Source organism: Plantactinospora sp. B6F1, assembly GCF_040120695.1.
Taxonomy (GTDB): Bacteria; Actinomycetota; Actinomycetes; order Mycobacteriales; family Micromonosporaceae; genus Plantactinospora.
Window position 1 is genome coordinate 115344 of sequence record NZ_JBEEAC010000012.1, and the last position, 56238, is coordinate 171581.

Here is a 56238-nt window from a genome sequence, read left to right on the forward strand (position 1 = left end):
ATCGAGCTGACCGGTGCGCCGTTCACCGCCGCACTGCCTCGACCGACCCCGTACTACGACGCCGTGCAGCTCGGGGTGGACCGGGCGACGGAGGCGCTGGACGAGCGGATCGCCCTACGGGTGGACCGGATGTGGGCCGACGGGCTGGTCGCCGAGACCCGGGCCCTGGTCGAGCGGGGACTGCGGGACGGCCGGACCGCCAGCCGGGCGCTCGGTTACCAGCAGGTGCTGCGGCTGCTCGACGGCGAGATCTCCGAGCCGGAGGCACGGGCCGACACGATCCGGGCGACCCGACGGTTCGTCCGGCGGCAGCGCTCCTGGTTCCGTCGCGATCCCCGGATCCACTGGTTGGACGGGGCCCGGCCGGACCTGGCGGAGGCGGCCCTCGCACTGCTCGCCGACCCGTCCGCCACCACCCCGGTGGAGCCGGCCCGCGACCCCCGCTGACCCGTCGCCGGCCTGCCACCGCCCACGTCACCACCGTTACCGCGCCAGATCCTCCCTCGGGACCGCTGGAACCGTGGGGACCGATGGTGCCGGAGGGGCTGCCCGGGCGCATCGATGGTGGGCTCGGGTGAGGGTGCCCGGCGGGGACGGGGTCCGCTCGGGGATGATGGAGGAGTGCGGTTCACCAAGGGCCACGGCACCGGCAACGACTTCGTGCTCCTGCCCGACCCAGATGGCCAACTCGGCCTGACCCCGTCGATCGTGGCGGCGCTCTGCGACCGTCGGCGCGGCATCGGCGCGGACGGCGTGCTGCGGGTCGTCAGGGCGGTCAAGCACCCGGACGCGGTCGGGTATGCCGGCGCCGCCGAGTGGTTCATGGACTACTGGAACTCCGACGGCTCCTTCGCGGAGATGTGCGGCAACGGGGTACGGGTCTTCACGAAATATCTGATCTCCAACGGGCTGGCCGAGCCGGTCGACGGCAGCCTGCCGATCGCCACCCGGGCCGGCGTGGTCCGGGCCGAGGTGACGGCCGGGGAGATCGCGGTGGATCTTGGGCGCCCCCGGATCACCGGAGGAGCGGTGGCCACCCTCGGCGGGCTGACCCTGGCCGGTACCGCCGTGGACTGCGGTAACCCGCACCTGGTCTGCGTACTGCCGGCGAGCGTCGCGCTGGCCGGACTCGATCTCACCCGTCCACCCGGGTTCGACCCGGCGGCGTTTCCGACCGGGGTGAACGTCGAGTTCGTCGCTGCCGAGGAGCCGGTCGACGGCGCCGATCTGCACGTGCGGATGCGGGTCTACGAGCGGGGCTCGGCGGAGACGCTCTCCTGCGGCTCCGGCGCCTGCGCGGTGGCGGCGGTGGCGTTGCGGGACGTTGGGCGTACCAGTGGCGCGGTGGCGGTGGACGTGCCCGGCGGCCGGCTGACGGTGATCCTGGACGACGAGAGTTGTTGGCTCGCCGGCCCGGCGGTGCTGGTCGCGCACGGCGAGATCGACCTGGCCGCGTTCACCGTCTGAGTCTCCCGGTCGCCGGTCGCCGGTCGGCCTCCTCAAGCTCCGGTACGGACCCCGGCGCGGGTCGCCGGGACGGTCAGCTCGACAGCGGGCTGGCCGGGGCGGCGGCCTCGGCGGCGACCTCGGGCAGGTCGGCCGGCCCGGGGTCCGCGGCCGGCGGGGGAGCGGGCTGCTGCGCCGCGGCCCGGACCGCCGCGGCCACCGCCGGTGCCACCCGGGAGTCGAAGACGCTCGGCACGATGACCGTCGGGTTGATCTTGTCTGCCCCGACGACGTCGGCGATGGCCCGGGCGGCCGCGATCGCCATCTCCTCGGTGAACTGCTCGGCGTGCGCGTCGAGCATGCCGCGGAAGACGCCAGGGAAGGCGAGCACGTTGTTGATCTGGTTGGGCTGGTCTGACCGACCGGTGGCGACCACAGCCGCGTGCCTGCGCGCGTCCCGGGGATCCACCTCCGGGTCCGGGTTGGCCAGCGCGAAGACGATCGAGTCGGGGGCCATCGCGGCGACATCGTCGCCGGTGAGCAGGTTGGGAGCGCTCACCCCGATGAAGACGTCAGCCCCGCGCAGCGCCGCCTTGAGCTCGCCGGAGAAGGCGTCCCGGTTCGTGTTCTCGGCGAGCCACTGCCAGGCAGGGTTCAAGCCGCCCAGGTTGCGGTGCAGCGGCCCCTGTCGGTCGTACGCGATGATGTCGCCGACGCCCTGCCGGAGCAGCAGTTTCATGATGGCCGTACCGGCGGCACCGGCACCGGAGACCACCACCCGGACGTCGGCGAGCTTCTTGCCGACCACCCGGAGGGCGTTGGTGAGCGCGGCGAGCACCACGATCGCGGTGCCGTGCTGGTCGTCGTGGAAGACCGGAATGTCGAGCAGTTCACGCAGCCGGGTCTCGATCTCGAAGCACCGTGGCGCGGCGATGTCCTCCAGGTTGATCCCGCCGTACTGCGGGGCGATCGCGCGGACGATCGAGACGATCTCGTCCGGGTCCTGGGTGTCCAGCACCACCGGCCAGGCGTCCACCCCGCCGAACCGCTTGAAGAGTGCGGCCTTGCCCTCCATCACCGGTAGTGCCGCCGCCGGACCGATGTTGCCCAGCCCGAGTACGGCCGAGCCGTCCGTCACCACCGCGACGGTGTTCCGCTTGATGGTCAGCCGCCGCGCGTCGGCGGGGTTCTCCGCGATGGCCAGGCAGACCCGTGCGACTCCCGGGGTGTACGCCCGGGAGAGCTCGTCCCGGTTGCGCAGCGCCACCTTCGGGGCAACCTCGATCTTGCCGCCCAGGTGCAGCAGGAAGGTCCGGTCGGAGACCTTGCGAACGTCCACCCCGTTCAGCCCGGTCAACGCCTTCACCACCTGGTCGGCGTGGGTGGCATCGGCGGTGTCGCAGGTCAGGTCGACGACCACAGTGGTGGGATCGGAGTCGACCACGTCGAGCGCGGTCACGATGGCGCCGGCCTCCCCGACGCAGGTGGTCAGCCGGCCGATGGCCGAGGCGTCCGCCGTTACGCTGATCCGGATGGTGATCGAGAATCCGGCGCTCGGCAGTCGGGTGATCGCCACGTGGTCCTCCGTCGTATTCCGCGGCTTCGTTGCCGTTGTCTGCATTCTCGCGTGCCGGGCCGGAGCCGCCATCGGCCGGGCCGGCCTCCGTCGCCATCCGACGACCCGCACCACCCTAGGCCGGGTCGCCGACGCCGCCGAAGCCAGCCCGGGCGGTTGAGACACCATCGACGTACCCTGCGGGGTTCTTACCGGGCCGGCGCCCGGCCGGGAATGTTCCGGCGGTGCCGCCCGTTGCGCAAGCTGCGGTTGCCTCGCGCCCGACGCGGTCGCCGGGCGGCCGCGTCAACGGTCGATGCCAACGGCTGATGCCAGCGGTCGATGGCCAACGGCTGATGCCAGCGGTCGATGGCCAACGTTCGATGGCCAACGTTCGGGACGCCGACGGCTGGTCTGCATAGCGGGGTGCGGGCATATCCGGGTGCGTGCGAGGGACGCGCGTGTCACGATTGAATGCCACCGGCGCGCACGGCCCACACCGATCCACCCGGAGAAGCCGCAAAGCGCCCAGACGGCGTGAGAGGCTCGAGATGGCCGCCCGCCCGGGCAACCGGAAACCCGGGCAACGAGACCCGCAAAAGAGACTCCGGGCAACCGGAGACCCGGCAACGGGAGCGTCAGGCCCGAGCGGAGACCGGAAACATCGAGACCGGAAACACCCAGATCAGGAGGAACGGCTTGCGAGACCAGGAAAGCTTCGTTCGGTTGGCCGACGAGGACCTTGACGCCATCGTCATCGATGGCGACGTCACCACCGGCGAGCTGGAACTGGAGGACCGCCAGGCGCTTCGCCGGGTCGCGGGCCTCTCCACCGAACTCGCCGACGTCTCCGAGGTCGAATACCGGCAGCTCAGGCTGGAGCGGGTGGTCCTGGTCGGCGTCTGGACGGACGGCACGGTGACCGAGGCGGAGAACTCCCTCGCGGAGCTCGCCGCGCTCGCCGAGACGGCCGGTTCGCAGGTGTTGGAGGGCCTGATCCAGCGGCGCAACCGGCCGGATCCGGCCACCTACATCGGCCGGGGCAAGGTCGACGACCTCGGCTCGGTGGTGGTGGCCTCCGGCGCCGACACGGTGATCTGCGACGGCGAACTGTCCCCGTCCCAGCTGCGCAACCTGGAGCAGCGCACCAAGGTCAAGGTGGTCGACCGGACCGCGCTGATCCTCGACATCTTCGCTCAGCACGCCAAGAGCCGGGAGGGTAAGGCCCAGGTCGAGCTGGCCCAGCTCGAATACCTGCTTCCCCGGCTGCGTGGCTGGGGTGAGAGCCTTTCCCGGCAGGCCGGCGGTAGCGGCCGTGGCGGTGGCGCCGGTGGTGGCGTCGGGCTCCGCGGTCCCGGTGAGACGAAGCTGGAGACCGACCGGCGCCGGATCCGTATCCGGATCTCCCGGCTCCGCCGCGAGATCAAGAACATGCGGACCGCCCGGATCACCAAGCGGGCCCGCCGGGCCCGCAACGGCGTGCCGGCCGTGGCCATCGCCGGCTACACCAACGCCGGCAAGTCCAGCCTGCTCAACCGGCTGACCAATGCCGGGGTACTGGTCGAGGACGCCCTCTTCGCCACGCTGGACCCGACGACCCGCCGGGCGTACGCCTCGGACGGCCGGGTCTACACCCTGGCCGACACCGTCGGGTTCGTCCGGCACCTTCCGCACCAGATCGTCGAGGCGTTCCGCTCCACGCTTGAGGAGGTCGCCGACGCAGACCTGGTCGTGCACGTGGTGGACGGTGCGCACGCCGACCCGGAGGAGCAGGTCCGGGCGGTACGTGAGGTGCTGGCCGAGGTCGGTGCGGACAAGCTCCCCGAGCTGCTGGTGGTCAACAAGACCGACGCGGCGGACGAGGAGACCCTGCTCCGGTTGAAGCGGGAGTGGCCGGACGCGGTCTTCGTCTCCGCGCGCACGGGGGCCGGCGTCGCGGACGTCCGGGCGGCGATCGAGGCCCGGTTGCCCCGTCCGGCGGTGGAGGTCCGAGTGGTCCTTCCCTACGATCGGGGTGACCTGGTCGCCCGGGTACACCGCCGGGGCGAGGTACTCGGCACGGCGCACCTGCCGGAGGGGACGAAACTGCACGTACGGGTGGACGAGGCGCTCGCCGCGGAACTGGCGCCGTACCGGGAGGTAGTGGCGTGACCGGCCGCTCCGTTGGCCGGTGACGGGCTCCATCGGCCCGGTGACGGACTTCGTTGGCCCGGTGACGGAGGGTTGATCACGCCGCGTCCCCGGTTGGCGGCGACTGCATGCGACACTGAGCGGATGCGGCGAGTCCTCTCCATGGTGCCGGTTGTCTCCGGCGTGCTCGGGTTGAGCCTGGGCCTGGTCGGAGCCAGTCTCGGTTTCGGAGTTGTCGCGGCCTCCGCCGCCGCCGGCAAGAAGGTCTGCACCATCACCGACGAGCGGATGACTGAGCTCTCCGGCATGATCGCCACGTCGAGTGGTTACGTGATGATCAATGACGGAAGTGAGGATCCGTCCCGGGAGCGGGTCTTCCTGCTGGACACCAAGTGCAAGCTGAAGAAGACCGTCCAGTACGCGAGCAACCCGCTTGACCCGGAGGATCTCGCGCTCTCTCCGGACGGCAAGACGGTCTGGATCGCCGACACCGGCGACAACGGCGACGAGCGGCGGACCAGCGTCGTGCTCTGGAGCATGCCGGTCAGCGGTGCCAGCAAGCCGGTGCTGCACCGGCTGACCTTTCCCGGCAACAAGCGGCACGACGCCGAGGCGCTGCTGATCGGGTCCGACAACGTACCGCTGATCATCACAAAGGCGACCGGCAAGGCCGAGATCTACCGCCCGAAGGCGGCCCTGAAGAAGAACAACGACGAGGGTGTGCCGCTGGCGAAGGCCGGTGAGATCACCCTGCCGAAGTCCTCCACCGCCAACCCGTTCGGCGCGGCGGGCCGGGTGACGATCACCGGCGCGGCGCGGTCGCCGGACGGCAGCCGGATCGCCCTGCGTACCTACGCGGACGCCTTCGAGTGGGACGTTCAGGACGACGACCTGGTCAAGACACTGACGACTGGGAAGCCTCGGATGACGCCCCTGGCCGACCCGTTCGGCGAGGCCATCGCCTACACCCCGGACGGCAAGAATTTCCTCACCGTTTCGGACGTCGCGTCACTCGACCAGGACCTGGACGTGACGGTGCTGAGCTACACCCCGAGCAACGAGGTGGCGGCCGCGGCCGACGGCTCCGGTACCGACAAGAAGAAGTCCGCGAAGTCCTGGACGGATTCGTTGACCCTCGACGACATCACCTACCTCATCGCGGCCGTGGGGGTGCTCGGCGCCCTGCTGGTCGGGCTCGGCGTCTTCGGGATCGTGCGGTCCCGCCGCCGGCCCAGGGAGGACGGCCTGGGAGCCGTTGGACCCGACGGTGACGACGTCGATCCGAGGGCCGGCCGGGAGGGCGCCTCGGGCGGCGACCGGGACCGTCCCGGTGGCCGGCGAGGCGACCACGACGACGGGGCGGACTGGGGTCCGGCCCGGTCCGGCGGGTACGACGACGGCTACCGCTCCGATCGCCCGGCCGACGACTACGAGCCGGTCGGCCGGGGCAGGCCGTCCGGCGGTGTGTACGGCGGGAAGCCGGTCGACGGCGGCGGTGTGTACGGCGCGAAGCCGGCCGGCGGAGGCGGCGTGTACGGCGGCGGCCGTCCTCCGGGCGGCGCCGGCGGCCGGCCCCATGGTGGCGGTCGCCCCCCACAGGGCGGTGGCGTCGGTCGACCCCCGGGTGGCGGTGGTCGCCCACCAGCCGGCGGCGGCGTGTACGGCGCTCCCGCTGGCGGTGGTGGTGCTCCGGCCGGCCGGCCGCGGGCCGGTGGCGGCGGTGTCTATGGCGGCCAGCCGCCGGGCGGCGACGGCCACGGTAACGGCAACGGTCGGGGTGCTCGCCCCGGGCCGGACGACCAGTGGGGCGATCAGCGTGGCGGCCCGCCGTGGAGTGGCCAGGGCGCCGGGCCCCGGGGCGGCGGGCCCCGAGGTGCCCAGTACGGCCAGCCCCGGCAGCGCTCCGGCGGGCATCCCGACGACTACGACTACCGCTGATCCGAGCACACCACCGGCCCGGCCGCGCAGATTCCGGCTCGATCCACCGCTGCTCCGGGATGGGTCCGACCCGCGTCGGGCCCATCCCGCCGGCGGTGGGGACCAACGGCCGGTCCGTCAGATCCGGCGGAGCACCGCCACGACCCGGCCCATGATGGTGGCGCTGTCCCCGGCGATCGGGTCGAAGGCGGAGTTGGCCGGCATCAGCCAGACGTGCCCGTCCCGGCGGCGGTAGGTCTTGACCGTCGCCTCGCCGTCCAGCATCGCCGCGACGATTTCTCCCGAGTTCGCGGTCGGCTGCTGGCGGACGACCACCCAGTCGCCGTCACAGATCGCCGCGTCCAGCATCGAGTCGCCCTTGACCTGGAGCATGAAGACCTCTCCCTCGCCGACCAGTTCGCGGGGGAGCGGGAAGACGTCCTCGACGGCCTGCTCGGCGAGGATCGGGCCACCGGCGGCGATCTGACCGAGCAGGGGCACGTAGGCCGGGGTCGGGCGCTGCGCCCGGGCGGTCTCGTCGTCGATCATCTCGCTCGGCGGGCGGACGTCCACCGCCCTTGGGCGGTTCGGATCGCGCCGGAGGAATCCCTTGCGTTCCAGTTCCTTGAGCTGATAGGCCACGCTCGACGGGGAGACCAGGCCGACTGCCTCGCCGATCTCCCGGACGCTGGGCGGGTAGCCGTAGCGCTCCACCCAGTCCCGGATGAACTCGAGGATGCGGCGCTGCCGGGCGGTGAGGTCGGCGGTGACCAGGTCCGGGAAGGCGCTCACCACCGGCGTCACCGCACGCAGTGCGGGGGCGCCCTCCCGGCTCCGCGTTCCGGCCGCGCGTCGGCTGGCCCGGGTGCCAGGTGTGGCGCTCTTCTGGGGCTTCTGCCGGCTCGTCCGGTCCTCGGTCGACACGTCGTCCTCCTGATGGCGGTGGGGGTGCCTTGGCGGCTCGTGGTGCGTCGTGGCTCGTGGTGCGTCGTGGCTCGAACCCGGTCCCGCGTGTCGCACGGTCCCGTTGTCGATGGTCAAAACCGTATAGGTGAGATCACGTAGTTTCAAACATCTGTACGACATTCTGTGCGGCGTGTCGCCTCCGTCGGCTCGACATCGAACGCGTGTTCTGATAAACCATCGTACGTCCGTTCGTTCGAACTGATGTTCGACCTTGGAGGTCGCGATGGGTGCGACGGGATATCCGAGAACCTCCCAGGGGGGCGGCCGGCTGCGGCTCACCCGCCGGGGGCGGCTGGTCGTGACCCTGTTCCTGCTGCTCCTCGTCGCGGGACTGGCGGCGATCCTCTCGCCCGCCTCCCGGGCCGCCGATCCGCCGCGTTCGCCCGAGACGGCGGTGGTCCGGCCCGGTGACACCCTCTGGTCGGTTGCCGAGCGGCACCGGCCCGGCCGGCGCCCGTTCCCGGTGATCGACGAGATCCGCCGGCTCAACGGGCTCGACGACCACACGGTGCACGCCGGTCAGCGGCTGATCCTGCCGGCCAAGCGGTAACCACTCGCCGACAGCGCGGTTGGAGAAGTTGCGGGCCGCGCCACGCCCCGTTCAACTTGACCTCGGCTCGTCGGCGACATACGGTCGACCCCTAGATGTAGTAGTGACAAGGGTGTAAGTCGCCTAGAAGTTGGGGTTTCACTACCCACAGCTCTCAGGTTCGCGCAACGCCACGGGAGCCGCCGAAGGTGGCTGGCCCGTAGGTGCCGGCTGCCTGTGGGCGGGGCCGCGTTCGCGGCGGCCCGACGGTGTGGTGGTTCCGCCGGCCCGGCGGTTCCCGCGGTTGCGAAGGAGGTCGGCGATGCGGTGTCCGTACTGTCGGCACGCCGACTCCCGGGTGGTCGACTCGCGCGAGGCCGACGATGGCCAGCTGATCCGGCGCCGACGGGCCTGCCCGGAATGCGGCAAGCGGTTCACCACGGTCGAGGAGCCGGTGCTCGCGGTCGTCAAGCGCAGCGGGGTCACCGAGCCGTTCAGCCGGACGAAGATCATCGGCGGGGTGCGGAAGGCGTGTCAGGGCCGTCCGGTGGACGACGACGCGATCGCCCTGCTGGCCCAGCGGGTGGAGGAGACGGTCCGGGCCAAGGGCGCGGCCGAGCTGCCCAGTCACGAGGTGGGGCTCGCCATCCTGGGCCCGCTGCGCGAACTGGACGAGGTGGCCTATCTGCGCTTCGCCAGCGTGTACCGGTCGTTCGAGTCGCTGGACGACTTCGAGCGGGAGATCGACGCGCTGCGGTCGGCGGCGGTGGCGCGGAGCCGGTCGGCGGTGGACGGCGTCGGGGCCGCCCTGCCGGCGGGCGAGCCGGCCAGTTAGTTCTTTTGGGAAACAGATCAGCGAGGCCGTACGGCGGGAAGAGTCGTGCGTGCGTAAGGGGGCGGATGAGATGTCGGGGGAAGGTGTGACAGCAAGTAAGTCACGTACCCGGGCGGCGGCGGCGACGGCCGGCCTGAAGGTCGAGCGCGTCTGGACCACCGAGGGGGTGCACCCGTACGACGAGGTGACCTGGGAGCGCCGGGACGTCGTCATGACGAACTGGCGGGACGGCTCGATCAACTTCGAGCAGCGGGGCGTCGAGTTCCCGGAGTCGTGGAGCGTCAACGCGGCCAACATCGTCACCACCAAGTACTTCCGGGGCGCGGTCGGCACGCCGGAGCGGGAGTGGTCGCTCAAGCAGCTCATCGACCGGGTGGTGCGGACGTACCGGGCGGCGGGGGAGCAGCACGGCTACTTCGCCAGCCCGGCCGACGCCGAGGTCTTCGAGCACGAACTGGCCTGGATGCTGCTGCACCAGGTGTTCAGCTTCAACTCGCCGGTCTGGTTCAACGTCGGCACCGCCTCGCCGCAGCAGGTCAGTGCCTGCCAACCGTACGACTCGCTGGTGAGCACCCCGGGTGGACTGGTGCCGATCGGTCGGCTCGTCGAGGAGAACGCGGTCGGCACGAAGGTTTACGACGCCCACGGGCTGACCAAGATCCTCGCGGTAAAGGCCAATGGCGTGAAAGACGTGTTGCGGCTGCACACCAGGGCCGGTTACACGCTTGATGTCACCGCCGACCACCTGGTCTGGAAGTCGACGGGCGAGGAAAGCGGCCAGTTCGTGCCCGCCGGCACGCTCGTCGCCGGCGACGCCCTCCAGTGGCACCGCCGGGACGCATACGGCGAGGACGAGATCCAGCTACGGGAGATCGCCGAGGCTGCGCTGGCCGGATGGATGCAGTCGGACGGCTTCGTCGGGCAGTACCCGCACGGTACGAATCGGTCGATGACGATCGAGGCCATCACGGTCAACGACTACGAGCTCGACTGGGTGGTGACCGCGATCGACGAGGTGTTCCCGGGAGCACACCGACACGAGCGCGAGGTCGCGACCCAGGACGAGAACCCGGACTGCCGGCGTACCCGCCTCTACGGCGAGCACCTGCGGCCCTTCGTGGACAAGTGGGGCCTGCTGCACCGGGGGACCGCGATGGAGGTGCCGGCCGCCCTCTTCACGGCACCACTGCCGGTGGTCGCCGCGTACCTGAAGAGCATCTTCCAGGCCGAGGGGTACGTCTCGGCGCGGGAAAGCTCCACCCGGGTGGCGGTCGACATGGTGTCCGAGAAGCTGATCCGTGGCCTGCAACGGCTGCTGCTGCGCTTCGGGATCTTCTCCCGGGTCTCCTACAAGGCCGACAAGCGGGAAGATCGTCTCGGTTGCTGGTCGCTGGGGATCCAGAATGACGGCGACCGGCAGATCTTCGCCGACGAGATCGGGTTCGTCGATGTCTGGAAGTCGGACCGGCTGGAGCAGGGGTTCGGCAAGCCGGGTCGGGCCGCGAAGCCGACCAAGCGGGTGCAGATCGACCGGATCGAGCGGCTCGGCCCGATGGAGGTCTACGACATCCAGACCGAGTCGGGGGAGTACCTTTCCGACAATCTCCGCGTGCACAACTGTTTCATCCTCGCCGTCGACGACTCGATGGACTCGATCCTCGACTGGTACAAGGAAGAGGGGCTGATCTTCAAGGGCGGCTCCGGCTCCGGGGTGAACCTCTCCCGGATCCGCTCCTCCAAGGAGCTGCTCTCCAGCGGCGGCACCGCCTCCGGCCCGGTCAGCTTCATGCGCGGTGCGGACGCCAGCGCCGGCACCATCAAGTCCGGCGGTGCGACCCGGCGGGCGGCCAAGATGGTCATCCTGGACGTCGACCACCCCGACGTCGAGGAGTTCGTGCTCACCAAGGCGCGGGAAGAGCACAAGATCCGCGCGCTGCGGGACGCCGGCTTCGACATGGACCTCGGTGGCTCCGACATCGTCAGCGTGCAGTACCAGAACGCCAACAACTCGGTTCGGGTCTCCGACGAGTTCATGCGGGCGGTGCAGGACGGCGGCACGTTCGACCTGCGCGGCCGACTGGACGGCAGCGTGATCGAGACTGTCGACGCCAAGGGGCTGTTCCGGACCATCTCCCAGGCCGCCTGGGAGTGCGCCGACCCCGGCCTGCAGTACGACGACACGATCAACGACTGGCACACCTGTCCGGAGACCGGGCGGATCACCGCATCCAATCCCTGCTTCACGGGCGACACCCTCGTGCACACTGACAAGGGTCTGATCCGGTTCGACGCGCTCATCGACCGGGCCCGGCAGGGCGAGAGCTTCGGCGTCTACACCCACGACGCCACGAATCCCGACGCAGCGGCCGATCAGATCGTGCTGACCAGGCCGGAAGCGTTCATGATCACCGGCACGAACGAGATCGTGCGGCTCGAGTTCGGCAACGGAATGGTGCTGCGGTGCACGCCGTCACACCGCATCTGGACCACGAACCGGGGGTACGTCGAGGCGCGGGAGCTGACCGAGGCCGATCGTGTGCTGCCGGTGAACCTGCCCACTCCGGCGGTCGCGGCGTCGCGGGAGTTCGCGCTGCGTCCGGGGGCGCTCGTCTCGCCCGGCGATGTGGTCTCCACCAAGTGGCAGCGGGAATCCCGGCTCCCGGAGAAGTGGACCGAGGAGTTCGCCCACCTGCTGGGCTGGCTCACCGGCGACGGATGCGTACGGCTCGGCACCGCCGGCGTACGCGGCGACAATCCGGTCGCCACGTGGGTCTACAGCGACGAGGACCGGGAGACGTTCCTCCCCCGCCACCAGGCGACCCTGGCGAAAGTCGTCGGCTTCGACCCCAAGCCCTCGGCGCAGCCGAACGGCACCGTCCAGTTGCGCGTCGGTCGCACCGCTGTCATCGACTTCCTGACCGGGCTCGGCGTCACCACCGGCAGAGCCGCCGACAAGCGGATCCCCGCAGCGGTCCTGGAGGCGCCGGTGGAGATCCAGGCAGAGTTCCTGAGGGGTCTCTTCGACGCCGACGGTTGCGCGGCGGAGACCGCCAACGGCACCCGTTACGTCGGCCTCGGCTCTGTCTCCATCGAGATGCTCCGGGACGCACAGCGGCTGCTGAGCTGCTTCGGCATCGGCAGCCGGATCTACCCAACCCGCGGCGAGGGCGACCCGGCGTTCGCGTACACCACGGTTGCGGGCGAGGAGCGTACGTACACCGGAAGTCAGCTCTTCGACCTCCGGATCAGTGGGCCGAACGTGGCCACATTCGCCAAGGCGATCGGTTTCTCCCACCCACGCAAGGCAGAGCGGTTGGCGACCTGGCTGCGTGAGCGGCGGTTCTACCAGACCGACCAGACGACGACGCTGGTCCGGCGTGAGTTCGACGGCATCGAGACCACCTACAACCTCTCGGAGCCGCGCAACCACTCCTACCTCGCCAACGGCGTCGTGGTGCGCAACTGCAGTGAGTACCTGCACCTGGACAACTCCTCGTGCAACCTGGCCTCGCTCAACCTGATGAAGTTCCTCCGCGCCGACGGCGGCTTCGAGGTGGCGAAGTTCGTCAGGTCGGTCGAGCTGGTCATCACCGCGATGGACATCTCGATCTGCTTCGCCGACTTCCCGACCGAGAAGATCGGCGAGACCACCCGGGCCTACCGGCAGCTCGGCATCGGGTACGCGAACCTCGGGGCGCTGCTGATGGCGACCGGCCACCCGTACGACTCGGAGAGCGGCCGGTCGGTGGCCGCCGCGATCACCTCTCTGATGACCGGCACCGCCTACCGCCGCTCGGCCGAGCTGGCCGCGGTGGTCGGGGCCTACGACGGGTACTCCCGCAACGCCGAGCCGCACAAGCGGGTGATGCGCAAGCACGCCGCCGCGAACGACGCGATCAAGCCGACCGGTACGGTCGCGACCGAGATCGTCCGCGAGGCCACCAGGCAGTGGACCCAGGGCAACAAGGTCGGTGACAAGGCCGGCTGGCGCAACGCCCAGGCCAGCGTGCTCGCACCCACCGGATGCCTGACCCCGGACACGCTGGTCACGACCGACCGTGGCCTGACGCGGCTCGGCGAGATCGGCGACGTCTACGGCGATCGGTGGCAGGACCTGGACATGCGGGTCTCCACCGACGAGGGTGCCCGCAGGGCCACCAAGTTCTTCGTCAACGGGGAGGAGCCGACCCGGCGGGTGGTCACCGCCAGCGGCTACGCGATCCAGGGCACCCTCGTGCACCGGATCAAGATCGTCGACGCACAGTCCGGCGAGTGGGTCTGGAAGCGGATGGCGGACGTCGCCCCAGGGGACCTGGTTCCGATCCAGCTCGGCACGTTGGTCGGCGAGCCGCGTCGGGTGCCGCTGCCAGTGCTCGACCAGGCGTACTACGCAGGCGACCGTCGGCTGCACGCGCCCGACCAGGTCGACACGGACCTCGCCGAACTGGTCGGCTACTTCATGGGCGACGGGAGCCTGCACGCCGAAGGTCTGCGGTTCTGCGTCGCCGACACCGATCTGGACGTCGTCGAACGGCTGCGGGTGCTGAGTAAGGGGCTTTTCGGTCTGGAGCCGGTTGTCACGGCACGGACCGGCTACCAGGAGGTGACGCTGCAGTCGGTGCGGTTGGCCCGGTGGTGGCAGACGGCCGGATTCGCCAAGACCCTGCCGCAGGCCGACCACACCGGCAAGGGCTGGTCACCCAGGGTGCCGTCGGCGATCCTGGAGACCAACGACCCCGCTGTGTACGCGGCGTTCCTGCGCGGTCTGTTCGAGGCGGACGGTACTGTCGCCGCCGGTGTGCCGGCTGTCTCGACGTCGACCGAATCGTTCGCCGCCGAGGTCCGGACGCTGCTGCTCACGCTCGGGATGGCCACCACCACCCGGCGGACGACCAGCGGTATGGGCTCCGACATCTGGCAGGTTCGGCTGCGCAACATGGAGCACGCCCTGGCATTCGAGGAGGTGGTCGGCTTCATCGGAGAGCGCAAGGCTCGCCTGCTGGTTGTCGAGCCGACCCAGACCGGCGACAGGGACCGGATTCACCTGCCTGGCGGGCTCTGGGAACTGCTCGTGCCGGCCGGCCACGAACTGCGTGACGCGGTCACCCAGTCGCTGCGCAAGACCGGCGGGGTGCCCCGGGCAGTGGCGATGCGGCTTTTCGCCGAGACCGGTGACGACCGGCTCGGGCATGCGCTCGGCTACCTCTTCGAGACGGTCGCGGCAAACGAGGACAGCGGTATCCAGCCGACGTACGACCTGTCGGTGCCGGAGAACGTCACCTACGTCGCCAGCGGCTTCGTCAGCCACAACACCATTGGCCTGATGATGGACTGCGACACCACCGGGGTGGAGCCGGACCTCGCGCTTGTCAAGTTCAAGAAGCTGGTCGGCGGCGGCTCGATGCAGATCGTCAACCAGACCGTGCCGCGCGCCCTGCGCAGCCTCGGCTACCCGGAGGAGCAGGTCGAGGCGATCGTCGAGCACATCTCCGAGCACGGCCACGTGATCGACGCACCCGGGCTGAAGCCGGAGCACTACGCCGTCTTCGACTGCGCGATGGGCCAGCGTTCGATCGCCCCGATGGGGCACGTCCGGATGATGGCCGCCGTGCAGCCGTTCATCTCCGGCGCGATCTCCAAGACGGTCAACATGCCGGAGGCGGCGACGGTCGAGGAGGTCGAGGAGATCTACTTCGAGGGCTGGAGGCTCGGTCTCAAGGCCCTGGCGATCTACCGGGACAACTGCAAGGTCGGCCAGCCCCTCTCCGCCGCCAGGAACGAGAAGGAGAAGGCGGTCGAGCCGGCTTCCGCGGAGAAGGCGGTCGAGAAGGTCGTCGAGTACCGGCCGGTGCGCAAGCGGCTGCCGAAGAAGCGCCCCTCCGAGACGGTCTCGTTCTCGGTCGGCGGGGCCGAGGGCTACCTCACCGCCTCGTCGTACCCGGACGACGGTCTCGGCGAGGTCTTCCTGAAGATGTCGAAGCAGGGCTCGACGCTGGCCGGGGTGATGGACGCCTTCTCGGTGGCCATCTCGATCGGCCTGCAGTACGGCGTGCCGCTGGAGACGTACGTCAGCAAGTTCACCAACATGCGGTTCGAGCCGGCCGGGATGACCGACGACCCGGACATCCGGATGGCGGCCTCGGTGATGGACTACATCTTCCGCCGGTTGGCGCTGGACTTCCTGCCCTACGAGCGCCGGGCCGAGCTGGGCATCTTCACCGCCAAGGAGCGGGCCGCGCAGCTGCGGGCCGAGGCCGAGGCGGAGAACGGGGTGGACCTCGCCGCGATGGCCGCCTCGGCGCCGGTGGAGACGACCAGGCCGGAGCCGGCGGCGGAGCGGCAGCAGGTCGAGGTGGTGGCGGAACGGCCGGCGCCGACGGTCGGCTCCTCCACCGAGCTGCTGGAGTCGGTGCTGGGAACGGCGGCCGATGCACCGCTCTGCTTCACCTGCGGCACCAAGATGCGCCCCGCCGGCAGCTGCTACGTCTGCGAGGGCTGCGGTTCGACCTCCGGTTGCAGCTGACCTGATCCGGATCGCGGTCGTAGCCGACGGCCGGAACCGCCCCTTGTGGGCAGCACCGACGGTTGTCACGGCGACCGCCCGACCCTCGACGGGGTCGGGCGGTCGCCGCGTTCCGGGACGGATGATCTCGCCGCGCGGGCCGGGCGGGACAGTGATCAGGGATACCCCGGCGCGAGGGCGCTCCGGTAGGACGTCGGCCGGGTCGCTGGGATCATCGGTACATGACGATCGCCCGCCGCTACCTGGAGTTCGGCACCCGTGAGGCCCGAGGCGTGTCGCCCGGGTACGAGCGGCTCTCCCTCGCGGTCTCCCGCGACGACGTACTGCTCAACCTGATCGGCACCCTGCCGCGGGCCAAGCAGCAGCCGAACCTGCTGTTCGGAGTGGTACGGCTGCTCGGCGGTCCGGTCGACGAACCGGCGGCGTTCCGCGAGTACACGGTGGCGAACTGGCCGGTGATCGCGGCCGAGATGCGTACCCGGGCGACCCAGACCAACGAGGCCGGCCGGTGTGCGCTGCTGCTGCCGGTACTCACCTTCCTGCCGCAGCCGCTCGCGCTGCTGGAGGTCGGTGCCTCCGCCGGGCTCTGCCTCTACCCGGACCGCTACGCCTACCGTTACGGTGACCACCGTCTCGGGGCTGGTGCGCCGGTGCTCGACTGCACCGCCACCGGAGTGGCGCCACCGACCCGGCTGCCGGAGGTGGTGTGGCGGGCGGGCCTGGACCTGAATCCGCTGGACGTGACCGATCCGGCCGACCTGGCCTGGCTGGACGCCACCATCTGGCCGGAGCACGCGTACCGGCGGGCCCGGCTGCGGGCCGCGGCGGCGGTCGTCGCGGCCGAGCCGCCGCTGCTGGTCCGGGGCGACCTGGTGGACGACCTGCCGGCGCTGGCCGCGCAGGCCCCGCCCGAGGCGACCCTGGTGGTCTTCCACACCTCCGTGCTCTACCAGGTGCCGGCGCCGCGCCGGCAGGCCTTCGCCGACCTGGTACGCGGGCTGCCCGGCCACTGGATCGCGAACGAGGCTCCGGAGGTGCTGCTCCACGACGGGTTGCCGGAGCCGCCGAGCGACGCGTTCCACAACGTGCTCGCGCTGGACGGCAGGCCGCTCGCCTGGACCCGGGGGCACGGCCAGTCGATGCTCTGGTTCGGATAGCGGCTGCCCCGACGCGTCCAGCGGTGGGCCGGTTCGGGGTCTCGGGAGCGTCCGGCGGTGGGCCGGTTCGGGGTCTCGGGAGCGTCCGGCGGTGGGTCTTGGGGCGTCGGGAGCGTCCGGCCGGCGGGGTCCGTTCGAGGTATCGGAAGCGGGTTGTCGTAGGGTCGGCGCGATGGGCGGTCCGGAGGAGCAGGAGAGCGGCCGGCGCCTGCCGCTGGCACCCCGCCGGCTCGACCAGCCGCACCCGTCCCGGCTTCCGGTGACGCATCCGGACCGGGAGCGGATCCTGACCGCGCACGCCGCCGCGCTCGCGGCCGGCGAGTCCGGCTATTCCGACCCGGCCACCGGGCTCTTCGTGCTCACCGCCGGGTTCCTGGCCCGGCGCGGCACCTGCTGCGGCCGCGGCTGCCGGCACTGTCCGTATCTGGATGACCCGACGCCGCCGACCGGCTGAGCCGGGGCACCGCCGTCGGTCGGTCCCGCAGGGGCGGGCCGCGCCGGGAGCGCTGCGGAGGAGGCGGTGCGAAGGGATGGGCTGCGGAGGAGGCGGTGCGGACCGGGGTTTCGCCGGGCGCGCCGAAGCCGTACGGTGTCCGACGGATTCCCCTGGCGTTCGGGCCGGGCGGGTGGGGAGGTGCGAGGTGCGCGGACGACTCTGCCTGATCGCTGGCGGTCTGCTGCTGCTGACCGGCTGTGCCGAGGAGGCCGCACCGCAGTCGGTCGGGCCGGCGCCGAAGGTGGTCCGGTTGCCGGCGTCGGCTGCCGGCGGTGCCTGTCAACTGGTGGAGTACGCGGCGATCGAGCAGGCCATTGGCACCAGGTTCGAGGTCGCGGCGGCGAGCCGGCATGGCAAGACGGACACCTGCGTGCTGCGTGGCGAGGCCGAGGCCCGACCGGAACTCGCGCTGTCGGTGACCCCGACCACCGCCGACGGGTCGATCTTCGCCGACGAGGTGGTGCCGAGCGGCGGCAAGACCGTCAAGGGGCTGGGCAAGGCCGCCTACCGGGCCACGACGGCTCCGTCGAAGACCGTCGGCAGCGCGATCGAGGTGGGCTGGCTCAGCGGTAAGGGGCGGCTGGTCAGCCTCCGCTTCACCTTCGCCGCCGGCGAGGATCGGGACAAGGCCGACGCCCTCGCGCCAAAAATGATCAATCTGGCGAAGATGCTCGAAAGCAACCGCCTCTGACCGGCGCCGCTCAGGCCGCGGCGACGAAGACCCGGGAGGCGACCTCCCGGGGCAGCCGTACCTTGTCGCCGGAACGGTCGATGGTGACCGCGTCCCGCTCCTGTGCCACCGTCACCATCGCGCCCGGGTCGACTCCGGCAGCGTGCAACTGCCGCAGTACGTCGCCTTCCTTCTGGACGCTCTCGCAGATCCGCCGGACCACCACGGGGCCGCTCAGGCCGGGGAAGGCGAGATTGCGTTCACCCTCGCTGAGCGTCTCCACCGCTACCTCCGGGTCGGGGCTCAGCGCCTCCAGGCCCGGGATCGGGTTGCCGTACGGCGACCGGGTGGGGCGGTCGAGCAGCTCGAAGACCTTCTTCTCCACCGCGTCGCTCATCACGTGCTCCCAGCGACAGGCCTCCTCGTGGGCCTCCTCGTAGGGCATCCCGATCACGTTGACGAGCAGGAGCTCGGCCAGCCGGTGCTTGCGCATCACCGAGATCGCCTGCGTGCGGCCGAGCACGGTGAGCTGGAGGTGCCGGTCGTCCTCGACGGTCAGCAGGCCGTCGCGCTCCATCCGGGCCACGGTCTGGCTGACAGTCGGACCACTCTGGCGCAGCCGCTCGGCGATCCGGGCACGCAGCGGCGGCACCCCCTCCTCCTCCAGTTCGAGGATGGTGCGCAGGTACATCTCGGTGGTATCGACTAGGTCGTTCACGTCAGTGGTCCTCCCGATCACGATGGTACCTCGGGGAACCGATATTCAGTGTCGCCGAGCTGGGGCGGTTCCGCACCGGATGGTGTTGACTGGACGGCGTGTCCGCACCGGATGATCTCCTCGTCGATGTGGCCGGGCTCACCGCCGAGCTGGCGTCCACCGAGCCGCCGGTCGTCCTGGACGTCCGCTGGCGGCTCGTCGGACCGCCCGGCCGCACGGACTACCTGGCCGGGCACCTGCCCGGCGCGGTCTTTGTCGACCTGGACCGGGAGCTGTCCGGGCCACCCGGGGCGGGCGGCCGGCATCCGCTGCCCGAGCCGGCGGCGTTGCAGCGGGTGCTGCGCGCGGCCGGCGTCCGCACGGGTGGCCCGGTGGTGGTCTACGACGGCGGCGACGGCATGGCGGCGGCACGGGCCTGGTGGACGCTGCGCTGGGCCGGGCATGCCGAGGTCAGGGTGCTCGACGGAGGCTTCCCGGCGTGGGTCGGGGCCGGGCTGCCTGTCAGCACCGAGCCGCCGGCGCCGACGCCGGGGGACGTGACCGTACGCCCGGGTGGCATGCCGGTGCTGGATGCCGGCTCGGCCGCCGAGGTGGCGGCGGCGGGGGTGCTGGTCGACGTCCGGGCGGCGGCGCGCTACCGGGGCGAGACCGAACCCGTCGACCCGGTCGCCGGGCACATTCCCGGTGCGGTGAACGTACCGGCCACCGAGTACGTCGGGGCGGACGGTCGGCTTCCGTCCGCCGAGGCGCTGCGGGTCCGGTTCGCCGAGGCGGGCGTCCGGCCCGGAGTGCGGGTCGGCGCGTACTGCGGTTCGGGGGTGACCGCCGCGCAGGCGGTGCTCGCCCTGCACCGGGCCGGGTATCCCGAGGCGGCCCTCTACGTCGGGTCGTGGAGCCATTGGATCAGCGACCCCGAGCGGCGGGTCGCGCTCGGCGCCGATCCGGCCGACCCGGCGCCGGACGCCGACTGAGCCGGCGCTGCGTCGTGGTGCCGGCGCGCGGCACGTTGCGTCGTGGTGCCGACCTGGGCACGTTGCGTTGTGGTGCCGACCTGCGGCACGTTGCGTCGTGGTGCCGACCCGCGGCACGTTGCGTCGCCGTGCGGCGGGCGCCTCGCGTCGCGGTGCCCGGCGCGCGGCGCTCCGGGGTATGCGGTCGCGGACGGTCCTTGGTCGTCATGCGACGATGAAGGACATGTCGGACGACACGGTGGTGGTCTGGGACGAGAGTCTGCTGGCGTACGATCTCGGTGACCACCCACTCGACCCGGTAAGGGTCGAACTGACCGTGGCCCTGGCTCGGGAACTCGGCGTACTGGACCGGCCCGGCGTGCGCGTGGTGGCGCCCACCCCGGCCGACGACGCGGCACTCGCCCGGGTGCACCGGTCGGACTACCTCGACGCCGTCCGGGCGGCGCCGAGCGACCCGCTCTTCTCCGGATACGGCCTCGGTACGCCAGACAACCCGATCTTCGACCGGATGCACGAGTCCAGTGCCCTGGTGGCTGGGGCGAGCCTGGCCGCGGCCGAGGCGGTCTGGCGCGGCGAGGCCCGCCGGGCGGTCAACGTGGCCGGTGGCCTGCACCACGCGATGCCGAGCCGGGCGGCCGGGTTCTGCGTCTACAACGATCCGGCGGTGGCCATCGCCCGGCTGCTGGACCTCGGTGCCGAGCGGGTGGCCTACGTGGACGTCGACGTGCACCACGGTGACGGGGTGCAGGAGGTCTTCTACACGGATCCCCGGGTGCTGACGATCAGCCTGCACGAGACGCCGTTGGCGCTCTTTCCCGGCACCGGGTTCTCCGACGAGACGGGTGGCCCGGGGGCCGAGGGGAGCGCGGTCAACCTGCCGCTGCCGCCCGGCACCGGCGACGCGGGCTGGCTGCGGGGCTTCCACGCCACCGTTCCGGCGCTGCTGCGTGCTTTCCGGCCGCAGATCCTCCTCACCCAGTGCGGTGCGGACAGCCACCGGCTCGATCCGCTCGCCGATCTGCGGCTGAGCGTGGACGGGCAGCGGGCGAGCTATCTGGCGCTGCGAACGTTGGCTGACGAACTCTGCGAGGGGCGTTGGGTGGCCACCGGTGGCGGCGGCTACGCGCTGGTCGAGGTGGTGCCCCGGGCCTGGACGCACCTGCTCGCGGTGGCCACCGGCGACCCGATCGACCCGGCGACGCTGACTCCGCCGGGCTGGCGGGCGCTGGCCACGGCCCGCCGTCCGGAGCGGGAGGTACCGCTGCGGATGACCGACGAGGCGGACTGCTCGTACGAGCCGTGGCAGCCGACCGGTGAGCCAGATGCGGTGGACCGGGCGATCATGGCGACCCGCAAGGCAGTCTTTCCGCTGCACGGGCTCGACCCGCAGGATCCGGGGTCCTGACCCGCCACCGCCCGAGGATCTGGCACCGTCGTCCGATGCCCCGGCACCACCGTCCGTCGGCCCGGGGATCGGCACCGCCCGCAGCCCGTCGCAAAATAGTGTCGAATTAGTGTCGGAACCGTCTCGTTATGCCTCGGGACGGCTCGGCTCGGCTGCCCGCAGATGCCGGTAGAGAGTGGCCCGGGAGACGCCGAGGCTGGCGGCGATCTGGTCCACGGTGTGCAGGGCGGCCCCGTGCATGGCCCGCGCCGCCCGGACCTGCTCGGCGCTGAGCCCCGGTGGGCGCCCCGCCCGGCGCCGCCGACCCGGCTGGAGCCGCTCCGGGCCGGCGTGCCACCCCGCCGGAGCGGGGGACGGCGGTGCCGGGGTGAGGGACGGCGGTGCCGGGGAGTCGGATGCCGGCTCCGGGGCGTCGGATGACGGTGCCGGGGCGGGGGACGGCGGTGCCGGGGCGTCGGATGGCGGTGCCGGGGCGATGGATGTCGGAGCGTCGCGTGACGGTGGCGGGGCGCCGAGGAGTCGGGTAGCGCCGTCGAGCAGCGCCGCCCTCAGTTCGTCGTCCGGCACGTCGGCGAAGAAGACGATCGGATCGCCGAGCATGCCGGTCGCCTGGATCGCCCGGATCCGCTCCAGCCGGGTCGCGTCCGCTCCGGCGACCAGGTCGTACGCCCTGGTGGCGAGCCGCATGATCCGGGTATACGTGCTGCCCCGGGCGAGCAGCGTCAAGTCGTGGTAGAGCGTCTTCAACGGACGGCGGTGCCGTAGCAGGGTGTCGACCCAGCCCTCCAGCGCCGCCCAGCGGGCCGCCGGCCAGGGCAACCGGGCCGCCCGGTCCAGGGCCGCCTCCAGGTCGGAGACGAGCGGCTCGGCGAGCGCCACCAGCAGGTGCTCCTTGGTGGGGAAGTGGTAGAGGATGCCCGCCTTGGTCAGCCCCAGCCGGTCGGCGATCTGCCGCAGCGAGGTGCGCTGGTAGCCCTGCGCCCCGAACAGGTCGAGGGCGGTACGGAGGATCCGGCTCCTGGTGTCGAGGGCGGGCGATCGTTCCATTCGCCCAGCGTACCGACGACTGACCGACGATCGGGAGATCTGTGACGGTCGTCCTACCATCGGTCAGTACACTGGCGTCGAGACCGTCACGATCTGGCTTGGCGCGTCGTCCTGGCCGACAGACGGCGCGGAATCGGCAAGCGTAATCGGCAACTAGCAAGGGAGCGTCATGACCGCGATCTCGGTGGCCGGCCTGGTGAAGACCTTCGGAACCACCCGCGCGCTGGACGAACTGGATCTGACCGTCCGCTCCGGTGAGGTGCACGGGTTCCTCGGGCCGAACGGGGCGGGAAAGTCCACCACCATCAGGATCCTGCTCGGCCTGCTCCGCAAGGACGCGGGCGAGGTCGACGTACTGGGCGGCGACCCCTGGCGGGACGCCGTGTCGCTGCACCGCCGGCTGGCGTACGTGCCCGGCGACGTGAACCTATGGCCCAACCTCTCCGGTGGGGAGGCGATCGACCTCTTCGGCGCGCTGCGCGGCGGCCTGGACCGGGCCCGCCGGGACGAACTGCTGCAGCGCTTCGACCTCGACCCGACCAAGAAGTGCCGCACCTACTCAAAGGGCAACCGGCAGAAGGTGGCGATCGTCGCGGCGTTCGCCTCCGACGTGGAACTGCTGGTGCTCGACGAGCCGACCTCCGGGCTGGACCCGTTGATGGAGGCGGTCTTCCGGGAGTACGTCACCGCGCTGCGCGACGCGGGCAGGACGGTGCTGCTCTCCAGCCACGTGATGTCCGAGGTCGAGGCGCTCTGCGACCGGGTCAGCATCATCCGGGCCGGTCGTACCGTCGAGTCCGGCACCCTGGCCGAGTTGCGCCACCTGACCCGTACCCCGATGACGGTCGAGACGGAACGCCCGGTCGACGGGCTCGCCGACCTGGCCGGGGTGCACGCGGTTACCGTCTCCGGCGCGACCACCCGGTTCGAGGTCGAGTCCGGCACCCTCGACCCGGTGCTGGCTCACCTCGCCCGGTTCGGCGTACGGACCCTGACCAGTACGCCGCCGACCCTGGAGGAGTTGTTCATGCGGCACTACGGCGACGGTTCCGCCGCCGCACCCGGCCAGCGCCCGTTGCCGGCGGGTGCCCGATGACCGCGTTCACCGGCACTGCCCGGCTGACCCGGCTCGCGCTGCGCCGGGACCGGGTGAAGCTCCTGGTCTGGGCGCTGGCCGTGCCGGGAGTCGGCGCCGCGGTCGCGCAGAGCGTCGCCGGCATCTACGCCACCGAGTCCGATCGGATCGGCTACGCCACCACCAGCGCGGCGAGCGTGGTCGCCCGGGCGTTCAACGGCCCGGTCTCGGGGCCGAGCCTCGGGTCGGTGGTCACCGCCGAGGCGTACACCACACTGGCCCTACTCGCCGCGTTGCTCAGCACCTTCGCGGTGGTCCGGCACACCCGGCAGAACGAGGAGACCGGGCGGGCGGAGCTGCTCGGCTCGGCGGTGGTCGGCCGGCATGCCCCGCTGACCGCGGCCCTGCTCACCGTGCTGGCCGCGAACCTGCTCAGCGGGCTGCTGCTCGCCCTGGCGCTCGCCGCCGGGGGCCTGCCGATGGCCGGCTCGCTCGCCCTCGGTGCGGCGATCGCCGGAATCGGGGTCTCGTTCGCGGCGGTCGCCGCGGTGACCGCCCAGATCTCCGGCACGGCGCGCGGCGCGAACGGCATGGCGGCGGCCGTCGTCGGGCTCGCCTTCCTGCTCCGGGCCGCCGGAGACGCCTGGGGAACCGTCTCCGCCGACGGGATGCGGGTGGTCAGCGCCTGGCCGTCCTGGATTTCCCCGCTCGGTTGGGCCAACCAGGTCCGGGCGTTCGACGGCAACCGCTGGCCGGTACTGGCCCTGACGGCCGGATTCGCGCTGCTCGCCGTCGGTACGGCGTTCGTGCTGACCGCCCACCGCGACCTGGGCAGTGGGGTACTGGCGGTCCGCCGGGGGCCGGCGGTGGCTGCCGGCAGCCTGCTCAGTCCCGGTGGTCTGGCCTGGAGGTTGCAGCGCGGTGTGGTGCTGGGCTGGGCGATCGGCGTCGTGGTGATGGGGCTGTCGATGGGCTCGGTCGGTGACCAGTTGGACAGCTTCGTCGGCGAGAACGAGGCCGCCAGCGAGCTGATCACCCAGCTCGGTGGCACCGACAAGCTGACCGACGCGTTCCTGGGCACCATGATGGCGATGTTCGCCCTCGCGGTGGCCGGCTTCGCCGTGCAGGCGGTGCTGCGGCTGCGGACCGAGGAGGCCACCGGAGCCCTGGAGGGGATACTCGCCACCGCGGTCAGCCGGCCCCGCTGGCTGCTCAGCCACCTGCTCTGGGCCGCGCTCGGCACGGTTGCCCTGCTGACGCTCGCGGGTGCCAGCACCGGGCTCGGCTACGGACTGGTCACCGGCGACGTACCCGGGCAGGTGGCCCGGCTCACCGTGGCCGGGCTGGTCCAGGCACCGGCGGCGCTCGTCGTCACCGGCCTGGTGGTGGTGCTGTTCGGGCTGCTGCCCCGGCTGTCGGTGGCGCTGTCCTGGTCGGCGTTCCTGCTCTGCGTCGTGCTGGGTCAGCTCGGCGCGTTGCTGGAGTTGCCGCAGCCGGTACTGAACCTGTCGCCGTTCACCCATCTGCCGGCGGTGCCGGCCGCCGACCCGAGCGCCACGCCGATGGTGGTGTTGCTCGGCGTCGCGGTCGCGCTGACCGCACTCGGCCTGGCCACGTTCCGCCGCCGGGACCTGGCGGTCGGCTGAGAATCCGGTGGTCGGGTGAGAGCCCGGCGGTCGGGTGAGGACCGACGGGCGGCCCCGGACCACGGGCACGCCACCGGGAGTCCTCGCCACCTGTGTCTGGTGGCGAGGACTCCCGGTGGTACGGCTCAGCTCGCGTACGCCTCCAGCCGGTCGGCCCGGGACGGGTGGCGCAGCTTCAGCAGGGTGACCTTCTCGATCTGGCGGATCCGCTCCCGGGAGAGCCCGAACTCCCGCCCCACCTCGTCCAGGGTGCGTTGCCGGCCATCGTCCAGGCCGAAGCGCAGCCGGATCACGGCCTGCTCGCGGTGCGAGAGGGTGGCGAGCACGATCTCCACCTCGTTGCGGAGCATGCCCGCCGAGACCGCGTCACCGGGCTCCTCGCGGGGGTCGACGGCGGCGACGAAGTCCCCGAGGGCGCTCTCACCGTCCTCGCCGACGGCCTGGTCGAGGCTGACCGGCTCCCGGTCGTACGAGATGAGTTCGATGACCTGGAACTCCGGTACGCCCAGCGCGGCGGCGACCTCGGCCACGGTCGGCTCCCGGCCCAGCTGGGTCGCCAGGTCGCGGCGGGCCCGGACCATCCGGTTGACCTGCTCGACCATGTGTACCGGGATGCGGATGGTGCGGGCCTGGTCGGCCATGGCTCGGGTGATGGCCTGCCGGATCCACCAGGTGGCGTAGGTGGAGAACTTGTAGCCCTTGGTGTAGTCGAACTTCTCGACGGCCCGGATCAGGCCGAGGTTGCCCTCCTGGATCAGGTCCAGGAACGCCATGCCCCGCCCCGTGTACCGCTTCGCGATGCTGACCACCAGCCGCAGGTTCGCCTCCAGCAGGTGGTTTTTCGCGCCCCGCCCCTGGGCGGCGACGATCTCCAGGTCCGCCCGCAACTCCGCCGGCAGTACGCCCCGGGTGTCGCCGTTCAGCTTTTCCTCGGCGTAGAGCCCTGCCTCGATCCGCCGGGCCAGCTCCACCTCCTGTACGGCGGTGAGCAGCTTGGTCCGGCCGATACCGTTGAGGTACGCCCGGACCAGGTCGGCCGAGGCGCCGCGCTCGTCGGTCGCGTCGAGGTCGACCATCACAGGCCCGCCGTCTCCGGTCGGCTCGTTGTCGACGCCGGCCGCGCTGGCCGGGTGAGTGTGGCTCTCGCTGTTGTGCAGAACCATCATCTGTCGCCTCCCCGCTTCGACATGTGGCGCGTCCCAGCGGACAACCGCGCTGGTGACACATAGCTTGGCCGGTGGCGCGTGAAGCGGAGGTGAGGAGAGCGTCGGGTTGGCATGAAACCGGGAGAACGCGTGGCGATAATTCGTCCGCTTTTCCGTCCTTGAACCGATCGATCACCCGGTCGGCCGGGAGCCTGCCCGCGACGAGTGCTTGCCGGTGCCGGGCGACAAGCGCGGAGGGTGCTTGCCGGTGCCGATTACCGTGCGGGACGGGAACAGAGATCAATGACGAATGGAGGACGTGGTGGTCTTCAAACGGTTGATGCAGGCGATGGGTGTGGGCGGTCCGTCGGTCGAGACGGTGCTGACCAACCCGAACTGCCGGCCAGGCGGTTTTCTCGAGGGCCAGGTCCACGTCGCCGGCGGCGACCACCCGGTGGATGTCGAGTACGTCGCGCTCGGCCTGGTGACCCGGGTCGAGGTGGAGAGCGGTGACAGTGAGTACAACACCACCCAGGAGTTCCACCGGCAGCGGGTGACCGGCCCGTTCCGGTTGGAGAGCGGGCAGCGTCACGACATCCCGTTCCGCTTCGAGGTGCCGTGGGAGACTCCGCTGACCGAGATCGGCGGCCAGCACCTGCACGGGATGACCATGGGTCTGCGTACCGAACTGGAGGTCGCCCGGGCGGTGGACAAGGGTGATCTCGACCCGGTGGCGGTGCATCCGCTGCCCGCGCAGGAGCGCGTCATCGACGCCCTGGCGCAGCTCGGCTTCCGGTTCAGCCGGGCGGACGTCGAGCGCGGCCACATCTACGGCGTGCAACAGAGCCTGCCGTTCTACCAGGAGATCGAGTTCTATCCCGGACCGCAGTACGCCCGTGCGATCAACCAGCTTGAACTGACCTTCGTGGCGATGCCGCAGCAGCTGCAGATCGTGTTGGAGATCGACAAGCGGGGTGGGCTCTTCACCGAGGGCCGTGACGCGTTCGGCCGGTTCACCATCGACTACGCGTCGGTGGACCGGACCGACTGGACCAGACAGCTCGACAGCTGGCTGCGCCAGTCCATGCAGAAGCGCGGCCTGTTCTCCTGAGCTTCTCCGCTTCTGGGCCTTCGGCTTCTGGGCCTTCGGCTTCCTAGCCTCTGCGCTTCTGAGGCTGCCCGCGCTGCTCTGCCCGGCCGGGCCGGTGCTGCTGGCTCCTACAGCTCCAGCAGCACCGTACGCGGGCCGACGTTCACGCTCTCGACGAGCATGTGTGCCTGGAACCGGCCGGTCTCCACCTTGGCGCCCCGCAGCCGCAGCGCCTCGACGAACGCCGTCACCAGCGGTTCGGCCAGCTCGGCCGGGGCCGCCGCGCCCCAACTCGGCCGGCGGCCCCGCCGGGCATCGCCGTAGAGCGTGAACTGGCTGACCACCAGCAGCGGTGCCCCGAGGTCGGCGGCGGACCGCTCGTCGTCCAGGATGCGTAGCTCGTGCACCTTCCGGGCCATCGTCTCGGCGGTGGCCGGGCTGTCGGCGTGGGTCACCCCGAGCAGTACCAGCAGCCCGTCGGAGATCGCCCCGACCACCTCGCCGTCCACCGTCACGCTGGCCCGGCTGACCGTCTGCACCACCGCTCGCACGGCGTCAGTCTGCCACGGGCGCCAGGACGCCGCGTTCCATCAGGTGCGCAATGATCGGCCCGGCCGCGTCGGCAAGGTCCTCCGGCGGTACGTCGTGGGCCAGCGCCAGCACCGCCAGCTGCTCGCGCAGCGGCACCTGGCCGTTGGCCCCGCCGACCAGGGCCAGCACCAGCGGGTCCACCTCCTCGGTCCAGCGCAGCCCGTGCGACTGGACGAGGATCTGCCGGTCCACCGCCCAGCCGTCGTCGCCCATCGACGCCTCCTGGCGCAGCTTCAGCCCGTCGACCGCGCGGAACCGGGTCGCCAGCAGCGCCTCGCCGTCCCGGCCCCGCAGCCAGTCCTGCCGGTCGAACCAGGCCGCGATCTGCTCCCCCATCGGCGGCTGTACGGCCTGCCGCAGATCCTCGACCCGGAGCACCGGATCGGTGCTGCCGCCCCGGCGCAGGTTCACCACGCCGAAGCCGATCGCCTCGACCTTCTGCGCGTCGAACCAGTCCAGCCAGGCGGCGACCCGGTGCGGGTCCGCAGCCTCGCTGGCGTCGGCAAGCCACAGGTCGACATAGGCCATCGGGTCGGCGACCTCGCGCTGGATCACCCAGGCGTCCAGCCCGGTGCCGGCGAACCAGCCGGCGACCCGCTCGCCCCAGTCCTCCCCGGCCACGTGCAGCCAGTTCGCCAGGTACTGCATGGTGCCGCCCTCGGTGAGCAGTCCCGGTGCGGCGGCGGCCAGTTCGGCGCCGATCCCGTCGCCGACCCGGCCCGAGTCACGGTAGCTGTGCGTGGTGGTGCCGGGACCGACCACGAAGGGCGGATTGCTCACCACCAGGTCGAAGCGTCGACCGGCCACCGGCCTGACCAGGTCGCCCTTGCGCAGCTCCCAGTGGTGTCCGTTCAGCGCCGCGGTGGTCGCGGCGAACCGCAGTGACCGGTCGGAGACGTCGGTGGCGGTCACCGAGCGGGCGTGCTCGGCCAGGTGCAGCGCCTGCACCCCGCTGCCGGTGCCGAGGTCGAGGGCGGTGCCGACCGGGCGCCGGATGGTCGCCCCGACCAGCGTGGTGGTCGCACCGCCGATCCCGAGTACGTGGTCGGCCGCGAGCGGCTGGCCGGGCCGGGCACCGGCCGGTACGTCGGAGAGGACCCACCAGGAGTCCCCGTACGGCTCCAGGTCGACACCCTGGCGCAGTCCGTCGCCGACCCGTTCGAGCAGCCCTCCGGCGAGCGCGTCGGCGAGCGGGAGTGGGGCGAACGCGTTCCGTACCGTGGCCTCCGGCTCGGTCTGGGCGCAGACGAAGAGCCGGATCAGGGTGGCGAGCGGCTCCCGCTCCTCGGTGACCCGAAGCGCCGCCCGGTAGTCGTTGCGGGCCAGTCCGCTGGTCGCTGCCGGGCCGAGCCGGTCGGCGATGCCGCTCGAGGTGTAGCCCGCGCTGGTCAGTGCCGTCCGGAGCTGGTCGACCCCAGCCGGGGACAGCAGCATCTCGTTCCCGTCCACGGCGTCCATCCTGCCCGCCGGCCGAGCCGGACCGGCCCGCAACCCCCGCAGTTCGAGGCCCGGAACCACCCCGTCGGGTGTAACCGGGCGCGACACTCGAGAATCAGTCGACCGGTTCGATCGGCGTTTCCCCAGCTCCCGACCGCTGTGTCGGCTCGGGGGCGGCAACCGTCGGCTGCCCGGTTCCGCCAGCCGGCTGCCCCGGACCGGTCAGCGGATGCCCGGGGGCGACGGCCGGGTGCGCCGGATTGGGGAACGGATGCCCGGGGGCAGCGGTCGGGTAGCCCGGATACGCGGACAGTGGATGTCCGGGGGCGGGCATCAGGTACCCCTGGGCTCCGGGAAGTGGATGTCCGGGGGCGGGCATCGGGTACGACGGTGCGGGGGTCGGACGGTCGGGCGCGACGGTCGGCAGCCGGTGGCGCCGGGCCAGCCAGAGCACCACGGCGGCGTAGCCGGCGTGCACCAGCAGGCTGACCACGAACATCTGCCAGGGAGCGTCGGCGGCCGTCTCCTCGCTGGCGAGGTCACCCACCGCCGCCGCGCCAATGAACGAGGCCAGGTTGGTCACCACGTGCAGCGCGATCGCCGCCTCCAGGCCACCGGTACGGATGGTCAGCCAGCCGAGCACGCCGCCCACGATCGTCAGGTCGACGAAGCCCCACCCGGTGCCCCAGCCGTGGGCCAGAGCGAAGAGCACGGCCTGGAGGGCGATCGCCGGCCACGGTGTGCGGAGGAAAGCGCCGACGGCCTGCAACAGCCAGCCCCGGAAGACGTACTCCTCGGCGGCGGCCTGCAACGGCACCAGCAGGAGCAGTACGACAAGCGCGCCGAGGAAGCCGGCCCAGCCCGGCCAGCCGCTGTCGACGGCTCGGCCGTCGTCCGTGCCGCCGGTCAGCGACAGCAGGCCGATGCCGCCGCCCAGCAACAGCAGCACCGCCGGTACGGCGACAAGCGCACACCAGCCGAGCCAGCGCCAGCGCAGCCGGCCGAGCACCGAGGAGACGGTACCGGCCGGACGGGCCTGCACCCAGCGCGCCGCGAGGAGCACGAACGGCAGCGCGGCGGCGATGGTGGCCAGTAGCAGTGCGAGGTCACCCACCGTGCCGAGGGTCGGCAGGCCGTCCGGCCCGTCCGGTCGTCCGGCCAGGAGGGCGGCCGCGGTGCCGATGCCGGCCAGCAGGCAGAGGACGACGAAGGTCCCGCCGAGGATCAGCAGGGTGCCGAGCAGCGGGCGCCACCAGCGGTGCCGTTCCGTGCGGGCCAGCCGGTGGTAGGGGGTACCCGGCGCAGGTGCGGTAGTCATCCGGCAAGCGTGCCGTACCGGCGCCGGCCGGACATCGGCGGTGGTGCACGGCCGGACATCGGCGGTGGTGCACGGCGGATCGGCGGTGGCGCTCGACCGTGAACGGCTGTTCTCGACGGGATGCCGCCGCCGGTGCCGACCCGGGCCGGGGTCGGCTCAGGCCAGATGGAAGTCGGCGAAGTCGAAGCCGGGCGCCACCACGCAGCTCAGCAGGACCGGCTGGTCACCCGCCGGCTCGGCCGACTGCCAGACACCGCCGGGGACCACCGCCTGTGGCCGCTCACCGGCGGCCACGTCGGGGCCGAGCCGGACGTCGGTCGGTTTCTCCGCCGGCACCCTGGCCGCGCCACCGAGCCGCAGCCGCAGCGGGCCACCCGAGTGCCAGAGCCACAGCTCGTCGGAGCGGACGACGTGCCAGCGGGACCGTTCCCCGGGTTGCAGCAGGAAGTAGATCGCGGTCGCGGCGGCACGCGGTCCGCCGTACCCCTCGGGGTCGAAGGCGTGCGTCGAGCGCCAGGTCTCGCGGAACCAGCCGCCCTCCGGGTGGGGGGCCAGTTGGGCTGCTCGGCCAGCGGGGGCCGGCGCGGTGTCGTCACGGCTCGACCTCCACTCGGGTACGCCGGGTCCGGCGACCGGCGACCGGCAGTCTACCGAGCGGGGTACGCCCGGGCTGGCCGGTACGGAAGTGGATACGCCCCCGCCTCCGGTCGTGCCGACGGGTCAGAGCCCGGCCGCCTCGTCGTAGCGGCGGCGCAGGTCGGCCATCTCCGAGGTGTCCAGTGCCTCCTTGAGCGCCAGTTCCTCGTACTTGTCCGGGAACATGTCCCGCAGCCGGTCGACGAACCGGACGTCGTCGGTCGCCTCGACGACCTGGATGCCCGGCGGTTCGGTGGACATGTCCACGATCACCGGGCCGGCCAGCTTGACCGCCCAGTCCCAGGGGCGATCCTGCTCGGCGACCCCGCAGAGGTGGAAGCCGTAGACCGTCTGCACCTCGGCGAGCGTGCTGACCCCGCTCGGCTCGAAACCGTAGACGTGTACGCCGCAGATGATCGACGGCTTCTTGCCGTCCTTCTCGGCGGTCGCCTGCTGCACGTGATGGCCCGAGTGTTGGTGCTGCCCCGGGTCGACAGACTCCAGAGTGGTCCGCAGCCGGGTCGTGATCTGCCCCCGCAGATCCGCTGGTCCGGCCTCCGAACCGGCCGTGTTGACCAGGATGACGGTGCCGGCCGACACCGCCAGCAGGATGACCGCCACCCACACGAAGCGGTTGCGGTACCACCCCGCGAAACTGTTCCGGGTAATCATGATCGTGTCTCATCTCGTCGCCGGGTTGGTGCGTTGGCAGATCTCGTCGGACGTGCCGACCCGTGCGGGGTAGGTGTCCGTCGTTGGCGGAAACTGGCCCGGCGAACGCAGCGCGGATCCATCTGGCGTCGCGGCGGCGCCGCTGCCGACACTGCTCTAGCTCCCGTGCTGGCCGTTCCCAGTGCGGTTGCCCCCGCACTGCGGCGATATGAGCCATTCCAGCACGCCCCGCCCCACCCCGGCAATATCGACGATGCTCAGCATCGGTGAATGCCCGGTGGAGCACCCCGGCACAGCCGCCGCCCCCGGGAGTGTGGAGCGCGGCTTCGGCCCGGGGCCGAGGGTCCCGTACTCGGATCCCGGCGGTGTGTCGCCTGGTCGGAGGGGTCCGGTCGAGCCGGCGAAGTCCCCCTCTATGCTCGGCCGATGGCGTCGGTCAAGCAGATCCAGGTCACCTTCGACTGCGCAGAACCCGAGCGTCTTGCTCGTTTCTGGTGCGAGGTGTTGGGGTACGTCGTTCCGGCACCGCCGGAGGGGTTCGCCACCTGGGACGATTTCAGTCGCTCGCTGCCGCCCGAGCGACAGGGCACAGGGTTCGCATGCATTGATCCCACAGGTGTGGGACCGCGGCTCTACTTCCAGCGCGTCCCCGAAGGCAAGGTTGTCAAGAATCGGCTGCATCTTGACGTACGGGTCGGCACCGGGCTCGTCGGTGAGGAGCGCCTGGCCGCACTCGAGGCCGAATGCGCACGACTGATCGCGCTCGGCGCGGCACGCGTGCGACTGCTGTCTGCCGATGGCTACAACGAGTCTTGCCTCGTGATGCAGGACATCGAGGGCAACGAGTTCTGTCTCGACTGAGTCGCCGCGAGGGAGTGCGTTCTCGCCGGGTGCCGTCCACCGGAGCGTGGCGGAGCGTGGTAAGCAGCCGACCGTGGCCCGACGGTTGTCCGTGGTCACCGGCTCGACGCCGGACCGGGTGGTGACCTGTGGTCAGGAAGCAGGTTCCGGGCCGCGCCGGCCAGGAACAGCAGTGCCGAGGGCAGGAACGGATCGGAAGGGATGGACTCAATCGTGTGATGTCCTCGGCACCCGTCACCGCGCCGCGAACTGCCACCCGACGACTGCGGCATCATCAGACCATGGAACTCTCCCTTCCGATCGATCCTGCGGCGAACGAACTCGTCAATCGGGATCCTCTGGCACTCGTGATCGCGCTCGTGCTCGACCAGCAGGTCAGCATGGAGAAGGCCTTCGCCGGCCCGTACGAGTTGGAGAAGCGGCTCGGCCACATGCCGGACGCGGCCGAGCTGGCCGGCTTCGACCCGGAGGCGCTGGCCGTGATCTTCGCCGAGCGCCCCGCCCTGCACCGGTTTCCCAAGGCGATGGCGGCCCGGGTGCAGGAGGTGTGCCGGACCCTCGTCGAGCGGTACGACGGTGACCCGAGCCGGCTCTGGTCGGAGGCGGCGGACGGTCCGGAGCTGCTGAAACGGATCACCGGGCTGCCGGGCTTCGGCAAGCAGAAGGGGCAGATCTTCCTCGCCCTGCTCGGCAAGCGCTTCGGTGTGCAGCCACCCGGCTGGCGTGAGGCGGCTGGTGACTACGGCGTCGAGGGCGCCCACCACTCGGTCGCCGACGTGGTGGACGAGACGTCGCTGGCGAAGGTGCGCGAGCACAAGCAGCAGATGAAGGCCGCCGCCAAGGCCGCGACAGCGGGCTGAGCCACCTCGGCCGGGCCGGCGGTGACCAGCCGCCGCCGCGAAGATCTGGAGGGCGGCGCTGATCGGGAGGGCGTTGCTGGGTCGGTGCGGCGCTGGTTCGGAGGGCGGCGCTGGTTCGGTCCGTGGCAGCGCCGCTGACCGAGGCTGACTCGTTGAGTGGTGAGATCGTCGACACTCAGGGGGCAGTGTGCTGGTTACGACGGCTCCGGCCGGGTACCTCTCGGGCCGCCGACCGGACCCGCCGGGCTGACGTCGGATGGCGGACATCCCGGCGGACCCGCTGCTGCGTGCCGAGTCCAGTTCGCAGCGGGCCACCTTCCTGGAGTTGTTCCTGGACCTGGTCTTCGTCTTCGCGCTCACCCGGGTCTCCCAGCGACTGGTCGAGGACTTCACCACGGATCAGCGCATCGTGTTCGCCGAGGCCGGTCAGACGCTGGTGCTCTTCCTGGCGCTCTGGCTGATCTGGACGTCGACGGCCTGGGTCACCAGCACCCTGGAGCCCGAGGCGTTCGCGGTGCAGGGCGTCGTGGTGATCACGGTGGTCGGCAGCATGGTGGTGGCGGTCGCGTTGCCGCAAGGGTTCGGCGAGCAGGGCCTCATCTTCGTCGCCGCATATCTCGCGGTCCAGTTCGGTCGGCTCGGGTTCTTCCTGGTGGCGACGCGTGGCCGGGCCGTCGGGGCCGATACGGCGGGGCCCCGACGGGTACTCGTCTGGTCCGGGTTCACCGCTATGCCGTGGCTCGTCGGGGGACTGGCCGGCGAAGGCGGCCTCCGGGGGGTGCTGTGGACCATCGCGATCGCGCTGGACTATCTCGGGTTCACGCTGGGCTGGCCGATTCCCCGGCTCGGCCGCTCGCGGTACGGCGCGGGGCCGTTCGCGGGGGAGCACCTGGCCGAGCGCTACCAGCAGTTCCTGTTGATCGCGCTCGGTGAGTTGATCCTCGTCACCGGGGTCACCTTCAGCCGCCAGGGCAGTGCCTTCACACCCGCCCGGACCGGCGCGCTGGGGCTTGCGCTGCTGACCACCGTGCTGCTGTGGCGGATCTACTTCTACCGGGCCGGGCACGTGCTACCCGCCGCGTTCATCCAGGCCCAGAATCCGGCCCGGTTCGGCCTCTCGGCCGTGTACACGCACCTGATCATGATCGCCGGGATCGTACTCACCGGAGTGAGCTACGAACTGACCATCGTTCATCCGCTCGGGGCCGTCGTGCCCGGCTGGCTGATCGTCGTGCTGGGCGGTCCCGCGCTGTTCCTGCTTGGGCGGGCCGGTTTCGAGTTCCAGGTGTTCGGGCGGATCTCCCGGCCCCGGGTGGGTGGTCTGTTCCTGCTGGGGGCGGTGGTACCGGTGGCGGGCCGGTTGCCGCTGCTGGCGGTTGCCGGCACCGCCGCCGGGGTGTTGCTCGGGGTGGCCCTTTTCGACCTGCGCCGCTCGCGCCTTCAGATGCCCGAGCAGCCGAGGCCGCCGGTCTGATCGGCGGTCGGCTTCGGGTGGCGGTCGGCTGTCCGGTGGCGGTCGGCTGTCCGGTGGCGGTCGGCTTCAGGCGGCGGTCGGGTGGGCGAGCGCGGCCAGGGCCCGGCGGACGTCGGCCAGCGACACCGTCGCCGAGTCGTCCAGGTCAGCCAGTCCGGCCTCGATCCACTGTCGCATCAGCGTGGTCACCCCGATGCCCCGCGCCTCGGCCGCCGAGCGGACCCGTTCGTAGGTGTCCAACGGCAGGCGTACGGAGCGGCTGACCATCGGTACGTCGGTGTCCGGGATGGGCAGCTCGACCGGCGGCGCGCCGTCGACCAGATCCGCGAGTTGATCGTCTCCGGCGTCGAACCGCTTGATGGCATCGTCTCGGTGCACAGTCATCGCCTCCTCCTCGTCTCCGTGCTCGATCTCGTGATCGATCCCGGTCTCCTGGTGCGCGATCTCGGGCCCGCCCGGTGGACGGACTCATCGCCGTCGCCCCTGGATCGCCTCCTCGTAGCGCTTGGACTCGATCTCGGTCAGGTCACGCGCGGAGAGGATGTCCCAGTCGTTGTCAACTTGATCGGCTTCGGCCAGCAGGATGGCCAGTCGTCGTCCGCGCCGTGCCGTGGCGTAGACGACCATCACGTCGTCGCCGAGGTGCCGGATCACCCGTCGGGCGCTGTGCAGCGCCTCCCACACCTCGCCCGGCGTGACGTCGTGGACCCTCAGGTTTCCCAGCGCCTCGTCGGTGAAGCTGAACCTGCTGCCCACGCGGGCGAGCGTACCACGGACGTAATACGCCGAGGGTGGTGCACGCCAGGCTCCGGGACGGCCCGGTGCCGATCCCCGGGCGAGTGCGAGGATAGGGAAGGCACCCCGGGATGGGAGAGTTCCGGGAGGACCGACCGCATCCCTCCGGAGGCCGTGGTGAAGCGTCAGGCGTACCAGCCAATCCTGATCACCGATGCCTCGCGCAGCCAGGACGACCAACTGCGTAGCCGCCAGCGCCGGTACATCGTGATGATGTCCATCCGGGCGGTCTGTATCGTCGTCGGTGCCATCCTGGTCGGTGCCAAGGCGCCGCTGCTCTGGCTCTGGCTGCCGTTCTGCGCCGCCGGCATGGTGCTGATCCCATGGCTGGCGGTACTGCTCGCGAACGACGGCCCGCCAAAGGAGCAGCACCGGATAGGCGCCAAGCTGCGTCGTAGGCAGCGGCACGAGCCCTCGCCCCGGGCCTTGTCCGCCGAGGAGCGGCCACACCGGGTGATCGACGCCGAGCCGTGATCCGGCGCGTCCGCTCCGGTCGGTGGTCTCGTCCGGGCCGGTGACCGTGGGGCGTGGCGGGTGCCGTGCGACCTGGCGAGCCGCGCGGCACGGGCTCAGCCGACCGTCCCGACCGATGGCCGGGCCCCGAGGATGCCGACCGCCGCCGCCCCCAGTGCGGTCGCCCGGTCCAGCGCCTCGGCCGCAGCCGCCCCGGCGGCCCAGGCCGCCAGCAGACCGGCCGCGAACGCGTCTCCGGCCCCGGTCACGTCCCGCACCGGTACCCGGCGGGCCGGCACGGAGAGCAGCTCCCCGCCGCGCTCGGCCCAGACCGCACCGGCGGCACCGTCCTTCACCACCACGTGTCGAATCATCCCGGTCAGGGCACGCGCCTGGCTGGGTGGTGAGCCCGGGCCGGCCAGTACCGCCGCCTCGTCCGCGTTGGCGAGCAGCAGGTCGGCATCGCGGACCCAGGCCAGAAACCCCGCCGCGCCGACCCGGCGCAACGGTTCGGCGGAGGCCGCGTCGACGCTGGTGGTGAGGCCGCGTCCGCGAGCAACGGCCAGCGCGTGCCGGCCGGCCTCCCGCGACGCGGCGTCCAACAGGGTGTACCCGGACAGGTGCAGATGGCTCGCGTCCGCGCCCTCGCCCAGCGCGGCCTCCACCTGCTCCGGGATCAGCCGCAGGTTCGCACCGCGCTGGGTGACCATGGTCCGCTCACCCTGCCCAGCCAGCACGATCACGGTGCCGGTCGGCACGTCCGGGTACCGCCGCACCGCGCACCGTACGCCCAGCGCGGTCAGCTCAGCGAGCCGGGACGTGCCAGCGTCGTCGGTGCCGACCGCGCCGACCAGGGTGACCGGGCAGCCCCGCCAGGCCAACCAGGCGGCGGTGTTGGCGGCCTGGCCGCCACCGGTGACCCGGATGTCGGCCGAGGTGTCCGAGCCAGGCGAAACCGACCCAGCCAGTACCGCCAGCACGTCGGTGACGATGTCGCCGACCACGACGATCCTGGCCGCGGAGCGGTCCGGACCGGTGCCCTCGCAGAGGGCCGGGTCGCGGGCTCCGGAGGGGTCCGGGTCGGTGGGATCGGGCGCGCCGGGGTCCGGAGTGCTCATCGGGTGGCGGAGGCCACGGCGATCCGGGCCGCGAGGGCCGCGTTGCGCAGGATGATCCGGATGTTCACCGCCAGGCTGGCGCCCTCGGTGGCGGCGTGGAAATGGGCCAGCAGGAACGGGGTGACGGCCTTGCCGGTAACCCCGTCGGCGGCGAGCCGGGCCAGCCCGTCGGCCAGGGTACGGTCGTGCAGCGCCGGATCGAGTTGCTCGCCGGTGGGGAGCGGGTTGGCCACGATCAGCGCACCCGGCTGGACTCCGTGCGCCGCTCGGGCCGCCAGTACCGCCGCGACCTGCTCCGCTGAGTCGACCGACCAGTCCAGGTCGAAGCCGCCGTCGGTGACGAAGAAGCCGGGGAAGCGACGGCTGCGGTAACCGACCACCGCCACGCCGAGCGTCTCCAGCCGCTCCAGCGTCGCGCCGACGTCGAGGATCGACTTCACCCCCGCGCAGACCACCGCGATCGGGGTCCGGGAGAGGGTGGTCAGATCGGCCGACTCGTCGAAGGTCTGTGCCGCCTCCCGGTGCACCCCACCCAGCCCGCCGGTGGCGAAGACCCCGATCCCGGCCGCCGCCGCGACGGCACTGGTGGCGGCCACCGTCGTCGCCCCGTCCGCCCCGCTCGCCGCAGCCACCGCCACATCGCGTACGGAGAGCTTGGCCACCCCGTCCGAGGAGGCCAGTCGGGTCAACTGGGCATCGTCGAGGCCCACCACGAGTTGGCCCTCGACCATGCCGATCGTCGCCGGTACGGCGCCCTCGGCCCGTACCGCCGCTTCGATCTCGCGGGCCACCCGCAGGTTGTCCGGGCGGGGTAGCCCGTGCGAGACGATGGTGCTCTCAAGGGCGACGACGGGACGTCCGGTGCGCAGTGCCTCGGCCACCTCGGCGCCGTACCGGATCTGGAAATCGCTCACGGTCAACCACCGTACGGGCCGGTGTCGGCGGGTGTTCCGGTGGACCGCTCGGCAGTGACCTGCCAAACTTGAGCGTTGGCGGGGTCACCAAGGGAGGAATCACTGCCGTGAGCACTGAGGTTCTCGAGCGTCCGGATCTGAAGGACGCAGACACCGGACCGGAAATGTTCCACTACGTCCGGAAAGAAAAGATCGCCGAGAGCGCGGTCATGGGGACCTTCGTGATCGCGCTCTGCGGTGAGACGTTCCCGGTCACCAAAGCCGCCAAGCCGGGCTCACCGGTCTGCCCGAGGTGCAAGGAGATCTACGACTCCATGCGGGACTGACGCGCGCGGCCGGCGCCCTCGCGCGCGTAGCATCCTGCGGTGACCGCCGCAGCCGCCCTGCTCCTCGCCGATCTCACCGGCGTGGCGATCTTCGCCGCCTCCGGCGCGTCCGCCGCGGTGGTGAAGCGGCTGGACCTGTTCGGAGTGGTCTTCGTCGGCTTCGTCGCCGCGCTCGGCGGCGGCATCTTCCGGGACCTGGTGATCGGCGACGGGCCGCCGCTGGCCTTCGCTGACTGGCGGTACGCGGTCACCGCGACGGTCACCGCCACCGCGGTCTTCTGGCTACACCCCCAGTTGACGCGACTGCGTACCACCGTGCTTGTCCTCGACGCGGCCGGGCTCGGCCTCTTCACCGTCACCGGTACGCTCATCGCGCTCGACGCCGGCCTGCCACCCCTCGGCGCCGGCATGATCGGGATGATGGCCGGGATCGGTGGCGGGCTGGGGCGGGACCTGCTCACCGGGGAGATCCCGGTGGTACTCCGCCGGGAGATCTACGCGTTGGCGGCGCTGGCCGGCGCGGTCGCGGTGGTCGGCCTCGACCGGGCCGGTCTGGCCCGGCCGGCTCCGCTGATGGCGGCGGCGCTCTTCGTCTTCGCCCTCCGGCTGCTGGCCCTGCGCCGACGCTGGTCGGCTCCGGTGCCGACCGACCGGCCGGCCGGCGGCGACTCCGGCCCACCGCACCGGCGGGTCGAGGGCGAGCGGCTCCCGGACCGGCGGGTCGAGGGCGAGCGGCTCCCGGACCGGCGGGTCGAGGGCGAGCGGCTCCCGGACCGGCGGGTCGAGGGCGAGCGGCTCCCGGACCGGCGGGTCGAGGGCGAGCGGCTCCCGGACCGGCAGGTCGACGGCGGGGCCCACCCGGAGGGGTGGGCCGACGGCGAGCGGCCGGCGGAGCAGGACCGCTGAGCTGGCGTGTCGCTGCGGCGGACGCTCGCCGAGGCGTGGGTCGGCGGGTGTGCCAACCGTGCCTGGTGTGGCAATGGTGTCGCCTGGGGCGGGCGGGTCCGGCTGGTTATGCTGGTACGGCCTTCGCGCTCGGTCCGGTCGCGGGGGCGTTTTCGTGTGGTCGGATACCTGGCCGTCGGAGGGGAGAGTTCGCGTGGGAGCCCGACTGCCAGTTCTCGAGTCGTTCCCGGCGCTGCGCGCGTGGCAGCGTAAGGCGTTGGTGGAGTACCTGCGTCGCCGTTCCGAGGACTTCCTGGCGGTCGCCACCCCCGGCGCCGGCAAGACCACCTTCGCGCTGCGGATCGCCGCCGAACTGCTCGCCGACGGCACCGTCGAGGCGGTCACCGTGGTCGCACCGACCGAGCACCTGAAGACCCAGTGGGCCGTCGCGGCGGCCCGGGTCGGCATCCAGCTCGACGCCGCGTTCCGCAACGCCGACCTGCACTCCTCGGCGGACTTCCACGGCGCGGTCGTCACCTATGCCCAGGTCGGCATCGCCCCGCAGGTGCACCGCCGCCGGACCATGACCCGACGGACCCTGGTGATCCTCGACGAGATCCACCATGCCGGCGACTCCCGGTCCTGGGGCGACGGGGTCAAGGCCGCCTTCGAGCCCGCCGTACGCCGGTTGATGCTGACCGGTACGCCGTTCCGGTCCGACGAGAACCCGATCCCCTTCGTAACCTACGAGCGGGGCAACGACGGCCTGCAACGCTCCCGGGCCGACTCCGTGTACGGCTACGCCGAGGCGCTCGCCGACGGGGTGGTCCGCCCGGTGATCTTCCTGGCGTACTCGGGGGAGACCCGGTGGCGGACCAGTGCCGGGGACGAGTTGGCGGCCCGGCTGGGCGAGCCGATGACCCAGGACCTGATCGCCCAGGCGTGGCGTACCGCGCTGGACCCGGCCGGTGACTGGATGCCCCAGGTGCTGCGGGCCGCCGACGCCCGGTTGCAGGTGCTCCGGGCGGGCGGGGTCTCCGACGCGGCCGGCCTGGTGATCGCCACCGACCAGCAGGCAGCCCGGTCGTACGGCCGGCTGATCGAACGGATCACCGGGGAGCGGGCGGTGGTGGTGCTCTCCGACGACCAGGGTGCCTCGGCCCGGATCGCCGCCTTTTCCGCCTCCGACCAGCGCTGGATGGTGGCGGTCCGGATGGTCTCCGAGGGGGTCGACATTCCCCGGCTGGCCGTCGGCGTCTACGCGACCAGCGCCTCCACCCCGCTCTTCTTCGCCCAGGCGATCGGGCGGTTCGTCCGGGCCCGCCGGCCGGGCGAGACCGCGTCGGTCTTCCTGCCCAGCGTGCCGCACCTGCTCGGGCTGGCCAGCGAGATGGAGGTCGAGCGGGATCACGTGTTGGGTGAGCCGAAGCGCGGCGACGGGCTCGACGACGACCTGCTGGAGCGGGCGCAACGCAACGAGCAGGCCAGCGGGGAACTGGAGAAGCGGTTCGAGGCGCTCTCCGCCACCGCGGAACTGGACCAGGTGATCTTCGACGGGGCGTCCTTCGGCACCGGTGCCCAGGCGGGTACCCCGGAGGAGGAGGACTATCTCGGCCTGCCTGGTCTGCTCACCGCCGACCAGGTCGCGGTGCTGCTGAACAAGCGCCAGGCCGACCAGTTGGCCGCCCAGCGCCGCCGGAAGAACGCCGCCGAGCCGATGCCGGCGCCCCGGCCGGAGAGCCGGCCGCTCAGCGCGGCGGAGCGCCGGGTCAGCCTGCGCCGCCAGCTCAACGCGCTGGTGGCGGCGCACCACCACCGGACCGGGCTGCCGCACGGCAAGATCCATGCGGAGCTTCGCCGCCGCTGCGGCGGCCCGCCCAGCGCACAGGCCAGCATCGAGCAGCTCGAGGAGCGGATCGCCACCGTGCAGACCCTGTGACGACGCCCAGATGCCGTGCCACGCCCAGATGCCGTGCCACGCCCAGGCGCTGTGTTATGCCACCGTCTGCTCTGACGACGTTCATACGCGGTGCTGACGGAGGCGGTCGGTCCAGGCCGTCCAGGCCGTCTTGCGGCCGATCGTCGATGCTGTCGGCAATCGGCACTGTCGAGGAATAGACGACCGGAGGTGCCCACCTGGGGCACCTCCGGTCGACTATGTCCTGATTGGGTTAGTTCGCCATCAAATCGGCGCCCCGCCAGCTGAACTCGGGATCGGCCGCGTACCGAACCGTGATCTTCACGAGATCCTCGGCGTACTTGTTCGCGTGATGCCCACAGAACACCAGCTCGCTCCCACCCGCCAGGGTGACTCGAAGCTTGCCGGCCGCGTTGCAGCGGTCGCACCGTTCATCGGCGGCTGGGGGAGCCACCGTCTCGGGCGGCGGCGTGAGGGTCGGGGTCATCGCCTTCCTCCTGCGGTCGTCACCGATGAACACTCTCGTCGGTCATTGCTCACCTATCGTGCAACACCCTTGTGGGGTGTGGCCTTCCCAGTGTGCCCCCGGGGGACCGATGTCACACGTACTGGAGACAGTGTGCCGTGCCACCAGGGTGCCACGTCAACGATCACGCGTGGGGACCAGCCGATCACCGCATGCCCGATGTACGTGTGGTGATCAGATGGACACGGCTGGTTGACTTTTGGGGTCAGTCAAGATAATCGCGTAGCACCTGCGAGCGGGAGGGGTGGCGCAGCTTCGACATCGTCTTGGACTCGATCTGCCGGATCCGCTCGCGGGTCACGCCGTACACCTGGCCGATCTCGTCCAGGGTGCGCGGCTGCCCGTCGGTCAGCCCGAAGCGCAGCCGCACCACGCCGGCCTCCCGCTCGGAGAGCGTCTGGAGCACCTGCTGGAGCTGGTCCTGCAGCAGCGAGAAGGAGACGGCGTCGACGGCGACGACCGCCTCGGAGTCCTCGATGAAGTCGCCGAGCTGGCTGTCCCCCTCGTCGCCGATGGTCTGGTCGAGCGAGATCGGCTCCCGGGCGTACTGCTGGATCTCCAGCACCTTCTCCGGTGTGATGTCCATCTCCTTCGCCAGCTCCTCCGGAGTGGGCTCACGGCCCAGGTCCTGGAGCAGCTCGCGCTGGATCCGGCCCAGCTTGTTGATCACTTCGACCATGTGCACCGGGATGCGGATGGTGCGGGCCTGGTCGGCCATGGCTCGGGTGATGGCCTGCCGGATCCACCAGGTGGCGTAGGTGGAGAACTTGTAGCCCTTGGTGTAGTCGAACTTCTCGACGGCCCGGATCAGACCGAGGTTGCCCTCCTGGATCAGGTCCAGGAACGCCATGCCCCGCCCGGTGTACCGCTTGGCCAGCGAGACCACCAGCCGCAGGTTCGCCTCCAGCAGATGGTTCTTGGCCCGCTCGCCGTCCCGGGAGATCCAGCCCAGGTCCCGGACCATCTCCCGGACGAGCTTCTCCTCGCCCTCCTCGGCGGCGCGCAGCCGCTCGGCGGCGTAGAGCCCGGCCTCGATCCGCTTGGCGAGCTCGACCTCCTGCTCGGCGTTGAGCAGCGGGACCTTGCCGATCTGCTTGAGGTAGGCCCGGACCGAGTCGGCCGACGCGGTCAGCTCGGCGTCCCGGCGCGCCTGCTTGAGCGCCTCGGACTCCTCGTCGTCCCACTCGAAGTCGTTGTCGGTCGCGGCGTCGGCGGCGTCCGCCTCGGCGGCCTTGGTCAGTTCGGCCGGTTCCTCGACCACCACGTCCTCGATCTCGGCGGCGAGCTCCTCCGGATCGATCTCCTCGCCCGGACCGTCCGGACCGCCGCCCTTGGCCGGTGCGGCGCCCTTGGCCGCCTTGGCCGGGCCGGTGCCGGCGGCCTTGGCGGTGGCACGGCCGGCCTTCGCCGGGGCCTTGGCGGCCGTCTCAGCGCCCTTCGCGGCCGGCTTGGCGCCGGCTGGCGGCGACCCGCCGTCGGCCGCGAGCGTCGGCTTGCGGGCCGCCGGCTTGCGGGGCGCGCCGGCCGACTCGTCGGCGGCAGGCGCCTGCTTCGGCGCCGGCGGTGCCGACTTCTTGGTCGCCTTGGCGGTGGTCGCCCGCGAGGCGGGGGTGGCGGACCGCGCGGCGGCGACCCGGCGACGGGTACTCGCCGAGCCGTCGACCACGACGGTCACCCCCGCGTCGGAGAGCGCACGCAGGATCTTCTTGGCCTGGGCCGGAGTCACCTCAGCAGACTCGACCGTACGCGCCAACTCGGCCGACGTGAGCTGGCCGCCGGCGCTCTGCGCGTGGGCGATCAGGGTGTCGGTGAGCGAGCGTACGTCGGCGCCGATGTGGCGGGGTTCTGTCACGAATGACCTTCCGGAGGCGATGAGCGAGCACGGCCGGATCGGCCGGCGCAGCGCTATGCGGTGTGTCGGGCCGATGTGGTTGAGGGACCCCCGTGTCCCGGGCCGACCGATGCTCGGCGGTCCGTGGCGCGTGGGCAGGCGTGAATTGTAGCGCCGTCTGCGGCGATCATCCTGCGCCGCACGCCGGAGACGTGGTCCGGGGCCACCGACCCGATGCGCGTGTTGACTTTGTAAGGATGATACTCGCGCCGGGGGCGGGACGTCACAGGCGTGCGGGAAGGGGACGTCATGGACGGCACGACACCGGCTCCGGAGGAGCTGCTGAAGATCGCGGTCGAGGTGGCCCGGGCGGCGGCGGATACCGCGTACCGGATGCGGGCCGAGGGGGTCGCCGCGGTGGCCACCAAGAGCACCGCGACCGACGTGGTCACCGCGGCCGACCGGGCGGTGGAGCGGCAGGCGGTGGCGGCCCTGCGGGCGGCCCGGCCCGGCGACGCCGTGCTGGGCGAGGAGTACGGCGACGTCGAGGGCGCCGGCCCGGCCGGCGGCAGCCGTGTACGGTGGATCCTCGACCCGATCGACGGCACCGTGAACTACCTCTACGGGCTGCCGCACTACGCCGTCTCGCTGGCCGCCGAGGTCGACGGCGAGGTGGTCGCCGGTGTGGTCCGGAACGCGGCCACCGGGGACGAGTGGACCGCCGTCCGGGGTGGAGGTGCCTACCGGGCCGGACGGCGGCTGACCGGCTCGGTGGAGACCGATCTCGGCCAGGCGCTGGTGGCCACCGGGTTCGGGTACGATCCCGCGCGCCGGTCGCATCAGGCCGCGGTCCTGCACCGGCTCGTCGCGCACGTCCGGGACATCCGCCGGTTCGGTGTCGCCTCGATCGATCTGTGCCTGGCCGCCGAGGGCCTGGTCGACGGCTACTACGAAAAGGGTCTGAACCTCTGGGACCACGCGGCCGGCGGGCTGGTCGCGACCGAGGCCGGGCTCCGGGTCGACGGGCTGGCCGGTGCCGGCCCGGGACCGGATCTGGTGATCGCGGCCCCGCCGGCGCTGTTCGGGCCACTGCACGACCACCTGGTCCGGTTCGACGCGGCCGGCGGCCCCTGAGCGGACCCTCCACGGGTCCCTGGGCGGAGGCGGCCGCCGGCCGCCGGCCGCCGGCCGCCGGCCCTGGAGGGTCGGCGAGGGCGACCCTCCAGGCCAGCGGCGACCCTCCGGGCCAGCCAGGTCGGGTCAGCTCAGGTTGGGGTCGGCGCACGTCCGCGGCGGCAGCTGCGTACTGTCGCTGTCCCGCTGGGTCAGCGCCTGGTTGACCTCGGTGATGGTCGCCAACTGCTTGAACTCGCCGCCGAGGACGACGTCGACCACGTCGTCCTCGCGTTCGAGCTGGAACTCCGGCTCCGCCTCGTTCAGGAAGTACGCCCTGAGCACGTGGTACGAGCCGACGCCCTTCGGCCCGTACCGCAGCACCGCGACCTCGTCGTCGATGCCCTTCTTGTTCGGCTCGTCGCCGGCCTTGAGGACCTTGAACTGCCGGTTCTGGAAGTCGGTCTTCACCGTGTTGGCCAGGCCGATCGTCTCGGTCGCGTTGTAGACGTTGATTTTGATGTCTTTCGGCAGCCGCAACCGGGTGTCGGCGAGCTTGTCGCCTTCCTGGCAGTCGCTGGCGACCTCCTTGCCGGCCTGGGTGTCGCGGACGAGGGTGACGGCGACGAAGACCATGGCGATCACCGCGAGCACGCCGACGACGACGAGGGCCCGGACGCGCGCGAAACTCATCTGCTTGGCTCCTGCGAAGGTGGTGTGTGGAACAGACGCCGGCCGGCCGGCCGGGCGGGTCGCTGTGGCTATCGAGTATGCCGGTGCCGGCGGCGGTTGTCCGACCGGGTGCTGAATCCGCCGGGTTTGTCGGCGCGCCGACGACGATCGGCCGATCAGTACCCCTATCTTCGTGTCGCCTGAGTCACATTGGGAACAACTCCGCGCGCTCGGACGTACATGCATGCCGCAGGGACGGTATACATGCCTCGCCCGAAGGGGGGTAAGGTACCCCGCTCGCCGGGGGAGTTTCGCCCGGCGGCCGCGACCCGGAACGTGCGCCGGGTCGGGCGACCGGAAGTAATGGCCGGCCAGCGGGAACCGAAACAGCGTCCTCCGGCGTTACAACCGGAAGCGACTATATCGATATGGGAGAGTGAGACCGATGGCCACCGACTACGACGCCCCGCGTCGCGACGAGGTCGACCTCGGCGAGGACAGCCTGGAAGAGCTCAAGGCTCGGCGGGTCGACTCACAGTCGGCCGCCGTGGACGTCGACGAGGCCGAGGTCGCCGAGAGCTTCGAGCTGCCCGGTGCCGACCTGGCCGACGAGGAGCTCACCGTGAAGGTGCTGCCGATGCAGTCGGACGAGTTCCGCTGCGGGCGCTGCTTCCTCGTGCACCACCGCAGCCAGCTCGCGGTGGAGCGCAACGGCGAGCTGATCTGCCGCGAGTGCGCCTGACCGCAATGGCCGGAGTGGTCTTCCCGGTCAGGGAAGCCGGTCCGCCGGGTACGGGGTGAGTCTTCCGGGACGGGGGGGAGCGGCGACCTCCACGGGTGGAGGTCGCCGCGCGTGATTCGACATGCGGGGCTGGCGGGCAACTGCTTGACTCGATGCGCGTGGTGGTACGCCCCACCGACGACACGTGCTGGAGGTCATGATGAGCCGCTCCGACCGGGCGTCCGACACGTCCTCGCCGGGACCGACCGACACGTCCTCGCCCGACGCCGGGCCGAGGGCGGACCTTGAGCTGAGTTCGACTGTCGCGGCGCTCACCGCGGACGAGCTCAACCAGTCCCGTCGGCGACAACTGCTCCGCCGGCTGGTCGGCCAGGTGCGGACCGGGCGTCCCGGCAACCTGTTCAAGCCGAAGGCGGCGGTCCGCTGGCTCACCGACACGGTCGCGGAGATCGCGCCGCACATCCCGGTGCGGGACCGGGAGACCCTGCTGCGGCACTTCGACGGCCTCGACGGGGACGCACTGGCCGACCGGCTGGTCCGCAACGCCGTGCGGGCCACCGCGGGGGTCGGCGCGGCCGGTGGCGGAGTCGCGGCGGTGGAGTGGGCGGCCACCCCGACCCTGCTTTCGGCACCGGTGTTGCTGGCCGCCGAGACCGTCACCGTGGTCGCCATCGAACTCAAGCTGATCGGCGAACTGCACGAGGCGTACGGCGTGCGGCTGCCCGGAGGCACCAGCCAGCGCGCGGTGACCCTGCTCCGCTCGTGGGCGGCCCAGCGCGGAGTCAATCCGCTACTGCCCGGTGTCGGCGTCGGCGCGGTACTCGGCACGGCGGCCCGTAACGAACTGCGGGACCGGCTGCTGCGGCGGTTCGGCCGCAACCTGACCACCCTCGGGCCGTTCCTCACCGGTGCGGCGGTGGCCGGCTTCCTCAACGGCCGGGCCACCCGGGGACTCGGAGACCGGGTCCGGGAGGACCTCCGGCAGGGCCCCAAGGCGCTCGGCGGATAGTCGCACGCACCGTCCCGGGCGCGCCGCGCGGTCACGGGCGGCGTATCGGGCGGGTCAGTGCGGGTCGCGGTGGGCCCGGTCCTGCGGGGTCCGGGCCGGGGCGCTGGACGCGAGGATCGCCTCGGCCAGGCGTACCGGATGGCGGGAGCTGACCACCCAGTAGGGGGTCGGGTCGGCCGGGTCGTCGAGGACGACCTGGACCGCCCCCGGCACCCACGGGCGCTGTACCACGAACGCCATCGGGTCGGCACCGACCCCGAGCACCTCGCGTCGGCCCTCCGCGTCCAGCGGGATCGCGTCGGCGACGAACCGCACCGGCAGCCGGGCGTCGTCGACCAGGAGTTCGCCGTCGCGTACGGCAACCTGGATCCGGCCGAGCCAACTGAGACCGACGGCGGCCAACGGCAACAGCACCACGAACGGCAGCCAGGCTCGCACGCCGGTGCCGCCGAGCCAGAGTTCGGTGGCGAGCAGCGCGGCGACGACGATCCCGGCCAGCCAGAGCCACCAGGGCAGGGTCAGCCGCTCGGTGTACCCGGCCCGGGCCGGGACGGCGGCGGGCTCGGAACTTGTCGGTGCCACGCTGGAAGGGTACGGCCCTGCGCGCCCCGTCGACCCGGCAGGATGGGGGCACCACAGGTGGAGCCGCGAACCTGCCAGGAGAGTGAGAGCGTGACACACGTCCTGCCCGTACCCGTCCGGCGACTCGATCCCGACCTGCCGCTGCCGGCGTACGCCCATCCAGGCGACGCCGGGGCCGACCTGGTCGCCGCCGAGGAGGTCGAGATCCCTCCCGGCCGGTGGCGGCTGGTCCGGACCGGCGTCGCGCTCGCCCTGCCCGCCGGCCACGTCGGGCTGGTCCATCCACGATCGGGGCTGGCGGCCAGGCTCGGTGTGACCGTGCTCAACGCGCCCGGTACGGTCGACGCCGGTTACCGGGGCGAGATCCTGGTAAACCTGATCAACCACGACCGGGTCCGCCCGGCGAAGATCTCCCGGGGGGATCGGATCGCGCAGCTCGTCGTGCAGCGGGTGGAGCGGGTCGAGTTCCTGCCCGTCGACGAGCTGCCCGACTCCGTCCGGGGCGCGGGTGGGCACGGCTCGACCGGCGGACATGCCGGGCTGGTCGCCGCCGACCGTCCTGGCGACCGGGTCGAGCCGGAGGATCGGGTCGAGGCGGGCGACCGGGTCGAGGGGGCGGGTAGGCGGTGAACCGATCGGAAAAGGGTGCCCGGGTCGGCTGTCGCCGTACGCCGTGGCCGACAATGCGAGTGAGTTCCGCCGATCCGGCAGCCGGCAACGGAAGGTAGCAGGTAAGCACGATGATCTTCTCCCGAGGACGCGGCGGGCGCCACTCCCGCGACGAGCGCTCCGGTCGGCAGTCGGCCGACCCCCAGGACCTCGCCGCTGCGGCCGAGCCCGAGGGACCCGGGCACGGACCCTACGACGTCGGCGACGCGCCGCCGGACGTGCAGCGGCTCGACCTGGGCAGCCTGCACATCCCGGCCGTCCAGGACGTGGAGGTACGCGTCCAGGCCAACCCGGACGGCGTGATCCAGCAGGTCGTCCTGGTGCACGGCGAGAGTGCCCTCCAGTTGGGGGTCTTCGCGGCACCGCGTACCGAGGGGATCTGGCCGGAGTGGCGGGAGGAGATCCGCACCTCCCTGGCGGCCGACGGGGTGGTGGCCGAGGAGGCGGACGGCGAGTACGGCACCGAGTTGCGGGCCCGGGTCCGTACCCCGGACGGCGGCATCGCCGACCTGCGATTCGTCGGCGTCGACGGGCCGCGCTGGATGATCCAGGGCGTCTTCCAGGGGCGTGCCGCCAGCGACCCCGCCGCCGCCGGACCGCTCGCGGAGTGCCTGAACGGGCTGGTGGTCGACCGGGGGCAGGAGGCCAAGCCGGTCCGCGAGCCGCTGCCGCTGCGGCTGCCCCGCGAGGCGGCGGCCGCGGCCGAGCCTTCGCCGGACGGTGACGGGTCCGGGGCGCCGGTCAACGGCGTCGTCTCCGGCCAGCAGCACCCGCGCCGGTCCGGACCACGACCCCACCGCGACGGCTCCTGACCGCGGCTAGCCGTTTCCCGGCCGGCAGCCCCGGCCGACACCCCGGCCGGCAGCCCCGGCGCCTGGTCGGCGGCTGTCGGCGCTTCGCCGCGCCATCGGTCGGACGGGTCGGCAACCCGGCACGGCTGAGCAGGTGCGCGCGTACCGAACCGGCGTACGCTTGCGGCACGGCTTCACGCCAGTCGTGGCGAGCACGCGCTGGGCGGGCGCGTGGAGGAGGGTGACACCGGGTCATGGCGACCGACCAGGGCCGGCTCTCGTGGCGGAGCTTCCTGCAACGGCTGACCGCGAGCGAGGCCGAGATCGAGGCGGAGGAGCTGCGCCGGGAGAGCGCCGAGTTCGGCAGTACCCCGGCCGGGCAGTGCAGCCGGGGACAGGTGGTGTCGGTCTCTGGTCGGCTCCGTACGGTGGTCTACACCCCCCGGACGAACCTGCCGACCCTGGAGGCGGATCTCTACGACGGCAGCGACGTCGTGACCCTGGTCTGGCTGGGGCGCCGACACATCTCCGGGATCGAGCCGGGCCGGCAATTGACCGCACGCGGTCGCATTGCGGTACGGGATGACCGTAAAGTCATCTACAACCCGTACTACGAGCTGGAGTCGCCGCGGTGAACAGGGACGACGGCGACTGTAACCGCGACCGGAAGACACACAGATGACCGCTGGACAGCCCCGCACCGACAGGACGGGCAGCGACCCGACGGCCGCCCGGAGCGAGGAGGAGGAACCGCTCCCGAGTCTGACCGAGCAGATGGCCGAGCAGCTCGGCGGCTGGCGCGGGATGGTCGAGTCCAGCGTCCCCGTGGTCGTCTTCGTCGCGGTCAACATCATCGCCGAGCTGCGTCCCGCGGTGATCGCCTCGGTGGCGGTCGCGGTGCTGATCGCGGTCGTCCGGCTCTTCCAGCGGCGGCCGGTCCGACACGCCGTCAACGGCCTGGTCGGGATCGGCATCGGCGCCATGATCGCCTGGCGTACCGGTGACGAGCGGGACTTCTACCTGCCCGGCATCCTCTACGGCATCCTCTACGGGCTGGTGCTGCTCGGTTCGGCGGTGATCCGCCAGCCGCTGGTCGGCTGGATCTGGTCCATCATCGCGGCAGGGGGCCGGTCGGAGTGGCGGCAGGATCCGCGGCTGGTCCGCACCTTCACCCGGCTCACCGTGCTGTGGGGCGTGGTGTGGCTGGCCAAGGTGGGTGTGCAGGCCGGGCTCTACCTGGCGGACATGGACACCGCGCTGGGCGTCGCCCGACTGCTGCTCGGCTATCCGCCGTACGCGCTGCTGCTGGTGATCACCATCTGGGCGGTCCGCCGGGTGAACCGGACCCCGGCGGTACCGGCCCCGCTCGGCGGCTGACCGCCGCGGGCCGGACGTCACGTGCGCCGGCCGGGCCTTCACGTGCGCCGCCGGCCGGACGTCACGTGCGCCGCCGGCCGGACTCCGCGTCGAGTTCTCCGGCGCTCAGCCGCTGCTGCCGCGGGTCCGTTCCACGCTGTCCGCGCCGAGGATCACCTTGCGGACCTCGTCCTCGACCTCGGCGGTGCAGACGAAGATCAGCTCGTCGCCGGCCTCCAGCGGGTCGTCAGGGGTCGGCACCAGCACCCGCTTGCCGCGCAGGATGGCGGTCAGGGCCGAGTCCCGGGGCAGCGGCACCGAGTGGACCGGATGCCCGACGTACGGTGCGGTCGGCGGCAGGGTGATCTCGACCATGTTCGCCTCACCCTGCCGGAACGTCATCAGCCGGACCAGGTCGCCGACGGTCACCGCCTCCTCGACCAGCGCCGCCATCACCCGGGGCTTGCTGACCGCGACGTCGACCCCCCACTGGTCGGTGAAGAGCCACTCGTTCTCGGCCCGGTTGACCCGGGCGACCACCCGGGGGACCGCGAACTCGGTCTTGGCCAGCAGCGACAGCACCAGGTTCACCTTGTCGTCGCCGGTGGCGGCCACCACCACGTCGCAGCTGGCCAGGTCGGCCTCCTCCAGGCTGGTCAGCTCGCAGGCGTCGGCGAGCACCCACTCGGCGGCCGGTACCCGTTCCGGGCGGAGCATCTGCGGCTTCCGCTCGATCAGCATCACCTGGTGTCCGTTCTCGATCAGCTCCTGCGCGATCGAGCGGCCGACGTTGCCGGCGCCGGCGATGGTGACCCGCATCTCAACGCCCTCCTTCCGGCGGCGAACCCGCCACCGTCGTCACCTGATCGGCGATGTCGTCGGTGACCAGCATGGAGACCTGGTCGCCCTCCTGGAGCACGGTGGACGCGGTCGGCAGCGCGGCGATGCCGAACCGGGTCAGGTAACCGACCCGGGCCCCGGTGGCCTCCTCCAGGCCGCGCACCGGCCGGCCGATCCAGTCGTCGTGCACCGGCACCTCGATGACCGAGACGGTGCTGGTCGGGTCGCGGAAAATTTCCACATGTCCCTCCGGCACCAGGTGCCGGACCATCCGGTCGGCGGTCCACCGGACCGTGGCCACGGTCGGGATGCCGAGCCGCTCGTAGACCTGGGCCCGCTTCGAGTCGTAGATCCGGGCCACGACCCGGGAGACGCCGTACGTCTCACGAGCCAGCCGAGCCGAGATGATGTTGGAGTTGTCACCGCTGGAGACGGCGGCGAAAGCGTCGGCCCGCTCGATGCCGGCCTGGCGGAGCACCTCCGCGTCGAACCCGGCGCCGGTGACGGTGATCCCGCCGAACTCCGGGCCGAGCCGGCGGAACGCGTCGGCGTCCTGGTCGATGACGGCGACCGAGTGGCCGCGCGACTCCAGATTGTGCGCGAGGGTCGAACCGACCCGGCCACAGCCCATGATCACGACGTGCACGGCAAGTCCTCCCGGGTCACCACGGGACCGACCCGTCCGGTGGGGTGATGTCACCATGAGCGTAGTGCGGTCCCCACCGGCGTCCAGCGGGTCTCCCGGCGGCGATGCGGATCCTCGGCGAGCGCTAAAAGCGCCGTGTCGGTCGGATCACTGGAAGATCGGCTGCACCGGCCGGCCGGTCGGATCCGACGGCCGTACCCTTACCGGTTGTGGCCAGTCCCACCTCGCTCGTCAAGCGCCTGCTGCTGGGCCGACCCTTCCGGTCCGACAGGTTGCAGCACACCCTGCTGTCGAAGCGCATCGCGCTGCCGGTGTTCGCCTCCGACGCCCTCTCCAGCGTGGCGTACGCCCCGGACGAGATCCTGCTGACGCTCTCGATCGCCGGCGCGTCGGCGTATCTCTTCTCGCCGTGGGTCGCCCTGGCCGTCGCGGTGGTGATGCTCACGGTAGTGGCGAGCTACCGGCAGAACGTGCACGCCTACCCCTCCGGCGGCGGCGACTACGAGGTGGCCACCGTCAATCTCGGGCGCAGGTTCGGCGTCGGGGTGGCCAGCGCGCTGCTGGTCGACTACGTGTTGACCGTCGCGGTCTCGGTCTCCTCCGGGGTGGCCAACCTCGGCTCGGTGCTGCCGTTCGTCGCCGAGCACCGGGTCGGGGTGGCGGTGACCGCTGTGGTGCTGCTGACCGCGATCAATCTGCGTGGGCTGCGGGAGTCCGGCACCGCGTTCGCGATCCCGACCTACGGCTTCATGATCGTCATCATCGGGATGATCCTCACCGGGCTGGTCCGGATCTTCGTCCTCGGCCACGACCTCCGGGCGCCGAGCGCAGACCTGGTGGTCAGCGCCGAGCACGCCAACCTGACCGCCTTCGCGATGGCCTTCCTGCTGCTACGGGCCTTCTCCTCCGGCTGCGCCGCGCTGACCGGGGTGGAGGCGATCTCCAACGGCGTACCGGCGTTCAAGCCGCCGAAGAGCCGTAACGCCGCCACCACGCTGCTGATGCTCGGCACGGTGGCGATCGTGATGATCATGGGAATCATCTGGCTGGCCCGGCTGACCGGCCTGCAGTTCATGGAGAACCCGGCCCGGCAGCTCGCACACGGCCCGGTCGGATACGTGCAGCAGACCGTGACCGTGCAGCTCGGCCAGGCCGTCTTCGGCAACGGGATCCTGCTCTTCGTGGTGGCCGGCGTGACCGCGCTGATCCTGTTCCTGGCCGCCAACACCGCGTTCAACGGTTTCCCGGTGCTCGGCTCGATCCTGGCGCAGGACCGGTACCTGCCCCGGCAGTTGCACACCCGGGGCGACCGGTTGGCGTTCTCCAACGGCATCGTCTTCCTCGCGCTGACCGCGATCCTGCTGATCGTCGCCTTCCAGGCCGAGGTGACCCGGCTGATCCAGCTCTACATCGTCGGCGTCTTCGTCTCGTTCACGCTCTCCCAGGCGGGGATGCTCCGGCACTGGAACCGGCTGCTGCGTACCGCACGGGATCCGGCGGTCCGGCGGAGGATGATCCGGTCCCGGGCCATCAACGCCTTCGGGATGGGTCTGACCGGGGCGGTACTGGTGGTCGTCCTGGTCACCAAGTTCCTGCTCGGCGCCTGGATCGCCATCGCCGCGATGGCGGTGATCTACGCCATGATGCTGGGCATCCGCCGGCACTACGACCGGGTCGCCGCCGAGCTGACCCCGGCCGAGGGCCGCCCGGTGCTGCCGGCCCGCAACCACGCGATCGTACTGGTCAGCAAGGTGCACCAGCCGACCCTGCGGGCGGTCGCCTACGCCCAGGCGACCCGGCCGGACACGCTGACCGCGCTGACCGTGAACGTCGACGAGGCGGACACCCGGGCGGTGCAGACCGAGTGGGAACGGCATGGGATGACCGTCCCGCTGACCGTGATCGACTCGCCGTACCGGGAGATCACCCGGCCGATCCTCGACTTCGTCGCGTCGGCCCGCCGGGAGTCGCCGCGCGACGTGGTCACCGTCTTCATCCCGGAGTACGTCGTCGGGCACTGGTGGCAGAACCTGCTGCACAACCAGAGCGCACTGCGGATCAAGGGCCGACTCCTCTTCGAGCCCGGGGTGATGGTGACCAGCGTGCCGTGGCAGCTCGCCTCCACCGCCCGGAAGAACCTGGACCGGTTCGACGCCACCCTCAACCGTGGACCGGCCCGGGGCCCGCGCGGCGGTGCGCCGGTCGGTGGTCTGCTCGGGCCGCCCCCACGGTCGAACACCGCAGCCGTGCCGGCGCCGCCACCCTCGCTGGCCGGTACCGACCTCGAAGAGTCTCCGCCCGCACCCGGGCGGGAAACGGCGGTCCGTGATGAGCCCCGGTGAGCGGTCCCGGGCGTCCTTCGTGGGCCCGGGTGAGGCGGAGCGGGTCGAGCTGACCGTCGGCCCGGTGGCACACGGCGGGCACTGCGTGGCCCGACTGGACGGGCAGGTGGTCTTCGTCCGGCACGCGCTGCCGGGGGAGCGGGTCGTCGCCGAGATCACCGAGGTTCGTCGGGACTTCCTGCGGGCGGACGCGGTGACCGTACTCGACTCCTCGCCGGACCGGGTCGTCCCGCCGTGCCCGTGGGCGGGGCCGGACCGGTGTGGCGGCTGCGACCTTCAGCACGTCGCGCCGGCGGCGCAGCGGCGCTGGAAGGCCGAGGTGGTACGCGAGCAGCTGCGCCGGCTGGGCGGGCTGACCCCGGAGGAGATCACCGCGCTGGACGTCCGGGTCGACGAGCTGCCCGGCGGCCCGCTCGGCTGGCGCTCCCGGGTCCGGTACGCCGTCGACGCCGCCGGCCGGGCCGGACTGCTCAAGCATCGCTCGCACGAGGTGGTCCCGATCGACAGGTGCCGGATCGCCCGCCCGGTGATCCAGGAGCTGCCGGTGCTGGCACCGAGTGGTCGACGCTGGCCCGACGCCGACCTGGTGGAGGTGGTCGCCTCCTCGGCCGGCGACGTGACCGTCCGCGGGCGGCGCAACACCGGCGTGCTCGGCGGCGGCGACCTCGGCGAGGCCACTGCCCCGTCGTCGCCCGTCCCGTCGTCGCCCGTCCCGTCGTTCGAGGGTGCGTCGTCCGGCAGTCCGTCGTCCGGCAGTCTGACGGATGGTGCTGCCGGCGGTGACGGGGTGGTGCGGCGGATCCGGGAGGTGGCGGTCGGCCGGACGTGGCGGCTGCCGCCGGAGGCGTTCTGGCAGGTACATCCGGTGGCGGCGGAGACGCTGGCGACGGCCGTACTCGACCTGCTGGCGCCCCGGGCCGGTGAGTCCGCGTGGGACCTCTACGGCGGTGCCGGGCTCTTCGCGGCGGCGCTGGCCGGCCGGGTCGGTCCGGCCGGCCGGATCACCCTGGTGGAGTCCGCTGAGCCGGCGGTCGAGGCCGCCCGGGAGAACCTCGCCGACCTGCCGCAGATCGAGGTGGTCCGGGCCTCGGTCGGGCCGGCGCTGCGGCGACGCCGGATCGTCGGGCCGGTCGACCTGGTGGTGCTGGACCCGCCGCGTGCCGGTGCCGGTGCCGAGGTCGTCCGGGCGGTCGTCGCGGCCGCCAGCCGGGCGGTGGCCTACGTGGCCTGCGACCCGGCCGCCTTCGCCCGGGACGCCCGGACGTTCCGGGAGGCGGGCTGGCGACTCGCCGCGCTGCGCGGCTACGACCTCTTTCCGATGACCCAGCACGTGGAGCTGGTGGCGCTGCTGCTGCCCGGCGACGGCTGAGCCCGGCGGAGTGGCGGGGATCTGGCGGACCCGGGACGCCCGGACGGTGTTGATGTCGACCCGGAGGAGTCACGGGACGCGGAGCTGCGGGACGCGGGGGCGTGGCCCCGGCGCGGGTTCAGGGGGTGGCGTGCAGCGCGGACCGGGGTGGGGTGGGGGCCGCCTCCGCAT

Annotated in this window: 50 protein-coding genes and 6 pseudogenes (2 of these 56 running past the window's edge); 35 read left to right on the forward strand and 21 right to left on the reverse strand. The window is 71.9% G+C overall.

What is annotated here, in order from left to right; all coding sequences use genetic code 11:
- Both miaA and dapF read left to right on the forward strand, forming a co-directional pair.
- Positions 1 to 447 carry the final stretch of a tRNA (adenosine(37)-N6)-dimethylallyltransferase MiaA gene (gene miaA, locus ABNF97_RS17575; protein WP_130464177.1) on the forward strand. 504 nt of this gene lie to the left of the window's left edge, so only the last 447 of its 951 coding nucleotides appear in the window; the start codon falls outside the window, past its left edge; the stop codon is at positions 445 to 447.
- A 174-nt stretch (positions 448 to 621) separates the two neighbouring features.
- Entirely contained in the window at positions 622 to 1467 is an 846-nt protein-coding gene (dapF, locus tag ABNF97_RS17580; RefSeq protein WP_349339159.1) for a diaminopimelate epimerase, read from the forward strand.
- Between the two features lie 73 nt (positions 1468 to 1540).
- Here the strand turns inward: dapF and ABNF97_RS17585 are convergent, their stop codons facing one another.
- Entirely contained in the window at positions 1541 to 3067 is a 1527-nt protein-coding gene (locus tag ABNF97_RS17585) for an NAD-dependent malic enzyme (protein ID WP_502930503.1), read from the reverse strand.
- A 633-nt stretch (positions 3068 to 3700) separates the two neighbouring features.
- Here ABNF97_RS17585 and hflX point away from each other — a divergent pair.
- Positions 3701 to 5152 carry a GTPase HflX gene (hflX, locus tag ABNF97_RS17590; protein WP_130464174.1) on the forward strand — a complete coding sequence of 484 codons (1452 nt, stop codon included), beginning with the start codon at positions 3701 to 3703 and terminating at the stop codon, positions 5150 to 5152.
- Between the two features lie 123 nt (positions 5153 to 5275).
- Positions 5276 to 7069, forward strand: a complete 1794-nt coding sequence (locus tag ABNF97_RS17595) for a hypothetical protein (RefSeq protein ID WP_349339161.1) — start codon at positions 5276 to 5278, stop codon at positions 7067 to 7069.
- A 117-nt stretch (positions 7070 to 7186) separates the two neighbouring features.
- On the opposite strand, the gene lexA is transcribed toward ABNF97_RS17595, so the two are convergent.
- A complete protein-coding gene (lexA, locus tag ABNF97_RS17600) occupies positions 7187 to 7972 on the reverse strand; it encodes a transcriptional repressor LexA (RefSeq protein WP_349339162.1) in 786 nt (261 codons plus the stop codon).
- A 265-nt stretch (positions 7973 to 8237) separates the two neighbouring features.
- On the opposite strand from lexA, the gene ABNF97_RS17605 reads away from it, so the two are divergent.
- From ABNF97_RS17605 to ABNF97_RS17630, 10 genes and pseudogenes are all read left to right on the forward strand, one after another.
- On the forward strand, positions 8238 to 8564 hold the full coding sequence (locus tag ABNF97_RS17605) for a LysM peptidoglycan-binding domain-containing protein (RefSeq protein WP_130464172.1): 327 nt from the start codon (positions 8238 to 8240) through the stop codon (positions 8562 to 8564).
- A gap of 301 nt (positions 8565 to 8865) precedes the next feature.
- On the forward strand, positions 8866 to 9378 hold the full coding sequence (gene nrdR / locus ABNF97_RS17610; RefSeq protein ID WP_130464171.1) for a transcriptional regulator NrdR: 513 nt from the start codon (positions 8866 to 8868) through the stop codon (positions 9376 to 9378).
- 70 nt (positions 9379 to 9448) lie between these two features.
- Positions 9449 to 9925 (forward strand): annotated as a pseudogene (locus tag ABNF97_RS34195) (vitamin B12-dependent ribonucleotide reductase); the annotation flags it as partial.
- A 9-nt stretch (positions 9926 to 9934) separates the two neighbouring features.
- Positions 9935 to 10807, forward strand: a pseudogene (locus ABNF97_RS34200) (LAGLIDADG family homing endonuclease); the annotation flags it as partial.
- 39 nt (positions 10808 to 10846) lie between these two features.
- Positions 10847 to 13408 (forward strand): annotated as a pseudogene (locus ABNF97_RS34205) (ribonucleotide reductase barrel domain-containing protein); the annotation flags it as partial.
- Positions 13409 to 14131: 723 nt separating this feature from the next.
- Positions 14132 to 14662: pseudogene (locus ABNF97_RS34210) on the forward strand (LAGLIDADG family homing endonuclease); the annotation flags it as partial.
- 24 nt (positions 14663 to 14686) lie between these two features.
- Positions 14687 to 15901 (forward strand): annotated as a pseudogene (locus tag ABNF97_RS34215) (ribonucleotide reductase barrel domain-containing protein); the annotation flags it as partial.
- 221 nt (positions 15902 to 16122) lie between these two features.
- Positions 16123 to 17058, forward strand: a complete 936-nt coding sequence (locus ABNF97_RS17620) for a DUF2332 domain-containing protein (RefSeq protein ID WP_349339164.1) — start codon at positions 16123 to 16125, stop codon at positions 17056 to 17058.
- A gap of 172 nt (positions 17059 to 17230) precedes the next feature.
- On the forward strand, positions 17231 to 17512 hold the full coding sequence (locus ABNF97_RS17625; RefSeq protein WP_130464168.1) for a DUF5522 domain-containing protein: 282 nt from the start codon (positions 17231 to 17233) through the stop codon (positions 17510 to 17512).
- 187 nt (positions 17513 to 17699) lie between these two features.
- Entirely contained in the window at positions 17700 to 18245 is a 546-nt protein-coding gene (locus tag ABNF97_RS17630; RefSeq protein ID WP_130464167.1) for a hypothetical protein, read from the forward strand.
- Positions 18246 to 18255: 10 nt separating this feature from the next.
- Here ABNF97_RS17630 and ABNF97_RS17635 read toward each other — a convergent pair whose 3' ends face one another.
- Entirely contained in the window at positions 18256 to 18942 is a 687-nt protein-coding gene (locus ABNF97_RS17635; protein WP_130464166.1) for an iron-dependent transcriptional repressor DtxR, read from the reverse strand.
- Between the two features lie 98 nt (positions 18943 to 19040).
- On the opposite strand from ABNF97_RS17635, the gene ABNF97_RS17640 reads away from it, so the two are divergent.
- Together ABNF97_RS17640 and ABNF97_RS17645 are read left to right on the forward strand one after the other, a co-directional pair.
- Positions 19041 to 19913 carry a sulfurtransferase gene (locus ABNF97_RS17640; protein WP_349339165.1) on the forward strand — a complete coding sequence of 291 codons (873 nt, stop codon included), beginning with the start codon at positions 19041 to 19043 and terminating at the stop codon, positions 19911 to 19913.
- 223 nt (positions 19914 to 20136) lie between these two features.
- Positions 20137 to 21318 carry an acetoin utilization protein AcuC gene (locus tag ABNF97_RS17645; RefSeq protein WP_349339187.1) on the forward strand — a complete coding sequence of 394 codons (1182 nt, stop codon included), beginning with the start codon at positions 20137 to 20139 and terminating at the stop codon, positions 21316 to 21318.
- Positions 21319 to 21444: 126 nt separating this feature from the next.
- On the opposite strand, the gene ABNF97_RS17650 is transcribed toward ABNF97_RS17645, so the two are convergent.
- Positions 21445 to 22365, reverse strand: a complete 921-nt coding sequence (locus tag ABNF97_RS17650; protein ID WP_349339166.1) for a TetR family transcriptional regulator — start codon at positions 22363 to 22365, stop codon at positions 21445 to 21447.
- Between the two features lie 169 nt (positions 22366 to 22534).
- Here ABNF97_RS17650 and ABNF97_RS17655 point away from each other — a divergent pair, with 169 nt between their 5' ends.
- A complete protein-coding gene (locus ABNF97_RS17655) occupies positions 22535 to 23461 on the forward strand; it encodes an ATP-binding cassette domain-containing protein (protein ID WP_130464163.1) in 927 nt (308 codons plus the stop codon).
- Positions 23458 to 25086 carry an efflux permease Rv1217c-related protein gene (locus ABNF97_RS17660; protein ID WP_130464162.1) on the forward strand — a complete coding sequence of 543 codons (1629 nt, stop codon included), beginning with the start codon at positions 23458 to 23460 and terminating at the stop codon, positions 25084 to 25086. The genes ABNF97_RS17655 and ABNF97_RS17660 overlap by 4 nt, the downstream gene beginning before the upstream one ends.
- Before the next feature lie 125 nt (positions 25087 to 25211).
- On the opposite strand, the gene sigB is transcribed toward ABNF97_RS17660, so the two are convergent.
- The gene (gene sigB / locus ABNF97_RS17665; protein ID WP_130466193.1) at positions 25212 to 26162 is read right to left on the reverse strand and encodes an RNA polymerase sigma factor SigB; all 951 of its coding nucleotides are present in this window, start codon (positions 26160 to 26162) and stop codon (positions 25212 to 25214) included.
- A 391-nt stretch (positions 26163 to 26553) separates the two neighbouring features.
- Between sigB and ABNF97_RS17670 the strand changes: the two genes are divergently transcribed.
- Entirely contained in the window at positions 26554 to 27342 is a 789-nt protein-coding gene (locus ABNF97_RS17670; protein ID WP_130466192.1) for a sporulation protein, read from the forward strand.
- Between the two features lie 107 nt (positions 27343 to 27449).
- Here ABNF97_RS17670 and dtd read toward each other — a convergent pair whose 3' ends face one another.
- From dtd to ABNF97_RS17695, 5 genes are all read right to left on the reverse strand, one after another.
- Entirely contained in the window at positions 27450 to 27872 is a 423-nt protein-coding gene (dtd, locus tag ABNF97_RS17675; RefSeq protein WP_130464161.1) for a D-aminoacyl-tRNA deacylase, read from the reverse strand.
- Between the two features lie 4 nt (positions 27873 to 27876).
- Entirely contained in the window at positions 27877 to 29361 is a 1485-nt protein-coding gene (locus ABNF97_RS17680; protein WP_207230602.1) for a DUF7782 domain-containing protein, read from the reverse strand.
- Positions 29362 to 29464: 103 nt separating this feature from the next.
- Entirely contained in the window at positions 29465 to 30667 is a 1203-nt protein-coding gene (locus ABNF97_RS17685) for a CPBP family intramembrane glutamic endopeptidase (RefSeq protein WP_349339167.1), read from the reverse strand.
- A gap of 156 nt (positions 30668 to 30823) precedes the next feature.
- The gene (locus tag ABNF97_RS17690; RefSeq protein WP_349339188.1) at positions 30824 to 31222 is read right to left on the reverse strand and encodes a cupin domain-containing protein; all 399 of its coding nucleotides are present in this window, start codon (positions 31220 to 31222) and stop codon (positions 30824 to 30826) included.
- Between the two features lie 165 nt (positions 31223 to 31387).
- The gene (locus ABNF97_RS17695; protein WP_130464159.1) at positions 31388 to 31975 is read right to left on the reverse strand and encodes a hypothetical protein; all 588 of its coding nucleotides are present in this window, start codon (positions 31973 to 31975) and stop codon (positions 31388 to 31390) included.
- A gap of 426 nt (positions 31976 to 32401) precedes the next feature.
- Between ABNF97_RS17695 and ABNF97_RS17700 the strand changes: the two genes are divergently transcribed.
- The 3 genes from ABNF97_RS17700 to ABNF97_RS17710 all read left to right on the forward strand — a co-directional run bounded on the left by ABNF97_RS17700 (position 32402) and on the right by ABNF97_RS17710 (position 35170).
- The gene (locus tag ABNF97_RS17700) at positions 32402 to 32836 is read left to right on the forward strand and encodes a VOC family protein (protein WP_349339168.1); all 435 of its coding nucleotides are present in this window, start codon (positions 32402 to 32404) and stop codon (positions 32834 to 32836) included.
- A gap of 281 nt (positions 32837 to 33117) precedes the next feature.
- A complete protein-coding gene (locus ABNF97_RS17705) occupies positions 33118 to 33696 on the forward strand; it encodes an HhH-GPD-type base excision DNA repair protein (RefSeq protein WP_130464157.1) in 579 nt (192 codons plus the stop codon).
- Between the two features lie 256 nt (positions 33697 to 33952).
- Positions 33953 to 35170 (forward strand): low temperature requirement protein A, encoded by a 1218-nt coding sequence (locus ABNF97_RS17710; RefSeq protein WP_349339169.1) that lies wholly within the window; start codon positions 33953 to 33955, stop codon positions 35168 to 35170.
- A 66-nt stretch (positions 35171 to 35236) separates the two neighbouring features.
- On the opposite strand, the gene ABNF97_RS17715 is transcribed toward ABNF97_RS17710, so the two are convergent.
- Positions 35237 to 35554, reverse strand: coding sequence for a YlcI/YnfO family protein (locus ABNF97_RS17715; RefSeq protein WP_349339170.1), 318 nt, complete (start codon positions 35552 to 35554; stop codon positions 35237 to 35239).
- A gap of 84 nt (positions 35555 to 35638) precedes the next feature.
- Complete coding sequence (locus ABNF97_RS17720) at positions 35639 to 35926, reverse strand: hypothetical protein (protein WP_130464155.1); 288 nt, start codon at positions 35924 to 35926, stop codon at positions 35639 to 35641.
- A 156-nt stretch (positions 35927 to 36082) separates the two neighbouring features.
- Here ABNF97_RS17720 and ABNF97_RS17725 point away from each other — a divergent pair, with 156 nt between their 5' ends.
- A complete protein-coding gene (locus ABNF97_RS17725; protein ID WP_130464154.1) occupies positions 36083 to 36439 on the forward strand; it encodes a DUF3099 domain-containing protein in 357 nt (118 codons plus the stop codon).
- 95 nt (positions 36440 to 36534) lie between these two features.
- On the opposite strand, the gene ABNF97_RS17730 is transcribed toward ABNF97_RS17725, so the two are convergent.
- Both ABNF97_RS17730 and ABNF97_RS17735 read right to left on the reverse strand, forming a co-directional pair.
- Positions 36535 to 37536: a PfkB family carbohydrate kinase gene (locus ABNF97_RS17730; protein ID WP_130464153.1), complete on the reverse strand. Its 1002-nt coding sequence runs from the start codon at positions 37534 to 37536 to the stop codon at positions 36535 to 36537.
- Positions 37533 to 38450, reverse strand: a complete 918-nt coding sequence (locus ABNF97_RS17735) for a pseudouridine-5'-phosphate glycosidase (RefSeq protein WP_130464152.1) — start codon at positions 38448 to 38450, stop codon at positions 37533 to 37535. The genes ABNF97_RS17730 and ABNF97_RS17735 overlap by 4 nt, the downstream gene beginning before the upstream one ends.
- Positions 38451 to 38557: 107 nt before the next feature.
- Here ABNF97_RS17735 and ABNF97_RS17740 point away from each other — a divergent pair, with 107 nt between their 5' ends.
- The 3 genes and pseudogenes from ABNF97_RS17740 (at position 38558) to ABNF97_RS17750 (ending at position 41600) form a co-directional block, all read left to right on the forward strand.
- A complete protein-coding gene (locus tag ABNF97_RS17740; RefSeq protein ID WP_130464151.1) occupies positions 38558 to 38776 on the forward strand; it encodes a DUF3039 domain-containing protein in 219 nt (72 codons plus the stop codon).
- 39 nt (positions 38777 to 38815) lie between these two features.
- Positions 38816 to 39454: pseudogene (locus tag ABNF97_RS17745) on the forward strand (trimeric intracellular cation channel family protein); the annotation flags it as partial.
- 421 nt (positions 39455 to 39875) lie between these two features.
- The gene (locus tag ABNF97_RS17750; RefSeq protein ID WP_130464150.1) at positions 39876 to 41600 is read left to right on the forward strand and encodes a DEAD/DEAH box helicase family protein; all 1725 of its coding nucleotides are present in this window, start codon (positions 39876 to 39878) and stop codon (positions 41598 to 41600) included.
- Between the two features lie 232 nt (positions 41601 to 41832).
- Here the strand turns inward: ABNF97_RS17750 and ABNF97_RS17755 are convergent, their stop codons facing one another.
- Together ABNF97_RS17755 and ABNF97_RS17760 are read right to left on the reverse strand one after the other, a co-directional pair.
- Entirely contained in the window at positions 41833 to 42066 is a 234-nt protein-coding gene (locus ABNF97_RS17755) for a DUF7455 domain-containing protein (RefSeq protein ID WP_130464149.1), read from the reverse strand.
- A gap of 244 nt (positions 42067 to 42310) precedes the next feature.
- Positions 42311 to 43957, reverse strand: coding sequence for an RNA polymerase sigma factor (locus ABNF97_RS17760; RefSeq protein ID WP_349339171.1), 1647 nt, complete (start codon positions 43955 to 43957; stop codon positions 42311 to 42313).
- 288 nt (positions 43958 to 44245) lie between these two features.
- On the opposite strand from ABNF97_RS17760, the gene ABNF97_RS17765 reads away from it, so the two are divergent.
- Positions 44246 to 45070, forward strand: coding sequence for an inositol monophosphatase family protein (locus ABNF97_RS17765; RefSeq protein WP_349339172.1), 825 nt, complete (start codon positions 44246 to 44248; stop codon positions 45068 to 45070).
- A gap of 126 nt (positions 45071 to 45196) precedes the next feature.
- Here the strand turns inward: ABNF97_RS17765 and ABNF97_RS17770 are convergent, their stop codons facing one another.
- Positions 45197 to 45742 carry a LytR C-terminal domain-containing protein gene (locus ABNF97_RS17770; RefSeq protein ID WP_130464146.1) on the reverse strand — a complete coding sequence of 182 codons (546 nt, stop codon included), beginning with the start codon at positions 45740 to 45742 and terminating at the stop codon, positions 45197 to 45199.
- 424 nt (positions 45743 to 46166) lie between these two features.
- Between ABNF97_RS17770 and ABNF97_RS17775 the strand changes: the two genes are divergently transcribed.
- Together ABNF97_RS17775 and ABNF97_RS17780 are read left to right on the forward strand one after the other, a co-directional pair.
- Positions 46167 to 46463: a DUF4193 family protein gene (locus tag ABNF97_RS17775; RefSeq protein ID WP_130464145.1), complete on the forward strand. Its 297-nt coding sequence runs from the start codon at positions 46167 to 46169 to the stop codon at positions 46461 to 46463.
- Positions 46464 to 46662: 199 nt separating this feature from the next.
- Positions 46663 to 47472, forward strand: a complete 810-nt coding sequence (locus ABNF97_RS17780; RefSeq protein WP_502930505.1) for a hypothetical protein — start codon at positions 46663 to 46665, stop codon at positions 47470 to 47472.
- A 54-nt stretch (positions 47473 to 47526) separates the two neighbouring features.
- Here ABNF97_RS17780 and ABNF97_RS17785 read toward each other — a convergent pair whose 3' ends face one another.
- Positions 47527 to 48054 (reverse strand): DUF3093 domain-containing protein, encoded by a 528-nt coding sequence (locus tag ABNF97_RS17785; RefSeq protein ID WP_349339174.1) that lies wholly within the window; start codon positions 48052 to 48054, stop codon positions 47527 to 47529.
- Between the two features lie 42 nt (positions 48055 to 48096).
- On the opposite strand from ABNF97_RS17785, the gene dut reads away from it, so the two are divergent.
- From dut to ABNF97_RS17805, 4 genes are all read left to right on the forward strand, one after another.
- Positions 48097 to 48684, forward strand: coding sequence for a dUTP diphosphatase (gene dut, locus ABNF97_RS17790; protein ID WP_130464143.1), 588 nt, complete (start codon positions 48097 to 48099; stop codon positions 48682 to 48684).
- A 110-nt stretch (positions 48685 to 48794) separates the two neighbouring features.
- Positions 48795 to 49535 (forward strand): DUF3710 domain-containing protein, encoded by a 741-nt coding sequence (locus ABNF97_RS17795; RefSeq protein ID WP_349339175.1) that lies wholly within the window; start codon positions 48795 to 48797, stop codon positions 49533 to 49535.
- 233 nt (positions 49536 to 49768) lie between these two features.
- On the forward strand, positions 49769 to 50149 hold the full coding sequence (locus tag ABNF97_RS17800; RefSeq protein ID WP_130464141.1) for a single stranded DNA-binding domain-containing protein: 381 nt from the start codon (positions 49769 to 49771) through the stop codon (positions 50147 to 50149).
- 43 nt (positions 50150 to 50192) lie between these two features.
- On the forward strand, positions 50193 to 50891 hold the full coding sequence (locus ABNF97_RS17805) for a DUF3159 domain-containing protein (protein ID WP_349339176.1): 699 nt from the start codon (positions 50193 to 50195) through the stop codon (positions 50889 to 50891).
- Between the two features lie 105 nt (positions 50892 to 50996).
- Here the strand turns inward: ABNF97_RS17805 and ABNF97_RS17810 are convergent, their stop codons facing one another.
- Together ABNF97_RS17810 and ABNF97_RS17815 are read right to left on the reverse strand one after the other, a co-directional pair.
- Positions 50997 to 51689: an NAD-binding protein gene (locus tag ABNF97_RS17810; RefSeq protein ID WP_130464139.1), complete on the reverse strand. Its 693-nt coding sequence runs from the start codon at positions 51687 to 51689 to the stop codon at positions 50997 to 50999.
- A gap of 1 nt (position 51690) precedes the next feature.
- Positions 51691 to 52356 carry an NAD-binding protein gene (locus ABNF97_RS17815; protein WP_130464138.1) on the reverse strand — a complete coding sequence of 222 codons (666 nt, stop codon included), beginning with the start codon at positions 52354 to 52356 and terminating at the stop codon, positions 51691 to 51693.
- A 209-nt stretch (positions 52357 to 52565) separates the two neighbouring features.
- On the opposite strand from ABNF97_RS17815, the gene ABNF97_RS17820 reads away from it, so the two are divergent.
- Positions 52566 to 54698, forward strand: a complete 2133-nt coding sequence (locus ABNF97_RS17820; protein ID WP_130464137.1) for an amino acid permease — start codon at positions 52566 to 52568, stop codon at positions 54696 to 54698.
- Positions 54685 to 56067, forward strand: coding sequence for a class I SAM-dependent RNA methyltransferase (locus ABNF97_RS17825; protein ID WP_349339177.1), 1383 nt, complete (start codon positions 54685 to 54687; stop codon positions 56065 to 56067). The genes ABNF97_RS17820 and ABNF97_RS17825 overlap by 14 nt, the downstream gene beginning before the upstream one ends.
- 118 nt (positions 56068 to 56185) lie before the next feature.
- Here ABNF97_RS17825 and ABNF97_RS17830 read toward each other — a convergent pair whose 3' ends face one another.
- Positions 56186 to 56238: the 3' portion of a hypothetical protein gene (locus ABNF97_RS17830; protein WP_130464135.1), read on the reverse strand. Its footprint extends 199 nt past the window's final position; the window shows 53 of its 252 coding nt (coding positions 200-252); its start codon lies beyond the right edge, outside the window — the gene reads right to left on this strand; it ends in the stop codon at positions 56186 to 56188.

What these genes read in the sequence shown, in the direction of transcription:
- ABNF97_RS17710 (WP_349339169.1), top strand. Translation starts at nt 33,953, where the DNA reads ATGGCGGACATCCCGGCGGACCCGCTGCTGCGTGCCGAGTCCAGTTCG.
- ABNF97_RS17595 (WP_349339161.1), top strand. Translation starts at nt 5,276, where the DNA reads ATGCGGCGAGTCCTCTCCATGGTGCCGGTTGTCTCCGGCGTGCTCGGG.
- ABNF97_RS17765 (WP_349339172.1), top strand. Translation starts at nt 44,246, where the DNA reads ATGGACGGCACGACACCGGCTCCGGAGGAGCTGCTGAAGATCGCGGTC.
- sigB (WP_130466193.1), bottom strand. Translation starts at nt 26,162, where the DNA reads ATGGTCGACCTCGACGCGACCGACGAGCGCGGCGCCTCGGCCGACCTG.
- nrdR (WP_130464171.1), top strand. Translation starts at nt 8,866, where the DNA reads ATGCGGTGTCCGTACTGTCGGCACGCCGACTCCCGGGTGGTCGACTCG.
- ABNF97_RS17755 (WP_130464149.1), bottom strand. Translation starts at nt 42,066, where the DNA reads ATGACCCCGACCCTCACGCCGCCGCCCGAGACGGTGGCTCCCCCAGCC.
- ABNF97_RS17650 (WP_349339166.1), bottom strand. Translation starts at nt 22,365, where the DNA reads ATGGAACGATCGCCCGCCCTCGACACCAGGAGCCGGATCCTCCGTACC.
- ABNF97_RS17620 (WP_349339164.1), top strand. Translation starts at nt 16,123, where the DNA reads ATGACGATCGCCCGCCGCTACCTGGAGTTCGGCACCCGTGAGGCCCGA.
- ABNF97_RS17805 (WP_349339176.1), top strand. Translation starts at nt 50,193, where the DNA reads ATGACCGCTGGACAGCCCCGCACCGACAGGACGGGCAGCGACCCGACG.
- ABNF97_RS17825 (WP_349339177.1), top strand. Translation starts at nt 54,685, where the DNA reads ATGAGCCCCGGTGAGCGGTCCCGGGCGTCCTTCGTGGGCCCGGGTGAG.
- ABNF97_RS17795 (WP_349339175.1), top strand. Translation starts at nt 48,795, where the DNA reads ATGATCTTCTCCCGAGGACGCGGCGGGCGCCACTCCCGCGACGAGCGC.
- ABNF97_RS17770 (WP_130464146.1), bottom strand. Translation starts at nt 45,742, where the DNA reads ATGAGTTTCGCGCGCGTCCGGGCCCTCGTCGTCGTCGGCGTGCTCGCG.
- ABNF97_RS17695 (WP_130464159.1), bottom strand. Translation starts at nt 31,975, where the DNA reads ATGATTACCCGGAACAGTTTCGCGGGGTGGTACCGCAACCGCTTCGTG.
- ABNF97_RS17730 (WP_130464153.1), bottom strand. Translation starts at nt 37,536, where the DNA reads ATGAGCACTCCGGACCCCGGCGCGCCCGATCCCACCGACCCGGACCCC.
- ABNF97_RS17780 (WP_502930505.1), top strand. Translation starts at nt 46,663, where the DNA reads ATGAGCCGCTCCGACCGGGCGTCCGACACGTCCTCGCCGGGACCGACC.
- ABNF97_RS17625 (WP_130464168.1), top strand. Translation starts at nt 17,231, where the DNA reads ATGGGCGGTCCGGAGGAGCAGGAGAGCGGCCGGCGCCTGCCGCTGGCA.
- ABNF97_RS17775 (WP_130464145.1), top strand. Translation starts at nt 46,167, where the DNA reads ATGGCCACCGACTACGACGCCCCGCGTCGCGACGAGGTCGACCTCGGC.
- ABNF97_RS17800 (WP_130464141.1), top strand. Translation starts at nt 49,769, where the DNA reads ATGGCGACCGACCAGGGCCGGCTCTCGTGGCGGAGCTTCCTGCAACGG.
- ABNF97_RS17685 (WP_349339167.1), bottom strand. Translation starts at nt 30,667, where the DNA reads ATGACTACCGCACCTGCGCCGGGTACCCCCTACCACCGGCTGGCCCGC.
- ABNF97_RS17645 (WP_349339187.1), top strand. Translation starts at nt 20,137, where the DNA reads ATGTCGGACGACACGGTGGTGGTCTGGGACGAGAGTCTGCTGGCGTAC.
- ABNF97_RS17700 (WP_349339168.1), top strand. Translation starts at nt 32,402, where the DNA reads ATGGCGTCGGTCAAGCAGATCCAGGTCACCTTCGACTGCGCAGAACCC.
- ABNF97_RS17715 (WP_349339170.1), bottom strand. Translation starts at nt 35,554, where the DNA reads ATGACTGTGCACCGAGACGATGCCATCAAGCGGTTCGACGCCGGAGAC.
- ABNF97_RS17585 (WP_502930503.1), bottom strand. Translation starts at nt 3,067, where the DNA reads ATGCAGACAACGGCAACGAAGCCGCGGAATACGACGGAGGACCACGTG.
- ABNF97_RS17705 (WP_130464157.1), top strand. Translation starts at nt 33,118, where the DNA reads ATGGAACTCTCCCTTCCGATCGATCCTGCGGCGAACGAACTCGTCAAT.
- ABNF97_RS17605 (WP_130464172.1), top strand. Translation starts at nt 8,238, where the DNA reads ATGGGTGCGACGGGATATCCGAGAACCTCCCAGGGGGGCGGCCGGCTG.
- ABNF97_RS17655 (WP_130464163.1), top strand. Translation starts at nt 22,535, where the DNA reads ATGACCGCGATCTCGGTGGCCGGCCTGGTGAAGACCTTCGGAACCACC.
- dut (WP_130464143.1), top strand. Translation starts at nt 48,097, where the DNA reads ATGGGGGCACCACAGGTGGAGCCGCGAACCTGCCAGGAGAGTGAGAGC.
- ABNF97_RS17810 (WP_130464139.1), bottom strand. Translation starts at nt 51,689, where the DNA reads ATGCGGGTCACCATCGCCGGCGCCGGCAACGTCGGCCGCTCGATCGCG.
- ABNF97_RS17660 (WP_130464162.1), top strand. Translation starts at nt 23,458, where the DNA reads ATGACCGCGTTCACCGGCACTGCCCGGCTGACCCGGCTCGCGCTGCGC.